Source organism: Janthinobacterium sp. DSP2-3-3, from assembly GCF_049897325.1.
Lineage (GTDB): Bacteria > Pseudomonadota > Gammaproteobacteria > Burkholderiales > Burkholderiaceae_D > Janthinobacterium.
Genome location: NZ_JAFCWA010000018.1, coordinates 1 through 55,965, shown reverse-complemented (window position 1 = coordinate 55,965; position 55,965 = coordinate 1). Strand labels below are relative to the sequence as shown.

Below are 55,965 nucleotides of genomic sequence, written 5' to 3'. Positions count from 1 at the left end.
GCCGAAAGCCGCGCGCTGGCCGAGGCGCGCGTGCGCTCGCTGGCCGAGGACCGCGCCGCCATCGACGCGGCCGCCGCTGCCGCCGCACAGCAGAATGCGCAGGCGGCTGAAGAAGCGATTGCCGCCAACCGCGAACGTCTCGATACCATGCGCGCCGCCGCGCAAGCCAGCGTGGCCCGGCTCGAAGCGGTCAAGCAGGAGACGGCCGAACTGCGTGCCCGCGTGGAGTCCGACAATGCCATCCGTCTGGCCGCCGAACAGCGTTCGCGCGCCGAACAGGAAAGCCGCTTGCGCGCCAGCGAGCAGGTGGCCGTGCAGTCGGAGCTGGCCGAGCAGGCCGCCCGCGCCGCCGAGGAATTGCAAGTGCAGACGGAGCAGGCGCGCCTGCAAGCCGTCGAGCGCGTCGCCGCCGTGCAGGCGGCCAAGGAAGAAATGGTGGGCATCGCCTCGGCCGACGCGCGCGTCGCCGTGCTGGCGCGTGAACGCGAGCGTCATGCGCACGGTGCGCGCCAGACGGCGCAGATGCTGGCCGAAGCGGAAAGCGAAGCGCTGGACTTGACGGTGCAGCGCGAGCGCGCCGACCAGATCGCGCTGGAATCGGCTTTCAACCGCGCCGCCGCCGAAGTGCGCGCGCTGGAAGAAGCGCGCGCGCTGGCGCACCTGGAACAGGAACGTGAAGCCATCGCGCTGGCGCAGGCGGAATCGGAGCGCCATGCCGCGCAATCCCTGCGTTTGCGCCTGCAAACGGAAAAGGAATTGCGCGACGCGGCCATTCACCGCGAGCGCCTGGAAATGGTCGCGGTCGCCAGCGCGCAGGCGCGCCGCGATGCCGACGTGCGCATCCTGGCCGCCACCGAGGCGCGCATCGAGGTGGACCGCCAGTTGCGTGCCGTGGCGCTGGCCCGCGTGGCCGCCGAACAGGATGCGGAAATCTCCGCTCACGCCAAGCTGGAGGCGGAAACGGCAGCCCTCGAAGAAACCAAGGCCCGCGAAGCGGCCGAGCAGGCCGCCGCCGTGGCAGCCGTCCGCGAACTGGAAGAGCAGCAGCGCGCCGCTAGCCTGGCGCACGAACGCGCCGATCTGGCGCGCCAGGCGTCGGAACTGGCCGCCAGCCAGAATGACGCCGAGCAGGCTGCGGTCGATGCCGGCAAGGCTACATTGGCTGTGCAAGAACAGGCATCGCAACTGGCACAGGAAAAAGCGCAGCAGGCGCAGCACCTGCTGCAAGCCGAGCAGGGGCGCATGGCCGCCGAACAAGCCGCCCTCGTCGCCTTGAAAGAGAAACTGAAAGCGGAAGCGCTGGCGTTCAACACGGCGCAGGAACGCATCGCCGCCGAAGGCGCGCAAGCCGAACTGCTGCGCCGCCAGCACGCCGCCGAACAGGCTTTGCGGGAAGCGGCGCAAAAAGAAGCGGACGCCATCCGTATCCTGATGGACCAGGCGCTGGTTGAAGGCGAGCAGAAAGCCGCTGCCGCGCAAGCCGTGCAGGCGCAGGCGCGCCTGGCCGTGGAACTAGGGCAAGTGCATAGCGAGCGCGCCCGCGTGGAAGAAGAAAAAGCCCTGGCAGCCGATGCGCTGCTGGCATCTGAGCGCGATTTTATCGCTGCCGAACGCGAGTCGCTGGCCTTGATCGCGCAAAAACTGGTGCAGCAGCGCCAGACCAGCGGTGCCGAAGAACGCGCCTCGCAAGCCATCGCCGGCCGCCTGGAAGCGGAAAAGCAGGCGACGGCAGCCGCTGAAACGCGCGCCACCCTGGAACAGCAAGCGCTCGACGCCATGCTCCAGCGCGAACAACTGGAACGGGCCGCGCAGCAGGCTGCCAGCGAGAAGCTCGCCGCGCAGCAAGCCTTGCTGGCCAGTGCCCAGGCCCACGCAGCCCTGCAGCGCAAGGCGGCTGAAACCACGCGCGCGATGGCGGTCGCCAAGCAGCAGTTGTTGGAACTGGACACGGCCCGCGCGCAGCAGCAAGAGCGCGAATTGGCGGCCCTGCGCGCCAGCCTGGAACAACCGCAAACCGTCTTTTCCAGCTCGCTGACCGCCGCCCGCGCGAAAGCCGAACAAGTCAGCTCGGCCAGCCTGACGCGCGAAGTGATCGAGCGCTTGACGCAGCCTAACGAGGCCGGCGCCGTCTGGCGTTCGCGCTAGGCAGGATACCGAACCAAACCTACTGCGCGGCGCACTTTGCGCCCGGCGATGCTCACCGTACTAGAGTACGGTTGCGCTTCTCGGCCACAAATCACTGCCGCTCGCTACGGTTTTGTTCGGTATCGTTACTTTAGTGGAAGAGCGAGATTTTTTACGTTTTTCCATCAGAACTTTCTCCCCACCCCCACCAAAATTACATCCGCATCGCGGTGGTAATCCGTCACGACGCGGTTCCACGCCACTTGCGCCACCCAGCGGCGGTCGACGTGGTAGCGGGCCGTGGCCGACAGCAAGCCTGTCAGGCGCGTGCTGTGGCCCTGGGTATCGCGCCCATCCCACGCCAGGTAGGGACCACCCCCCATGCCGAATTCCACCTTTTCATTCAGTGAGCGGATCAGCCACAACTGGGCGGCCGTGCCGCGCCGGTGCGCCAGCGCCGTGCTGCCTTCGTCGAGGGCGGTGACCGTCCAGTCCACGTATTTTCCCGCCGCGCGCCGGTATTCCAGGGTGAACGGGCGCGAGGACTCGGAGCGCAAGCTGTTGACGATGGTGTGGCCGGTCGATAGCGTCAATGTGTCGTCGTGCGCCCAGTTCTGCAAGTGCAGCTTGGCGCCCGGCACGCCGTCGTAGCGGTAGCCGGCGCCCACCAGCAGGTGCGTGGTGTTGTCCTTGCCGCTGGGGCGGATGCGGTTGATTTGCGCTTGCGCATACCAGCGGTTGTCGAATTGCCAGCGCGCCTGCAGGCTGACGATGGAACCCCAGCCGTGGTCATTGTCGAAATTGTGCGGCGCCTCGTCCGTCTTGGCTGTGTCGAAGAAAAAATAGCGGCCGATGCCCGCACCCAGCATCAGGCCCTGATCCACTTTTTTCGTGCGCAGCCAGAACTGGCCCGCCATGCCGTCGCGGTGATGGTCTTCCGGATGCCCCTCGTTGATATACGACAGGCTGACCGCGTTGTAATTGCCCACCGGCTGCGTGTAGCTGACGGCGGCGACAAAGGTGCGCTCATTGGTCGAGTTGACTCTCAGGGCGCCGGCCATGCCGGACAAGTCCTGTGCCTGGATGGACAGGGGAAGCGAGGCGGCCAACAAGGCTAGGAAAGAGTGGCGGATGCGCATGAAATTTCCGGTGATGATGCAGGCTGAAGGTCGGCTGGCTGGGTGTCATGCGATAGCGCAATAATCGCGCACATTTACTACATTGGTGAAATGTCTCAGTCAGAACTAATTGCTCTAGTGTATAAGAAAGTGAGAATGTGTGAGGTGCGCCATCCGCGCCATGCATTTCTTGCTGGCAGTGGATCGGTGGCTGGAGGGGAGGGGAAGCGCCGGCCTGGAAGGGCTGGCCGGCGCGGGACTGCTGGACTTGCGGTCTTATTACTGTCTTATTACTGGCTCAATACGACTTTATCGGCAAAATATTCCGTCTCGCCGAAGCATTGCGTCGGCACGCCCTTGTGCTGGCTGTAGGTGACAAGGATGCGTTTGCCGGCAGCGGCTGACAATTGCTTCGCCACCTCATCGTCGTGCACGCTGAACTGGAATTTTTCAGGGATGGTGCCCGGCAATGCCGTCAGCAGCAATTCGCCCTCCCATGTCTTGCAGATCCAGCCCCGTTTGGAGAACTTCTGCAGGTAGCCCGCCCGTTCGCCTTCCGAGTACGAGAAGCTGAGGGCCATCCAGGTGTAGGCGGCCAGCAGCAGGAAGCCGGCCACGAGGAAGATGACGAAGGCGAAGGTGACTTTTTTGGTCGTAGGGGTCATGGTTGGGTTGTCTAGGTAAAAGGATTAGTCCTTGCGGCCGGCTTTCCAGTTCAAGCCGAAATTGTAGCGCTCGTCCATGGCCTGGTGCGCCGTGATTTTACCTTGGCCGCCGAAGTATTCCACCAATTTTGTCACCTGCAGGTTGCCGCCGTGGTTTTCCAGCATGGCGATGGCGCACATGGCGTGCTGGCTGTCGCTGTCGAGGCGTACTTCCACGGTCGGCTGGCCGGGAATCTCGATCGTCACCATGCCATCCGTCGCGGCCCAGTTCGGCACGCCTTCGTAGATGAAAGCGTAGACGAGCACGCGCTTGATCTGGTCGAAATGGGTGCCGTTGATGAAGATGTTTTCGCCGCTGCTGATGCTGCCCGTGCGGTCGTCGCCTTCCAGATGGATGTAGGGTGGACGGTCGTACGCGCCCCAGCTGTTGCCCAGCGCCTGTACGGCGCTTTTGCTGCCATTGCTCATTTCAAACAGGCAGCCGATATCGAGGTCGATGCCGCCCGAACGTCCGGCCGGCTTGTTGAACAGCTTGCCGAGGAAACCCGTGTCCAGCTTCGAAGCGGGTGCCTGGCCTTGCGCCGCGTTCTGGTTCCAGTTCAGGTTGACACGGATGCGGCCATAGCCGCCGCTATCGCGCTTGTCGAGCGAAATCTTGTCGCCGCGCTTTTCCAGGCGGATCTTCGACAGCGAGATTTTATTCGCCGCTGGTGGTGGGGGCGCGGCTGGCGTGGACACGGGAGCAGGGGACGAAGAAGCCGCCTCGCTGCCGCCAAAGTGTTTCAGCAGCGCCGCCAGGCCGCCTGCAAAGCCCTGGCCCACGGCGCCGAAGCGCCAGCTGCCGTCGCGGCGATACAGTTCGCCGATGATGACGGCTTTCTCGTCCTGGAAGTCATTACCCGTGAAGGCAAACGTGGCCGCCTGGCCCAGCGCCATGCTGGAGTTGCCCAGCGCGCGCATGCTGCCCTGTTCCGTCGCTGCCGTAAACACCAGCTTGTCGATCGAGGCGGGCAGGCGGGAAAGGTCCAGCTGGAAAGTGGAGCGGGGGCCGTTCAAGTCCACCGTGATGGCGTTGTCCGGCGCGCTTTTCTGGTTGAAGAACACCATGTAGCGGTCGTCCGACAGCTTGCCTGCCGCATCGACGCCGAAGCAGCTGACGTCCACTTCCATCGAGCCGGAAGCGATATCGAGCGTGACTGCAAATGGGCCATTCAAGCCCAGGTCAGCCAGTTTACCTTTTTGTCCGCGTGTGAAATTGGTCATGGTCGTGCAGTCCCTTCGTCGCTGGAGAGTTGAGTATTCAAGGAGTGATGCAAATGGGGGGTGGGCGCCGCAGCGCCGTCGGCCGCATGGCGGATGCCGAACAGGCGCGCCTGTTCGATGATGCGCTGCGCCCAGCTTGAGTGGGTCGCCACTTCGCACATCGATTCCTGCATGCGAAACACGGCCGGGCTGTCCGGGTCGATGATGCGCAGCGCCAGTTCGATGTCCGACTGCGCCACTTGGTAGTGGCGCTCGATCTGCGGCACCTGGTCCGGGTGGATGGCCGTCTTGGCGATCATGCCGTGCGCCATGTCCTGCGCCACTTCGGCGTCCAGCCAGCTGCCCTGCGACAGGTGCTCGAAGACGGGTGCCGTCAGCTGGAAGCCGTGTGGTTTGAAGATGGTGACCAGGCGGCCGATGACCTGCCCCAGCGGCGTCTGGTAAATGGTGCCGCTGGTGGGACGGCGCAGGCCCAATAGGGCCAACAGATCGTTGCCGCCAATGCGCAGGGCCAGGATGCGGCGCCGCACTTCCGGCGCCGACAGCATGAGGCGGAACTGCTTCATTTCCTCGTCGTCGAACACTTCCGCCGTTTCCAGGGTTGGCATCAGCAAATGGTGCGTGTGGCGCACCAGCTCGAAATACGCGGCGAAGTTGTGGCGCGTGGACTTGGGCAGCACGAAGCCGCTCAATTTTTCGGCGCCGGGCATGGCCAGCACGCGCGCCAACACCTCGAGATTGCGCACGCGTACGAAGCGCAAGGTATCCGATTCGTCGCACATGTTTTGCAGCGCCAGCGACAGGTTGAACAACGCGTAGCTGAGATCTCGCTCGGCGATGGCGTCCTCGGTGCACAGGATCACCGAGCGTAAATGGCTGAATTTGTCGCCATTGGCGATCGCCAGCAAGTCCTTGTGCGTGGTCGGCACATACATGGAGGCGCCCAGCGCCGCCTTGTGTTCACTTTGTGGGTGTAGGGAGTTGTTATCCATCGACTGCGCTCCTGATAAGGGCGACCGCCTGGTAGGGCAGCGCCGGTTCTACGGTGACCGGTATGGCTTTTTCCTGTGCCAGAAGCAGCAAATGTGCCACGTCCGGCGCATTTGTGTCGCGCACGATCAGGCGCTCGGGCACGCGGCGCAGCAGTACGCGTGTCGCTTCGCCTATACCTGGCTTGATCAGATTGATGTCGCTGATGCCGTATTGCTGCTGCGCCTGGGCCATGTAGGCTTGCGAACGGGCCGCCATGGCTGGCGCATCGCTCGCTTCGGCCAGCGGGATGCCGCTGCTGGCGGAAATCGCCATGGCGTCGGCCACCAGGCCATCGGCGAAATCGCGCGACTGGTCGTGCTGCTCGAACTGCGCGTAGTACACGCAGCCATGGAAGTCGTCCGGGCCGATGCTGTCATTGAGCACGGAGCGGCTGACCAGGCCCGAGACGGTGGCATTCAAAATGCTCGACGGGATCAGGTAGTCGCCGGACGAGGCGGCGCAGGCGGCCGTGCCGGCCAGGTCGGACAGCACGAACAGGCCGCCGTCAATCGCCGTGCCCTGCGCCGCATTGAAATCATTGACGGTCTGGCGCAGTTCGCGCGAAATCACGCCCTTGCCCGTCCAGCCATCGATGAAGACGATGGAAGCGTCGCTGTGTCCCTGCGCCAGGATGTGCTTGAGGGCCTGCGCGTCGATGCCGCGGTCGCGGATGATGGAGACCGAATAATGGCAGCATGCGCGCTGGAAGACCTGGCGCAGCAAATGACCGAGGATGACGCCCACGGGCGTGCCCGCGCGCGCCAGCGAGACCAGTGTGATGGGGCCAGTGCGGCGTGCCGCGATCAGGGCCGCCAGGCGCAGGCAGTCGCGCGCCATCTGCAGGCGGTTGGCCGCAAACGCGCTCTGGAACAGGGCCAGGTAGGCGGGTGAGGGCAGGCATTCCGGCGACAGCATTTCGCTGTAGTGGCGCTGGCCCGACTGGATCAAGCGCTCTTTTTCGGTCAGGTCGAGGATGGGTTCGAGCATCATCGGCGTGAGCAGAAACTGCACGTCTTCCTGGCGGTAGCTGCCGCTGAAATGCTGCGTGCCTTCGGTCATAGCGCCGCCACCGTGAGTGCCGCCAGCTGGGTGCCGTTGGGAATGATGGCGTAGTCGCAGGCCGCCATGAAACGCGCGTCCGAACGGCTGTCTCCCATGCCGAAGCTGACGATGGGGCCATGTTCGGCTTCCAGCTCCGCGCGCAGGTAGGCCACGGCGCGCGCCTTGTTCAGGGTCTTCGGCAGCACGGCCAGGTTGTTGCCGTTGCGGTGGATGAAGTAGTCGGCCCCTTCGCTGGCGATCCACTGCTGCAGTACCTGTTCTTCGATGTCGGCCAGGCGTTCGCCGCGTGCTTCATGGTCCTTGACGACGATGTAGAACGGTGTGTTGTAGTCTTCGATCAGGCGCGCGCGCGAGGGCATGCCCGCCTTGATTTGAAAATCGTCGATGATGCGCATGGCGTCCTGCAGGCCGGGCAGCGCCGTCTGCATGTCGTTCTGCATCAGCGCCAGCCAGCCCGCGTCGAGCGCACCGCCCGGCTGCAGCACGATGCCGCCGTAATCGAGCACGCTGTAGCTGGTAAACGGCAGGTCGACGCGGCGGAAGGCGTCGCCATTTCTCGCCGTGGCGGGAATCAGGGTCATGCCGCTTTGCGCAAACTCAAAGAAGGCGCGCTGGCGCGCCGTCGTAAACGAGCAGGCGTCACCATTTTTCAGGTACGCGGCTGCTTGCAGGTCGGTCTCGCCCGGGCATTTTTTCGGGGTCTGGAACAGTGTGTCGTCCAGGTCAACAAACAGGAATTTCTTCAATTTTGGTCTCTGACTGAAAGTGGAACAGGCGGCCATTCAATTGGCCGGCGAGTTGCATGAGGGCCGGACTGGCCGGGGTTTCATGGCAGATGAAAACGTGCTGGTACTGGCCAGGTGCCACGTTGTACAGATAATTGGCGATGCCTTCGCCGTAATTGTCGTCGCAGCAGACGATGTGGCCGACGGAACCCCATGACAAGATGGGCGAGCGCGTGGTCGATTGCACCACCACGTTCTTGCCCAGCGCTTCGAGTTCGCGCGCGAGCAAGAACGAGGGGTGCATGAATTCGCCCGTGCCCAGTACCAGCACGGAGTCGCCGGTGCCGATTTCCTGCGCCAGTTGCACTGCCAGGCCTTGCGGCGGCGTGAGGGCGCGTCCCACGCCGATGCGCCCGAAGGCGGCGCTGGCACCCCGTTCTTCATTCGCCTCGAAGCGCTGCGCGCTGGCGGCCACGGGCGCCGGCGCATCGCCGGCCTGGAAGGCGTAGTGGCCGGAGAGCGCCGCGCCTATGCTGGTGGGTAGACCGAAACGCTGCGTGAGGCCCGCGTTGGCGGCCTGGCCCATGAAATTGGTGATCACGCCCAGGTGCAGTTTTTCCAGTTGCGGATAGCGCGCGCGGCACACTTGCACCAGGTTGGCGAAGGTGTTGCCGGTCGACGCTTCATCGTCGATCAGCACCAGGCTGCGGGCTGTGGAAAACAGGGCGCTGGCGGCGACGGACAAATGCAAAAACTGGCGCGGCGCGTGGCTGTGGGATTCCTCGAATTCGAAGAAGGGCACGCTGCCCACGCGGTAGCGCGAGCTGTGCAAAAACAGCGCCTTGCCATTCGGGTTGGCGCGCAGCCAGGCCTCGAACACGCCCTGGCCCAGGCCGACGGCCGTTTCCGCCATGGCGATGAAGACCACGGGGCCGGGCAGGCTGGGTGGAATCTGCGCCGCCAGATCGTCGTGGATGGCTTGCATGGCGCGCGGCGTGACGGGCCAGTGCTTGCCCAGCACCTTCGAGAGGAACAGGAAGCCGCGCTTGGCGTTGGCGCGCGCGGCAAAACCGATCAGCCAGTCGAGCGGAAAGCGCGCCTCGTCCACCTTCAAGGTCAGCTCGCCCGTGGGCATCTGTTTCTTGATGATGTTCATGGCAGCTCCACGGCGTAGGCGGCTTCGCCCACGCGCATGCCTGCACGGATGGTGGGCACGGTGAGTTTGTCGTAGCCCTGGTCGAAACCGGCCAGCGCCAGGTAGGGCAGGTTGGGACCGGCCGCGCATGCCATGCCGATGCCGCCCGACATGCGCGGGTTGATCTCCAGCAAGGCCAGGCCGTTGGCGCCCTCGCGGAACTGGATGTTGAACACGCCGTTCAGGCGGTAGTCGCGCGCCAGTTTTTCGCAGGCTGCCAGCAGGTCGGCGCGCAGTTCGATCAGCTGCCCGCTGCCGCCCACGTGCAGCTTCTTGCGCGGCACGGCGCAAATGAGCTTGCCCTGGTCGGCGACGCAGTCGGCGCTGTATTCGTGGCCATCGAGGTATTCCATCAGCAGCAGGGTCTTGAACGTTTCCATCTGCGCCAGGCCGCTGCGCAGTTCTTGCGCATTGATCTGGTAGGCGGCGCCGGCCAGCAGCAACTGGGCGCTGGTGCGCTCTTCATCGAGCACGGCAAAGCCCAGGCCATACACGGATTCGGCAGGCTTGATGCACAGTTTGCGATGCAGCGGGCGCAGCTCGGCGTAGGCGGCGTCGTATTCTTCGATGGTGGTGACGGCACGGTAGTTGGCCGGACGCGCCATGGGCAAATCGAGGCCGTCGCAGAAGCGCGCCTTGTCGTGCATCAAAGCCAGGGTGTCTTCACTGGCCACGCTCAGCACGCGCGTACCGAGGGCGGCGAAGCGCGCGCTGGCGCTGCCGATCAGGCCCGCTTCCTTGCCGGGCCAGAAAATCGTGATACCCCGGTCGCGGCAAAATTCCAGGCACCACTCGACGTAATTGAGGCCTGTCAGTCCCGACGGTTCGACCGCATATTCGTGGGCTGACAAAAAGGCCGCCGCATGCGCGTTCGTATTGCTGCACACGATGTGATAGCGGGGCGCACCGCTTGTCGCGGCCATATCGGCCTCGCGGATCAGGCGCATGGCCGTGCCGACCGAGGAAAATGTTTTGTTGAACCAGACTCTTTGCATGTACGGGGACCGGGTGGAAATAGGGGAAGCCGCGCGCAGGTGCGCGCGCGGGCAGTGTAGCCAGAAAAACTTAACCTGGCCTTAGAGAAAGGGGATCAGCCGGCCTTGCCGCTGGCCGTCCATTTCAAAAAGGCGTCGCGGTTGCGCGAGCAGATGAAGACCTTGCCCGAACCGGAAAAGCGCAGCACGATGCCTTCGCCGCTGGTCACGCTGTTGACGATATTGCCTAAGAAACCGCCGATGCCGCCGCCGCTGGCGCCGCCGCCCGTGGTGACGGAAATCTCGTATTTCAGGCTATTGTCCCAGCACACCACGTGGGAATTGTCGATAACGACATCTTTGCCCGGCTCGACGTCGAGCTGGAACATGGAGCCGAAGCCGGACACCACCACTTGTCCCGTGCCGGCCGTCTCCATGACGAAGAAGCCGCCCGACTGGGCGAACAGCGCGTTGCCGATGCTTTGTGTGCGCACTTTCATTTCCGTGCCCGCAGTGGCGGCGACAAAGGCGCCGTCGTTGAGCAGGTACTGGCGCGCGCCCACGTCGACCACTTCGATGGCGCCCGGCAGGGTAGGCGAGAGCAGGCAGTCGCCGTTGCCGCGCACCGCTTCAATATGCTGCTGGAAGAACGATTCGCCATTCGCGAAGCGGCGCATGATGGCGCTGCCCAAGCCGCCCGTCATCTTGCCTTTCAAGTCCAGCGCAGTTTCCATCATCACCATCGCATCGGATTCGCAATAGATGGTTTCGCCCTGCTTCATGCTGACGTGGAGGAATGGATCGACGTCGCCGGTGACACTAAATACTGGCATGATAAATCTCCAAAAAAAAGCCGCCTGGGTACGTCCAGGCGGCTGTGTTTAGCGCATGAAACGTTTAAGCATTGACACCGAAAGAACGGGCGAGGGGGCCGAGGCCGCCGTTGAAGCCCTGGCCGATCGCCTTGAACTTCCATTCGCCGTTGTAGCGGTAGATTTCGCCAAAGATCATCGCCGTTTCCGTCGAGCTGTCTTCGGACAGGTCGTAGCGGGCGATTTCTTTTTCGCCATCCGCGTTCAGGCAGCGGATGAAGGCTTTCGAGACCATGCCGAAGTTCTGGCGGCGCGCGTCGGCGTCGTGAATGGTGACGGTGACGCTGATGCGATCGATGTCGGCCGGCACGCGCGACAGGTCGATTTCGATGCGTTCATCGTCGCCGTCGCCTTCGCCCGTGGTGTTGTCGCCCGTGTGGACGACGGAACCGTCGGTCGATTTCAGGTTGTTGTAGAAGATAAAGTCAGAGTCGCCACGGACTTTGCCGTCGCTTTTCAGGAGGAAGGCGCTGCCGTCAAGGTCGAAGGTGGCGCCGTCCGTGGAACGAGGATCCCAGCCGAGGCCGACGATGATCTTCTTCAGGTTCGGTGCTTCCTTGCTCAGGTTGACGTTGCCGCCTTTTTGCAAACTGATTGCCATGTGGTGCTCCTTTTCATTAAATAACTCAAACATGCCTTCATGGGATGAGCGCAAGGCGCTCGTGCCATTACCCTCTTAATTGGGGGCGGAACCCCCGATTTCAAGCTTGTGCCGCGTGCCGTTTGCGATAACGCAGCGATGACCACAGCGAGACCAGGATGAAGGCCACACCCGACAGGCCTGTGAACCACTCCGGGATATGATACTTGACGGACGCCAGCATGATCAAGGCCAGGATGCCGATCGCATAATGGGCGCCATGCTCGAGGTAGACGAATTCGTCCAGGGTGCCCTTGTGCACCAGGAAGACCGTCATCGAGCGCACGAACATGGCGCCGATGGCCAGGCCCAGCATGATGATGACGACGTCATTGGTGATGGCAAAAGCGCCGATCACGCCGTCAAAGCTGAACGAGGCGTCCAGTACTTCCAGGTACAGGAAGCCGCCGATGCTGCCGCGCGCCACCGTTTTCACCAAGTCGCCATTGCCGTTCCTGGCTGGCGCGGCGCCTTCTTCTGCGTCATCCTGCAAATCCGGCTCGCCTTCTTCCAGCAAGCCGCTGATCCAGTTCACGCCGATGTAGACGGCGATGCCGACGACGCCCGAGGCCAGCACGCTGTATTTTTCATCCACTGGCCCCATGGCCACGCAGGCGGCGACGGCGCCCATGGTGATCAGCACGGCCAGGCTTTCGGTGCCCAGCGCGTTGACTTTTTCCTCTGCCCAACCTAACCAATGCAATTCCTTCTCATCGTCAAACAGGAAGTTCAGGAACACCAGCAGCAAAAAGGCGCCGCCGAAGGCCGCCACTTGTGCATGGTTGTCCGTCAGGTGCTTGGCATACACGTCCGGCGTGGTGGTGGCCATGGTCCATACATCGACCAGGCCCAGGCCCGTGGCGACGGAAACGATGACCAGCGGAAACAGTAGCCGCATGCCGAAGACGGCCACGAGGATGCCCACCGTCAAGAATAGTTTTTGCCAGAATTCATTCCAGTGACGCAAGACCGAGGCATTCACCACGGCATTGTCGAACGATAGCGACACTTCCATAATGCCCAGCACGCCTGTGATCCACAGCGCCTGGATCATGCCTGACATGCCGCCATGGCTGTAACCCCACCAGCCTGACACTGCCATCAGGATAAAAGTGACTAAAAAGGAAATTCTGAAATGCCGCATGAGGACCCCGTTGCAAGTGTGAGAGACGTTTGATTATCCGCGCCGCTGCGCGCGCCGCACTCAGTGTTGATATACGTCCATTGTTGTATATGCCATGATTTTATATTAGTTGCCGCCGGGGGCGGCGTTTTATAGGCTGACGACAGACAGTTCTGCTGGCGCGGATGATCTGCGATAATTGCGGCGCGCCCATCTGGCGGCCGCAGTTTCTCGCACACTTTACAGACATATAAGAAGGAATACTCCGTGGATATCGCTTACCTCGTCACGCCCCTGATCACCTGGATCCTGGTCGGACCGATCAAATTCCTGATCAACAGTGTCCGCACGCGGCAATGGGCATTTGGCCTGGTCGGCAATGGCGGCTTTCCCAGCAACCACAGCGCCGTCGTTTCCAGCATGGCAACCCTGATCGCCCTGCGCGAAGGCATCGGCCACCCGGCCTTCGGCGTGGCCGTCACTCTGGCGTTCATCGTCATCATCGACGCCAACAGCCTGCGCCAGCACGTGGGCAAGCAGGCGGCGGCCATCAACCGCCTGGCCGGGGAAGTGGCCAGCGCCGCGCACAAGACCTTGCGCGAGCGCATGGGCCATACCTTGGTGGAAATTGCTGGCGGCCTGTGCACGGGCGTGGCCATCGGTTTCCTGATCAACTACGTCTTTGCCCGCTAAGCGTCCTTTCCCCTGAAACGCAAAACCCCGCCCAAAGCGGGGTTTTGCGTTTCAGGGCGTAAAAACTACGTTTCATCCATTGATTAAAGCATTACAGGAAACCGTCGATTGACATGCCCGGACGCGCTCATGGATACTTTGGCGCTTGTGGTTTTAATAAAAATAAATGCCTGCCATCGCCTGCAGCCCTATCCGGGCCGCCGGGACGGTCGCGGCGCTATCTATCCGGAGAATTATCCATGTTGCGCAAAACCCTGTTTGTTCTGGCAATTGCTTCTGCCCTGGCCGCCTGCGGCAAAGAGTCCAAAGATCCTGGCAAAGGCGCTGGCAAGGGCGCCAAGGAACAGGCGGGCGCCGCCGTCAATTTGCTGGTCTCCCCGGAAGACCTGCTGACCATACAAAGCAATGCGCTGGCGTCGGGGCCCGTCATCACCGGTTCCGTGCAGCCCGAGCGCAACGCGGACTTGCGTGCCGAAGTGTCGGCCGTGGTGATCCAGGTCATGAAGGAAAACGGTGAAGTCGTCAAGCGGGGGGACGTGTTGGTGCGCCTGGATGAAACGTCCATCCGCGACAGCCTCAATTCGGCCGAGGAAGCCAGCCGTGCCGCCAGCCAGGTGCTGGAACAGTCCGAACGCATGTTCCAGCGCATGAAAACCTTGCGCGCCTCGGGCATGACCTCGACGCAGGCGCTGGAAGACGCGGAAATCCGTCGTAACAATGCGCAAAGCGATTTGTCCGCCGCGAAGAGCCGCGCCGCCCAGGCCCGTCAGCAGTTGCAGCGCACCCTCGTGCGTGCGCCGTTCGACGGCATCGTGAGCGAGCGCAAGGTATCGAATGGCGATACGGCGCAAATCGGCAAGGAATTGATCAAGGTCATCGATCCGACCAGCATGCGCCTCGAAGGCCTGGTGTCGGCCGACAAGATCGGCGTCGTCAAGGTGGGCCAGCCCGTGCTGTTCCGCATCAATGGTTATCCAGGCCAGGATTTCTCGGGCAAGGTGCGTCGCGTCGATCCGGCCGCCAACGCCGTCACGCGCCAGGTGGCCGTGCTGGTCGATTTCAATGACAAGGAACAACCGCGCGTGGCCGGCCTGTATGCGGAAGGGCGCATCGAGACGGACAGCATCAGCGCGCTGATGATACCCGACTCGGCCCTGGTGAAGGCGGGCGACGTCATGTACACGTGGAAAGTCAAGGACAAGGCCTTGCATAAAGTCACACTGCGCATCGGCGCGCGCGACGTGCGCACGGGCCAGTGGGAAGTGCAAAGCGGCCTGGCCAGCGGCGATACTGTGCTGCGCACGCCGGGCTCGACCTTCAAGGATGGGCAGAAAGTGGAATTGACGGCGGGCAAGGCCGTGCCAGCGGCCGCCGTGGCCAGCAGCAGCACCGCTGTTGCCGGTAAAGGAAACTAAGCCATGTTCCTTTCCGATTTCAGTATCAAGCGGCCCACCGCCACCATCGTCCTGATCCTGGCCATGATGTGCGTCGGTTTGCTGGCGCTCAAGAAACTGCGCGTCAACCAGAATCCCGACGTTGAAGTGCCCTTCATCGTGGTCAGCATCCCTTACCCTGGCGCATCGCCCGATACGGTCGAGCGCGAAGTAGTGAACCGCCTGGAAAAATCCTTGCAAAGCATTTCCGGCGTGACCGAGGTCAACAGCGACTCGAATGAAGGTTCGGCCAGCATTTTCCTGAAGTTTTCCTTCAATACCAACCTGATCGAGGCGTCCGACAATATCCGCAATGCGATTGCCGCCGTGCGCTACAAGTTGCCGACGGAAATGCGCGAGCCTATCCTGCAACGCATCGACCCGGCTGCCGAACCGATCATGCAACTGGCCCTGTCGTCGAATACGCAAAGCCACGCGGAAATTTCGCGCCTGGCCGAAGACGTGCTGTCGGACCGCTTTCGCACCGTCGATGGCGTGGCGCTGGTCAATGTGGGCGGTTCGCTGAAGCGCGAACTGTCCGTACTGCTGCGGGCGGAAAAATTGCGTGAATATAACGTTTCCGTCAGCGATGTCGTGACCGCCTTGCGCAACCAGAACACGAATGCGCCCGTGGGCAAGGTGCGCGGCATCCTGGACGAGAAAAGCATCCGCCTGGTGGGCCGCATCGAGTCGCCAAGCGACTTCGAGAAAGTGGTGATCAAGCGCCGCGGCGAGGAAATCGTGCGCCTGGCGCAAGTGGCCACCATCGAAGATGGCTTTGCCGAAGTCAACAGCCTGAGCATGCGCAGCGGCAAGCCCAACGTGGGTATTTCGATCACCCGCGTGCGCGACGCCTCCACCGTCAGCGTGGCCAACAAGATCCGCGACATGGTGGCGGAAATCAACAAGACTTTGCCGAAAGGCACGATCCTGCAAGTGACGCGCGACGGCGGCGAAAACGCCCAGCATAGCCTGAACAATGTGATCGAATCGCTGGTGCTGGGCGCCGTGCTGACGATTTTCGTCGTCTATGCCTTCCTGAACTCGTGGCGTTCGACCTTGATCACGGCGCTGAGCCTGCCCACGTCCGTGATTGCCGCCTTCATTGCCGTGTGGCTGTGCGGCTTTACCCTGAACTTCATGACACTGCTGGGCCTGTCGCTGGCCATCGGCGTGCTGATCGATGATGCCATCGTGGTGCGTGAAAACATCGTGCGCCACATGCAGATGGGCAAGGACCGCCGCACGGCCGCGCTGGAAGGCACGGCCGAGATCGGCATGGCCGTGGCCGCCACGACCTTCTCCATCATCGCCGTCTTCATTCCCGTGGCTTTCATGCCGGGTATTTCTGGCGAATGGTTCCGTCCGTTTGCCTTGACGGTGACGTGCTCGGTGCTGGTCAGCCTGGGCATCTCGTTTACGCTCGACCCTATGCTGTCGGCTTACTGGGGCGACCCGGTCGAGGAACACTCGGCGCCGAAAAAAGGCATTGGCCGCGTGCTGGAAAAATTCAACCACTGGTTTGACCATCAGGCCGACCGCTACAGCCGCGTGATCGCCTGGGCTCTGCATCACCGCCGCTGGATGGCTGTTATCGCCTTCGGCAGCCTGGTGGGCGCCATCGCCCTGCACGCTACGCATGGCGGCACGAGTTTCCTGCCGGCATCCGATTCGGGCAATCTGATGATCAATGTGCGCACGCCATCGTCGAGCAGCATCGAATATTCGCGTTTGAAACTGGAAGCGGCGGCCGTACTGGCGCGGTCCTTGCCTGAAACCAAGGATACCAACAGCTCCATCAATGCCGGTGGCGGGCGTGTGTATGTCGACATCGGCAAGCGCAACACCCGCAAGCGCTCGGCCAAGGAAATCGCCGTTGAACTGCGCGAGAAAATGTCGCGCCTGGTGGGTGCCGAATACGTGGTACAGGATGACTTGAGCAACGGTTCGCAAAAACCGATCCAGGTGGAATTCACGGGTCCGGATTCGCGTAAACTCATGGCCATCACGAATGCCTACATGGACAAGCTGCGCGCCATTCCCGGCGCCGTCGACGTGGGCCTGTCCGAGCAAGACCCGAAGAACGAGTTGCAGATCGAGCTCAACCGTGGCCTGGCCAATTCGATGGGCATTTCCGTCAATGATGCGGCGCAATCGTTGCGCGTGGCGTTCGCCGGCGTGGAAGTGGGCGACTGGGTGGATCCGACGGGCGAAACGCGCGACGTGGCCGTGCGCCTGCATCCCGATGACCGCGTGGCATCGGAAAACATCGAGCGCCTGCCGATCAGCGTGACGGGCACCTCGCAAATGGTACCGCTCGACCAGATCGCCACCATCACCATGGGCAAGGGACCGTCCGGCATCGAGCACAAGAATGGCAAGCGCACGATCACCGTGTCGGCCAATGCGCAGGGCCGCTCGAATGGCGAAGTGACGAGCGACGCCATGAAACTGGCCAACTCCATCGACTTCCCGCCCGGCTACGGCTTGGCGCTCGGTGGCGCGGGCCAGGATCAGCAAGAGCTGTTCACGGAAATGCTGATCGCACTGGTGATGGGCATCGGCCTGATGTATTTGATCCTGGTGATGCAGTTTGGTTCATTTACCGCGCCGGTGGCCGTGATGATGTCCTTGCCGCTGAGTCTGATCGGCGTGGTGGTGGCGCTGGTGATCACCAACAACACCCTCAACTTGATGAGCTTTATCGGCATCATTATGCTGATGGGCCTGGTCGCCAAGAACGCCATCTTGCTGCTGGACGCGGCGCGCAAGCGCGAGGAAGAGGGCCATGGCCGCGAAGATGCGCTGATGTATGCGGGCCGCATGCGGCTGCGTCCCATCCTGATGACGACGTTTGCGCTGATCGCCGGCATGTTCCCCGTGGCGCTGGGCTTGGGCGAGGGTGGCGAGTTCTATCGTCCATTGGCGATCGCCATCATCGGCGGCACCATCACCTCGACGATTCTGACCCTGCTGGTCGTGCCGACCTTCTATGACAGCATCGAAATCGCCCGCGACGGCGCCGTGGCCAAGTTCCACCGCCGCGCCGCGCGCATGCCCGTGGCCGTGGCCATGATATTGACCCTGCTTGAGTGCGTACTGACCCTGCTGTTGCTGCGCTTCGTCTACCGCATGTTGAAAAAGGCCGTGCTGTTCCTGATGGGACGCCGCACGCCGAAAGCGGCGTCGGTCAGCCTGCAAAAATAGTACCGGGCCAAGGTCAGCTTGCGCTGCGCCGAGGTAGTTCAAGAGCCTTCTGCGGAAGGCTCTTTTTTGCCTGGACTTAGCCGTACTTAGCTGCTGCGCGGCGGCGGGGGCGTTCCCGCACCAGTGCCCGTACCCGGCGTGGCAGGTGGCGAGGATATGGCCAGGTGGGCCAGGACAGGATGCCCTGGCCGCGTAAGGACAGCTTATTTGGCGGCAGGGACCTTGCTCACTTCCACTTCCCAATCCACGCCCGACTCGATGTGATGCTTAGCAGCAAAGTCACCCTGGCTGATGGCGATAGCCACGTCGAGCAGGCTGTTCAGGTAGACCAGGGGTTTGCCCTTGGCGACGCCGCCAAAGGTGTGCTCGAATGGCGCCGTGACCTTGGCCACTTGCTTGCCCTTGTGCAAAATGCGCACTTGCAACGGGTCGTGCAGTTTTACCTGCAATGCGTCGAGCAGGGATTTCGGGATATTCGTCCACACATTGCCATACTTGACGTCCAGCACGGGCACGATGCCGCGAATGGTATTGCCGTCGCGCACCGGTTGTTGATACGCAATCTTGATCACGGATTCGCTCGGCAATTGCGGGCCCACCTGTTCATAGCTGATGGCGCCCGAGGCCAGGCGCGCACCGACATACGCGTACACGTCGCGGCCATGGAAGGTGTACGACTCGGCGGAGCCAGCCAGGCGGTTGACCTTTTCATCGATTTCGCGCAGTTCGGCCACGCCATCGCGCTCGGCGATCAGGGTGAACAGGCCGTTGTCCGGCCCCACGAAGTAGCGTCCACCCTTGGTTTTCAGCACCACCGACTTGCGGTTGGTCCCCACGCCCGGATCGATGACGGAAACAAACACCGTGCCTTGCGGCCAGTAATTGGCCGTCTGGTACAGGCGGTAGGCGCCCAGCCAGATGTCGTAGTCGGGAATCTGGTGCGTCAGGTCCGAGATGGTGAGTGTGGGATCGACGCCATAGGCGACGCCATGCATGGCGGACACGGCGCCGTCGGCCGTGCCGAAGTCCGTCATCAGTACCAGCGGTGCGGCAGCCTGGGCGCTGGACAGCAGGAGAGCGCTCAGGCAGGCGCCGGCGACGAGGTGAGAGATGCGTTTGATGATCATATGCTCTTTCCGTGACGTTAAAACGTGTAGTTCAGCTTGGCGTAGAAATACGCGCCATTGACGCCGATGGGGTTGATGAAATTGTAGGGCAGGGCGCCGCCATACGTGGCGTTATTTGTCTGGCGTACGCGCTGCGGGTAACGGTCGAGGATATTGTTGCCACCCACGCTAACCGTCAGCTGCTTGCTCAGTTTTAATTGGCCTTCCAGGTCCAGCGACCAGACGGCGCCAAAGCGCTGCGCGGGAATGCCATCGATCAGCGGCGCATCGCTGTCATACGAAAAGTCTTTCAACTCGCCGAAGCGCGTGGCGCGCGCCTGCACGCCCCAGCCGGCCGCTTGCCAGTCGGCACCGAGGATCAATTTGCTGGTGGGTGATGCATGTTTGATGCGGAACAAACTCGTCTCCGTCAGCAAGGTCAGAATTGGATCGATATTGGTCAGCGCAGCGGAACTTTGGCGCACCTTGTCGAGACTGGTCTTGTTCAGGTTCAGTGCCGCGTTCAGGTTCAGCTTGCCTGACGTGAAGGCCAGGTCATGATTCAGTATCACGTCCAGGCCTTTTGTGCGCGTGTCGAGCAGGTTGGCCAGGTAGGCCACGGACTGGATATCGCTGCGGCCATTGGCGGCCAGGTAGGCGGTGACGGCGTCGCTTTGCAAGTCACTCGAGCGCGTGATGCGGTCGCGGATGCGGATCACGTAGGCGTCTACCGTCACGCTGGTGGCGGCGGCCGGTTTCCAGGCCAGGCCCAGCGATACGTTGGTCGACTTTTCCGGCTTCAGCTGTTGCGCGCCGAAGCTGCGCGCCAGCGGGTCGCTGGCCGGCAGCAGGGCCGCCGTTTGCAGGGCCGTGCCATCGGCGTTGAAGTTTAATGTGGCAAAGCGGAAACCCGTCTGCACGAGGGCCGGTGCGCGGAAGCTGTTCGACAGCGAGCCGCGCACGAGGAAATGCTCCGTCACTTTATAGCGCGTGGACAGCTTGCCCGTGCTGGCGCTGCCGAAGTCGCTGTAGTCGGAATAGCGGGCGGCGGCGCCCACCAGCAGGCGCGGCGTGAGGTCGCTTTCCACGTCCGCATACACGGAGCGGATCTGCCGGCTGCCGTCATAGGCGTCCGATGGCCGCAAGCCCGGCCCCGCTTGCGCGCCCGGTGGCGCATCGGTGAAACTGCCGGCCGCATACGAGGCGGCGTCGCCGGCCGAGCTAGTGTAGGTTTCGCGCATCCATTCGGCGCCCACCGCCAGGCTCAAAGGCGCGGGCAAGCCGATGTCGATGCTGCGCGTGGCATCGACGTTCAAGGCGTTCTGGCGGAAGTCGAAGCCGGCCAGCTTGAAGCGCGTGGGGCTGGCCGCGCCCAGCGAGGCGTTGACGGAGTGGCTCACGCCGTAGTCAAAGCGGTCGCTGCCGTGGCGCGCGCTGGCGTCCCATTTCCACTCGCCCAAGCTGCCGCGCACACCGGCCACGATGCTGAGGTCGCGCTTGTCGCCGTTGGTGACGGGGCGGTAGCCGTTCGGATACAGGGCCAGTACGTTCGACGGGTCGCCCGGATAGCGGAAGTAGGCACTGCCGTCCGATGTGCGCTCGTTGAGGGTGGCAAACGAATACAGGTCCAGGCCGTTGGCCAGGGTGAGCTGGGTGTTGTAGAACAGGTAGTGGTTGCGCTGGCGCGAGTCACCCGACTTGAATACAACCTTGCCGTCTAGCGCCTGGTCGGCTGGCGTGAAGTTGTAGGAAGTCCAGCCAGCGTCGCTGGGGCCGGCCCGTTCCGTGGGTGAGCGGCGCCGCGTTTCCGCGCCGAAGCGGAAGTAGCCGGCCTCGCCCAGCGGCACGCCATAGTCGGCGTTGACGATGACGGTCTGGCCATCCGTCAGGGTTTGATCTGTCGGGTCGAAATGCGTGTGGTTGGCGCCATAGCTGACGGAAGCGGCGCCGCCCGTGCGGGCTTTTTTCAGCACGATGTTGATGACGCCCGCCACGGCGTCGCTGCCGTATTGAGCGCCCGCGCCGTCGCGCAGGATTTCGATGTGGTCGATGGCGTTGGGTGGAATGGCATTGATGTCGACCGGCACGGTGCCGGCAAAGCTGCTTTCCGTGTCGAGCACGGCGCTCGTGTGGCGGCGCTTGCCGTTGATCAGCACCAGCACCTGGTCGGGCGCCAGTCCCCGCAACTGGATGCCGCGCACGGAGTCCGACGCGCCGCTCGATTCGATGCGGGGGAAGTTGATCGAGGGCGACAGGTTTTGCAGGGCAGCGCCCACGTCGCCCGTCGACAGCGCATTGCTCACTTCGCGCGTGCCGAAGCGGTCGATGGGCACGCTGCTGTCGAAGACGGTGCGGTTGCGCGCGCGCGAACCGACGATGGTGACCTGGTCGATGCTGGCGGTGGCCGTTTCAGCGCTGGTGCCCGTGTCTGTGCTGGTAGTGGCTTGCACATCTTGTGCCCAGGCGGACGGTGCGCCCAGCATGGCGCAGGCCAGCACGATGGCGCGCAGCGGCGTGGCGGGAGTGGCAGATACAGGATAGAAGTGGCGTGGATGCACGGCGTGGTCCTTTGGGCTCGATTAGTGTTAGTGCGGAAACAGTTGTCATGAGCTTAAGGGAGGCGGTGGTGCGCGCTAACGATTCTTTCTGGATATGCTAATGCTGTTGTTTTTATGCCGCCAGGAGCGCCGCAGGGGAGGCATGATATAGGGAATGTGTGATGTCGATAGCGTCCATGCATGCCCCCGTAGCATCAGGATTTCGGCGCGGCCGGCATATCGGGCTGGGCCGTGACGGGGGGCGGCTGCTTCCAGCGGGGCGACGAAGTTGCACAGGTCCAGCTGCAGCTTGCCGTGCCTGCCCAGGACGTGATTGAAAGCGTACGGGGTGACGCCGCAGTTGGGCACGTCGGCCGCCTTGTCGATGGACAGGATGGCCTGCTCGTCGCAGCGTTCCAACAGGTAGCGCAGCAATTGACGATGACCTGGTGGCCGACGATCAGCCCGGTATTCGCGGGTGATAGTGTCGAGCACGCTGCGCAGGCGCAGGATGACGTCGCACCAGCTTTCGCCACCCGGTGGGCGGAAGTAAAATTTACCTACGTGCTGGCGCTGCTCGTGTAATTCCGGGTATTTGCTGGCGATGCCGTGCGCGGTCAGGCGGTCGAAGATGCCGAACTCCTTTTCACGCAAGCGCTCGTCGGCCACCACGGAGGCCAGGCTGCCCGCATCAATGCGTTCCAGCATGGCTTGCGCCGTCTGCTGCGCCCGCACGTAGGGAGAGTACAGCACGAAGGTCGGTTGTTGTTCAAGGGGAAGGGTGGCGAACCAGTCGCCCAGGGCTTGCGCCTGGCGCGCGCCCAGGCCGGAGAGGGGGACGTCGACATCGCGCTCGGCGATGGCGATCAATGACTGCTTTTCCGCTTCGGCGGCATCGCGCGCCACGTTACCGGTACTTTGGCCGTGACGCACGATCCAGATTTGTTGCGGACCTTTCTGTTCCATCGGCGCGCCGCTCGATGGTTTCTTAGGCGGCGTGTTCCGCTTCGTCCAGGTCGGGCGCGTCGTCGCTGTTGTAGACGGCCAGGTCGGTTTGCCCCATGACACGGCTGGTGACGGTGCCGGCCGTGATCGAGCCGCTCACGTTCAGGGCCGTGCGGCCCATGTCGATCAGTGGTTCGACCGAGATCAGCAAGCCGGCCAGGGCGACGGGCAAGTCCATGGCCGACAGCACGATCAGGGCGGCAAACGTGGCGCCGCCGCCCACGCCGGCCACGCCGACGGAACCGATGGTGATGATGGCGAGCAAGGGCAGCAGGAAGCTGACGGTGAACGGGTCGACGCCGACGGTGGGGGCGATCATCACGGCCAGCATGGCCGGATAGATGCCGGCGCAGCCGTTCTGGCCGATCGTCGAACCGAACGAGGCGGCGAAGTTGGCGATGCCTTCCGGCGTGCCCAGGCGTTGGGTTTGCGTCTGCACGCTCATCGGGATCGAACCGGCGCTGGTGCGCGAGGTGAAGGCGAAAGCCAGCACGGGGAAGACTTTTTTCACGAAGCGCAACGGATTCAGGCCGACGCCGGCGATGATGGCCAGGTGCACCAGAAACATCAGTATCAGCGCGCTGTACGAGGCGACGACGAAGTTAATCAATTTCAAGATGTCCGCGTAGCTCGATGAGGCCACCACTGCAAACATCAACGCGAACACGCCGTACGGCGTCAGGCGCAGCACCAGGGTGACCATGCGCATGACGATGGCGTGCGCCACTTTCATGAAGCTTTCGAAGGACGCGAAGATTTCCGGCTTTTTCGCGGCGATGCCCGTGGCCGAGATGCCGATGAAGATGGAGAACACCACCACGGCGATGGTCGAGGTCTTGCGCGCGCCCGTCATGTCGAGGAAGGGGTTGGTCGGCACGAAGCTGACCAGCAGTTTCGGCAAGGACAGGGCCTTCGCCGTTTCCAATGAACCTTGCAACTGCACGCCGCGCGCCACTTCGGCGGCGCTCGACGTCAGGCCCACGGCCGTCAGGCCGAACAGCTTGGCCATCAAAATGCCCAGCGCGGCGGCAATCATGGTGGTGATGAGCAGGGTGCCGATGGTCAGCGCGCTGATCTTGCCCAGGGAACTTGCATCCTTGAGTTTCAGGATGGCGGAAATGATGGAGACCATGATCAGCGGCATGATGATCATTTGCAGCAGCTTCACATAGCCGCTGCCGACGATGTCGATGTATTCATTGGTGCCCGCGATGATGGGCGAGCCGGCGCCATACAACGCTTGCGCCGCCGCACCCAGCAGCACGCCCAGGCCCAGGCCCGTGAAGACGCGTACGGTAAACGTCGCGTGTTTGCGTTGCTGGTGGAACATGTAGGCGAAGACGAGCAACGCCACGAGCAGGTTCAGAATGATGTTAATTGCCATGAAGGGGCCTTATCTTGGGTTTATTCGAGACTGCACGCAGCACATAAAACTGTACTACAACTGACAGCTGCCCCAGCCCGGGGCGAAAGGGCAAGTACTGTACAGTACTATGGGGGCGTTTTGCGCAATACCGCTGCGAATATTACGCTATATAAATATGCTTCACAGGCATAAGCGCAGGTATAGGTCTGCCGGATGATTGTGAAAAAGAAAATTTCATGCCAGCATTGCACGTTTGTTCGTTTGCTAATCTGGTGCACTATTTTTTAAGGAAAAAGATGAATGCTTTAACGGAAGCTCAAGTACTCGATGCGGAAGAGCGCTTGCGCCTGGCCATGATGGCCTCCGATGTGGCCGCGCTGAATGCCTTGCTGGCCGATGATTTGCTGTTTACCAATCACCTGGGGCACTTGCTGAGCAAGCATGCGGATCTGGCAGCGCACGAGCAGCGCTTGCTGACCATCACCGATCTGCGCGCGTCCGAGCGCCATGTGCGCATCAACGGCAACGTGGCCGTGGTCTCCGTGCGCATGCAACTGACGGGCAGTTATCACGACGTGGAAACGCATGGCGACTTCCGTTTTACGCGCGTCTGGGCGCACAATGCGGCCGGCGCGCTGCAAGTGATCGCCGCCCATTCCGGCGTCGTGGCATAGGGGTGAGGTAGTGGATCATCGTTCCAAAGGGCAGCTGTTTGAAGCTGTCATCGCCGCCGGCCCGGCCACCCTGGCCATTATGGCCGGCTATCCCGTGCTGTTGTATAACCTGGTGCGCACCTGGGCCGATGCCCCCGGCGCCAATGCCTTGGCGACCTTGCTGCTGACGGGCGGCCTGTGGGCCTTGCTGGAATTCTGGCGCATCGCCCTGGCGACGGTGGCGCGCAAGGCGTATGCCTTCAACTGGCGCTTCTGGCTGGCCATCGCCGGTTTTCTCGCCTGCTTCGTGCGCTTCGTGCCGGACATGCCGGCCGGACTGATGCTGGTATTGATGGTGCTGCCTGCGCTGGCGTGGATACATTTCATCTTGCTGCAGATCAAGCGCCCGCGCGGCGCCTGAGTTTCGCACAAGCATTGCAAGCCGTGGCAAGATCGTCATGCCACGGCCCCTGGACATCGATATAATCATTCCCGCATGCATGGCAAACGGCATGCCTGGCGTAACTTCTCTTATTTTGAAAGAATTTCGATGAAAGCTCTCTTTTTGCTCCTGTTCATATCGGGCGCGGCCCTGGCCGATGATGCTGCCATGTTGCAATGCCGTTCGCTGGCCGATATCGCCAGCCGCGTGAAATGCTATGACGCCATCCCATTGGGCGCCGCCGCGCCCGTCGCCCCCGTTACTGCGGTGCCGACCGCGCAGCAGCGCGAGCAAAGCTTTGGCATGGAAACGGTCAAGGCGCCCAAGGCAGCCGAGCCGGAAGAAAACAAGTCGATCAGCAGCAGCATCGCCGGCAAGTTCGATGGCTGGAGCGGCAACGAACTGATCAAATTGAGCAATGGCCAGGTCTGGCGCATCGTCGATGGCAGCTCCGCCGTGCTGGCGCCGCAGAACGATCCCAAGGTAACGGTCGAACGCAATTTCATCGGCACCTTCTTCCTGAAGATCGAAGGCACGAACAACTCGCCCAAGGTGCGCCGCGTGCAATAAGCTGCGCCAGTCCCAGTCCCAGTCTCAGTCCTCGGCGTCAAGCCAGACGATGCGGCCATTTCCCGCCTCATGCAGATGCGCCAGCAGGGCGGTGGCCGCCGTTTCAGGCAGGCTGAAGTTGAACAGCACGTCGTCGCCATGCGCCACGTTCAGCAAGGTGGCGCCGGCGCCATCGAGTTCGCGGCGCAGCATGCCTTCCATCGCATACGGCACCGTGCAGTGCAGGGTTCGCTGGCGCACGATGGCCGTCTTTTCCGCTTGCAGCAGCGCTTGCGCCACGCTGTCCGTGTAGGCGCGCACCAGGCCGCCCGCGCCCAGCTTGATCCCGCCAAAGTAACGCACGACAGTCGCCAGCACGCCTTCCAGGTCCTGGTGGCGCAGCACGTCAAGCATGGGCCGCCCGGCCGTGCCGCTCGGTTCGCCATCATCGACGGCCGCCGACTGCCCGCCCGCCAGCAGCGCCCAGCACACATGGCAGGCGCCCGGATGCTGCGCCTTCAAGTCATTGACCACCTGCTGCGCGCTGGCGCGGTCCGTCATCGGCTGCACGCAACCGATGAAACGGCTTTTTTTGATGATCAGTTCGCTGTGGACGGGGGTGGCAATGGTAAACGGCATGGCGGGTGCGAAGGCGGGCAAAGCAGCATGATAGAGGAAATGCGCGCTGGGCACGAGCCGGTGCCGCCTAGGCTCCCGATGGCGATACCAGTTCGCGCAGCGCCGCGTCGCGCACCTGCAGGATGTCGAACAGTCCCAGCGCGTGCAGGGCGGGCAAGGCGTCGAGGATGTCGCGCTCGGCGATGGCCTTTTCGGCGATGCTGCCCGTATCGTCCAGCCATAGCCTGGCATTGGCGAGGAAGGCCCCCACCGTGCCCTTGCGTACGGTGACGCCATTGAACTGGCCCTGGTTTTGTTGATCTGGTAATACGTCTTCTGCGCGCATGGTGGAGTCCTGAACGATGGAAAGACTCCACTGTATGATGGTAGGATTGTCTTGCCTGCGTTGTTTATGTCATTCGATACGTTAAATCCGCCAATCTTGCCATCGTCGCCGTCTCCGCTGCGCGCCATGCATATTTCCCAGCCGCAGGAACGTGTGACGGCGGCGCACAGCCATGCCAGCGGCCAGCTTTTCGGTGCCATGCGGGGCTTGCTCTCTGTTGCCGCCGACAGCGGGCAGTGGGTGGTGCCGGCCAGCCATTGCGTGTGGATGCCGCCCCATCACGTCCATGCGCTGCGTTCGCATGGTCCGTTTGCGGGCTGGACGTGTATGTGGACGAGGCCAGTTGCGGCAGCTTGCCCGCCGCGCCTTGCGTCATGCGCGTCTCGGGCTTGCTGCGCGAGGCGGTGCGCCGCGCCAGCACCTGGGACGATGGCGCGCTCGATGCGCTAGACGTGCGGCAGGCCCGGGTGGCAGGCGTGATCCTCGACGAGATCGCCGCCGCGCCGCACGAGGCCTTCGGCCTGCCCTTGCCGACGGACCCGCGCCTGCTGCGCGTGGCGCGCGCTGTGCTCGATGACCTGGCCGACGAGCGCGGCGTGGAAGCGCTGGCCGCCTGGGCCGGTGTGTCGCCGCGCACCCTGGCGCGCCGTTTCACGAGCGAGACCGGCTTTACGCCCTCGGCCTGGCGCCAGCGCGCGCGCATCTTGCGCGCCCTGGAATTGCTGGCCACCGGCCAGCCCGTCACGACTATTGCCTTGGACCTGGGCTACGACAACGTCAGCGCCTTCATCGCCATGTTCAAGCGCGTGATGGGTGTGACGCCGGGCAGGTATGGCGAGGGGCTGGAATAGCTGGCGCGCAAAACAAAAAAGCCAACCGCGAACGGTTGGCTTCTCTGACGTATTTGGTAGGCCGTGCGGGATTCGAACCTGCGACCAACGGATTAAAAGTCCGCTGCTCTACCAGCTGAGCTAACGACCCAAAAACTTTGACTACTTGCTGCGGGAACGCTGTGCGGTGCGTGCTTGTCATGACGGCATGCAAACGTACTGCAAATTCTTGGTAGGCCGTGCGGGATTCGAACCTGCGACCAACGGATTAAAAGTCCGCTGCTCTACCAGCTGAGCTAACGACCCAAGGGCGGCTATTATGACGGCCAACGGCGGTTTTGGGAAGGGCCGGGGTGGAAAAATCCTTGCATGGGTGTCATGCGCGATCCAGCATGGATAGGTGAACTTCCATTTATATCTGCAGGCCCAATACCGAAGACTTTCCCATCCCCAAGCGCGCGCTGGCGCTGTCCGATGACTTGCGCATCGTGTTCAAGCGCCCGCTGCGCTCCATGCAGCGTATCGGTGATGCACACACCATGCTGCCGGCCCTGATCCACGAGCAGCCCGGCATCTGCGTGGCCGCGTTGGCGCGGCTGCAAAACGTGCACGTGCGCGGGCCTGCGCCTGTCCGCGCAAGGCATGGCCATTTTTGCAACCCTGCGCGCGCCGCCGCGATGCGCTGGCCTCCGCCATGCAGCCGCTGCCCGAGATGGGCCAGGCATGAGCTGCCACGATCACGCCACTGCCGCAGAAAAGACGCGGTCAAGCCCGCTACCGAGCGCGAAGCGCGCGCCATCTATCTGGGCGGCATGGCGCATCTGTCGTGTCTGGCGCCGGCACCGTGCTGCTGGTGTCGGGACTGGTCTTCCTGCTATTCCTGCCGGAATTGCCCCTGGAGGGGCATCCGGCGATGGTCAAGGACGATCAATAGCGTTCCAGCCAGTGCGCGTACGGCGCCGGCAGGGTCCACGAGGCGCGTTCCACGCCGAGTTCCTTGGCGGCAAAATATGCCCAGTGCGGATTGGCCAGGTGCGCCTTGCCGACCATCACCACGTCCAGCTGTTCTTCCTTGACGACGCGCTCGGCGATGGCCGGCGTGCCGAAGCCCCAGGCGGACGAGACGGGCACGCCCGCTTCGCGGCGCACTCTTTCGGCAATCGGGCCCATGAAGGCCGGGCCCCATGGGATAGCCACGTCGGGAATCGTGAAGCCCATGCTGACGCTGAGCATATCCATGCCGGCATCCTTGAACTGGCGCACCAGGCCGATCGATTCGAGCAGGGTTTGCTCGTCGCGGCCGTCGAATTCCAGCACGCCAAAGCGGATCGTCAGCGGCAAGTGTTCGGGCCATACTGCACGCACGGCTTTCAAGGTTTCCAGCAGGAAGCGGCTGCGGTTTTCCAGGCTACCGCCATAAATGTCGGCGCGCTGGTTCGAATGGGCGGAAAAGAAGCTTTGCGCCAGGTAGCCGTGGGCAAAGTGCAGTTCCAGCCATTCGAAGCCGACTTCGCGGGCGCGCACGGCCGCATCGACGAAGTTCTGTTGCACGCGGGCTATATCGTCGAGGTCCATGGCGCGCGGTACTTTCGGCAGGCCGCCGCCAAAGGCGATGGCGGACGGGGCGATGGTTTGCCAGCCGCGCGCGTCGCCTTCAGCGATATGGTCGTCGCCTTCCCATGGGCGGTTGGCGCTGGCCTTGCGGCCTGCGTGGGCGATCTGGATGCCGGGCACGGAGCCGGCTGCCTTGATGGCTTTTACCACCGGCACGAAGGCTTGCGCCAGATCATCATTCCAGATGCCCGTGCAGCCGGGCGTGATGCGGCCTTCGGGCGACACGGCTGTCGCTTCGACGATCACTAGCCCCGCGCCGCCACGGGCCATGCCCGCGTAATGCGACAGGTGCCAGTCGTTGGCCTTGCCATCGACGGCCATGTACTGGCACATCGGTGGCACGGCGATGCGGTTGCGCAGAGTGATGTCTTTAAGATTGAATGGTTGGAAGAGGGCGGACATGGTGGCCTTTGTGTTTGTTGGTGGACAGGTAGGGAAATATTGGTTCGGTAGTTCGTAAATATTCGAATAATGAAATTAGTATAGCGCATGCTGTATGATTCTGCTCATGCGTCCACACAAACACCCCTCCGCCAGCGAATTCGTCCTCGAACGCCTGCTCTACGCCTTGAGCGACACTATCCGCCTCGACATCGTGCGCCACCTGGCCAGAGTTGACGCGGCCGCCTGCGGCGACCTGGACGGCGGGCGGCCAAAGTCGACGGTCTCCCACCATTTCAAGGTCTTGCGCGAAGCGGGGCTGGTGTGGACGGAAAACACGGGCACCACGCACATGAACCGCTTGCGCCGCGCCGACATCGACAGCCGCTTTCCAGGCTTGCTGGCAGCCATCTTGCAGCAGCCGCAAGCGGATCAGCCCTGAATCTGCCGTAGACTACCTGCAAGATTGCCGAATTTACAGCGCGCCTGTGCAGTCCTAAGCTGAAGGGTTGATGACGCATGAAAATTCTTGCACGGTATCGCTGGTGGTGCGCCGCCTCTTTCTTTCTTTCTCGCTGCTGGCCGGCTGCTGGCCTTACACGGAGCCGGCCAAGGTCGAATACGCCGCTGTGCTGCGGCGTGGCGAAAAGGTGACCAAGGCCGACACATACGGCAGGTTTGCCGCCTTGTCGGTGGAGTACCGCCAGGGCGGCGGTTCCTTGATGTCCGGCGAGAACCACTACATGCGGCTGATACATAAGGACAAAATCGTCGTCAATGCCACCGATGGCATTGAACGCTGGAGCGAATTCGCCCAGCCCGTATATTTTGTCAGATTGTCTGACGATAACAGCGTGCTGGCATGTCACAAAAACGGTGCGCGCAGTTGGGAGGTGCGCCCGGAGGGTATCGCGCCTGGAGCCGCCCGTGCGCGCAATGCGGTCGAACAATTGTTTATCAGCGATCAAACCGGCTACCGGACCTGTTTTGCCGCCACCAATGCCGCCTGCCAGTCCGGTTGGCGCACCGCGAACGCCGCTGAGCTGCGCAAGACGTTTTCAAAGCATGGCGATGCGCCGCCGTTTGCCTATGTGCCGTCAGCCCCCGCGACCGCTTTCGGCGCCAGGGTCGACTTGCTGTTGTTGTCCGGGAGCTGCTGCCGCGTGCCGTCTTACCTCCTTTATCTCGATGGTGCGCCGGCAGCGGTGGCCGCGCAATTGTCCGCGCGCTTGCGCGAGAGCAAGACGCCGTTCGTGCGTATCGATGAGTGTCCGCACCGCGTCGGCTATGACGGCAAGTGCACGGCGCAACTGGCACAGCAGATCAAGCGGCCGGAATCGCAGGGACGCGAGTTGGAACAGTTGCTCGATACCTGGGGCGAGCAGGATGGCGTGCTGTTCGTCATGCCGTCCATGGCGGTCGCGGTGCGCGCGAACGAGCGGGGCGGCAGCGTGATCCAGACGATGTTGCGTGCCGATTTGTCGCGCGTCACCAAAGTGCCAGGCTCGGCTATGATGTCGGCCTTTCGGTAAATCCTCAGCCGCGCGCCTGTTGCGCGATGGGCTGGCGACACTACCTGGCACGGCAAGGATTGGGAATGACGGCAGCAGCGGTGGTATCACAGGCGGACCTGGAAAATCGTCCGCAGTTTGGCTGGATCAATGTGTTAAAGGCAGGCGCGGCGCAGTTGATCGTGTTGCACCACCTGGCGTTTTACGGACCCATGTCCGACTATGTGCAGCCCCTGTGGCCCGAGTCGATGGACTGGCTGGGCGGCAGCGCGCGCATCGCCGTGCAAGTGTTCCTCGTCATTGGCGGCTTTCTGGTCGCCAAATCCCTTTCTCCGGCCGGCTGCCCCGGCATCGCCACCCCGCTGCAAGCCGTCTGGCGCCGCTATGTCAAGCTGGCGCCGCCCTTTCTGGCCGCCACCTTGCTCGCCGCAGTGATTACTCCCGTGGCTGGCATCTGGATGCTGCACGATTCCATGTCGGCCGCCGTCACCCTGGGCCAGCTGAGCGCCCACGCCTTGCTGCTGCACGGCGTGCTGGGCTATGAGTCGCTGTCGGCCGGCGCCTGGTACGTGGCCATCGATTTCCAGTTGTATCTGCTGACGGTATCAATGCTGTGGCTGGGCGGTCGCCTGGCGGGCCAGCGGCGCATGGGCTGGCTGATGCCGCTGGCCGTCACCGTGGGCATCACCTTTTCCCTGCTGTATTGCAACCTCGACGCGGGCTGGGACAATTGGGCGCCGTATTTCTTTGGCAGCTATGGCCTGGGACTCATGGCCTGGTGGGCCAGCGACCCCAGGCGCAAGCCCGGTGCCATGACCGTGCTCATGGCCATGGCCGCCGTGCCCGTCCTGCTGGCCCTGGCCATCGACTACCGCAGCCGCATCGCGCTGGCCCTGATCGTCGCCTGCGCGCTATTCCTGTTCGGCCGCGCTCGCACGCCTGCCCAGGGGCGGGCCTGGAACGTCATCAACGCCCTGGGGCGCATCTCGTATGCCGTTTTCCTCGTCCACTTTCCCGTCAGCCTGCTGGTGAATGCATTATTTATCACGTATGTTCCGCTGGAGCCGGCGTGGCAGGCGCTGGGCATGCTGACCGCCTGGGGTGCCAGCCTGGTGGCCGGAGCGGCGTTTCACCGCTGGGTGGAGGTGCCGCTGGGGCGGGTGGTGCAATCGCTGGTGGGGAAGGCTGGCATGCGAACGGTAACGGCGTAGGCGGGAATGGCGCCGGCGCTAATTGGACATGCCGGCAAATGGCCTGCTGTCGAGCGGCACGTCGATCGTGAATGTCGTGCCGGTTTCCGGCGCGCTGTCGACGACGACGCTGCCGCCATGGCTATGCGCGACACTGCGCACGAAGGGCAGGCCGATGCCCCAGCCGCTGGCCTTGTCGCTGTCCTCGCGTCGCAGATACTCGAAAATGCGCTCGCGGTTAGCCGAAGCTATCGGCGCCCCTGAATTATGCACTGACAGCATGATCCGCTCGTGGGCCTGCACCAGGTGGATGCGTATCGGTCCACCGTCGCCATACTTGATCGCATTGCCTGTCAGATTTTCTATGGCGCGTCGCATGGAATTGGGGCACCAGTAGCCCACCACGCTTTCCCCCGTCAGTTCGCATATGGCAGCGCCGCTGTCGTTGATTTCGCGGCACACGGCCTTGGAGATCGCAGTCAGATCGGTCCGTTCTATTGCCAGCGGCAAGTCCTGCTGCTGGTCGATGCTGAGTGCTTCGAGCAATTCTTCGACCATGTCATTCAGGCGCTTGCCATTTTCCAGGATACGGGCTGTCGTCAGGCGGCTCTGTTCGCTTGTATCTGCGCGCAGGCTTAACACGCTGGCGCCGTTCATGATTACCGACAGCGGCCCGCGCATGTCGTGTGACAGGGCGGCGGCGATCCGGTGGCGCAGCGACTGGTGCACTTCCGTGAAATTCTTGACCGCCTCGCGCACGGCGCGGTCGATGGAAGTTTGAAACACGCTCCACTGCGCAGCGTCCAGTTCGATGCCCTTTTCAGTCATCACATGAATGAAGGCGTCGCGAAACAACTGGTATTCGTGGATGACCTGCTCTGGCCCGTAGCTTGTCATGCGGGCACGCTCGTCGCCATGCACGCCCGCAATATTGGCGTGGCTATCAGCCATCGCGCGGGGATAGTCGGGCGTCATGGCCTGGGCCAGGTTGTCGTAAAAGATGGGCAGGGTATTGATTAGTATGGGGTAGGGCAGGCGCCGCGCCAAGTCCACATTGGCCCGCGTTTGCTGGCTCCAGCGTGCAATGACGTCGTCGCGCAGCGCAATGAGCCGGCGCGACATTGATGACAAGCCCCTGCCGTCGGAGTTCTGATCGGTCGCTAGTGTCATTGCTGCTGTTTCCGTAGAATGGCGCGCGGCATGGCGCTGCCTTGTTGTCGTCGTTTCATGATGTTACCAGAAGGCGCAGCCCGGCAAAAATTAACTTTCGCAGGCTGATGGGGGGGGGCGCTGAAAAGGGCAGCGATTTTGTTTTACACTGAAAACAAAAAAGCCAACCGCGAACGGTTGGCTTCTTCATAGTATTTGGTAGGCCGTGCGGGATTCGAACCTGCGACCAACGGATTAAAAGTCCGCTGCTCTACCAGCTGAGCTAACGACCCAAAAACTTATACAACAACTTCGGTAACACTGTGCCGTAAAAAAATGCTTGCTAGAACAACTCGCAAGCAGATCAGTACTGCGTATTCGTGGTAGGCCGTGCGGGATTCGAACCTGCGACCAACGGATTAAAAGTCCGCTGCTCTACCAGCTGAGCTAACGACCCGAAGAAGGAAGATTATAGGGGGTGCCCGGGATTCTGTCAAACCTAACGGGCAACTTTCTCCCCGCTTTTACTTTTTGCCGCCTCGTTCCTTGGCGGCCTGGGCCGCGCTGGAGTCCGGGTAGCGCGAGATCAGCGCGTTCAGGGTCTTGGTAGCGTTCGGCTTGTCTTTCAGCTCCGTGTAGCAGCTGGCGATGTTGAGCATGGCGTCGGGCGCCTTCGGGCTGTCCGGATAGTGTTTCAGCACTGCCTGCTGGGCCGTGATGGCGCTCTTGCAGTCGCGCTGGGCATAATAGGCATTGCCCAGCCAGTATTGCGCGTTGGCCGCGTAGGCCGATTCCGGATAGCGTTTCACGAAAGCCTCCAGGGCAGTGACGGCGCCCTTGTAGTCGCCCGACTTGAACAGGCCGAATGCAGACTCGTACGAGCTTTGCTCGGACACGCCCACGGCCGCTTCCTGGCCGTCGATGGTGACCTGGCGCGGTTCGAGCTTGCGCAGGCGCGCGTCGATATCGGTGTAGAAATCCTTTTGGCGCTTTTGCGTATTCGCCAAGTCGTTGCCCAGTACTTCGATCTGGCCGCGCAGGCGGGCGATCTCTTGCATGGTCTGGTCATGCTGGTTGATCAGGCTCAAGGTGCTGGTCTTGTCCGCCTTGGCATCGATGCGGCTGTTCAGGTCGCGCGCCATGGCGTCGACCTTGGCGCGCAGCTCCAGGATGGCTTTGCGTGCTTCATCGTCGTCGAACAGGGCGGCGTTGGCGTGCAGGGGCAGGTAGGCAAACGCGGCCATCAAGGCGGCGGCGACGCCGGCTTTCGAGAATGTCATCATGGGTCGGGCTTTCAAAGGTTACGCAAAACATGCAAACGGGGCGCCGGGCGGTGAATCACCGCGCTGCGCCCCATTATTATGCCTATGACTGGCCAGTTAGGTAAGCGTCAATGCTGCTGCGCTCACCCGTCAACATCAATAAACGATGTCAGCGCGGCGGTTTTCAGCCCATGCTGCTTCGTTGCTGCCTTGTGCTTTAGGCTTTTCTTTGCCCAGTGACACGGCTTCCATTTGGCCTTCTGGCACGCCCAGGGCGGCCATCGACTTGCGCACGGCTTCAGCACGTTTCTGGCCCAGGGCCAGATTGTACTCAGCGCCACCGCGTTCATCGGTGTTACCTTGGATCAGGATCTTGCGGCTAGGCGTTTTCACCAGGTAGCCAGCGTGGTTTTGCACGACTGGGGTGTCCGCTTCGCGCACGACGTATTTGTCGAAGTCGAAGTAGATGCTGCGGTTAGCCAGCACGCCTTTTGGATCGTCCAGTGGATCGACCGATGCGGTCGTCACTGGCTGAACTTGACGGGTGTCAACTGGTGCAACGACTTTTTCAGGAGCGCGCTCAACCACTGGGGTTTCTGCTACTTTGACTGGGGTGCTGCAGGCGGACAGCAGGGCTGCGGTAGCGGCGATGAAAGCCAAGCTTTTAAAATTACTCATTTTTATTCTCCGGGTCATGGTTAAAGGTGAAACTGTACAGCATTTACTTCATAAAAGGACCCCAGGTGGGCTCCTTGATATTGCCAGCTTGCGTAGTCAAACGCTGTTTGACGCGGCCATCCACCGATACCACTGCCAGCGACTTGCGTCGTCCGGATTCGGTCGCGTACATGATATATTTCCCGTTGGGCGAAAAGCTCGGTGATTCGTCGTTGGCGGTGTCCGACAGGCGCAGTTCCTGGCCACTAGCCAGGTCGAGCGCGTAGAGCTGGAAATTGCCGTCGCGACGGGAAATATAAGCGAGAGTCTTCCCGTCGGAGGAAATCCGCGGGCTGATGTTGTAGGAGCCGCCAAACGTCACGCGCTTGGCTTCGCCACCACTGGTCGACATGCGGTAGATTTGTGGTCCGCCGCTGCGATCGCTGGTGAAGTAAATGCTGAGTCCATCGGCCGAGAATTGGGGTTCCGTATCGATGCCGCTGCTGTTGCTGACGCGGCGCAAGCCGCTGCCGTCGGCATTGACGGTGTAGACCTGGGTATGGCCATCGCGCGACAGGGCCACGGCCAGGCGCGAGCCGTCTGGGCTCCAGCTCGGTGCCGAATTGCTGCCTTTTTCATTCGATACGATGGTGCGCTGGCGCGTCACCAGGTTTTGCACGTAGACGATGGGCTTTTTCTTTTCAAACGAGACATACGCTACCTTGGTGCCGTCCGGCGACCAGGCAGGTGAAATGATCGGCTCGTTCGAGCGCAGGGCGACCTGGATGCCTTCGCCATCGGCGTCGGCCACTTCCAGGCGGTATTCGCGGCCCGATTGCGTGACGTAGGCGATGCGCGTGGCGAAGGCACCCTTGACGCCCGTCAGCTTTTCATAAATGTCATCGGCAATTTTATGCGCCAACAAGCGGTTGAACTGCGGCGCGGCCGCATTGTTCATGCTGGAAATTTGCGCGCCCTTGATGGTGTCGAACAGCTTGTAGCGCACGTCCAGGCGGCCATCGGCCATGCTTTGCACGCTGCCGGCAGCCAGCGCGTCGGCGCCGCGCGACTTCCATTGCTCGTAGCTGACGGGCGCCGTTTCCGATACGGGCGCATCGGCGTCGATCAGCTTGAACACGCCGCTGCGCGCCAGGTCGGCCTTGATGATGCCAGATAACGATTGCGGCGCTGCCGATTCATTGACAAAGCTGGCGACAGCCACCGGGATCTGGTTGCTGCCGATCCCTGTAATCTCCACGCGCAGCTGCGCCTGGGCGCTTGACGCTCCCAGCATCAGGCTGGCACAGAGCACGACATAGCTCATTTTTTTCATGGTCATCATTTAGGCAAATCCTTCATCTCGAATATGAGTTCAATCTCGCGTTCCACGGTGCCGTCTTTTTTCTTCGGCAGTGGCGACGATTTGTTAATGGCGTTTTCCACCGAGCTGTCATACGCCGGCAGGCCGCTACTTTTAATCTTTCGGACCGAAATAATTTCCCCAGTTGGCAGTTGCTCGATCTTGAACACGGCGCGCGGGTTGCCCGGCACGTCCGTGCTACCGCTGTACGCGATATTGCTCTTGATCTTGCTCGTCAGGGCAGCGACATAGCCGCTGTCCTTGCGTGGCGCGGTCGCTTTCGCGGCCGTGCCCGTTGTGCCGGCGCCCGCCGCACCCGTGATGCGGCTCATTTCCTCAGCGCGCGCCTTGTCGGCGGTTTTTTTCTCTTCCGCCGCTTTTTTTGCCTTGGCAGCTTTTTCCGCCGCCGCTTTTTTATCGGACAGTTCTTTTTCGGCTTTTTCTTCCGCCGCTTTCTCTTTGGCTTCCTTAGCTTTTTCCAGCTTGTCGGCCTTTTCTGCCTTTTCTTTCTCCAGCTTGTCAGCCTTGTCTTTTTCTTTCTGCTTCTGTTTTTCCAGTTCGCGCTTTTCTTCCTCGCGTTCCTTCTGTTCCTGCTTGCGGCGCTCTTCGACTGCCGCTTTTTCCTTCTCTTCCTTCAGCTTGGCCTTCTTGCGTTCCAGGGCGATCTCCGCCTCGCGCAAGTCGACCTTCGGCTCGGGCGCGGCCACCGGCGGCGGTGGCGGCGGGGCCGGCTGTTCCACTTGTGGTTTCGGCGCTGGCGCCGGTGTCGGCTCCGGTTCCGTCGCCACGTCGGGCGGTGGCGCGGCCGTCTGCACTTTCAGGTCCCATACTTCCGCTTCGACGGCGACAGGTTCCGTATTTTGCCAGTGTACGCCCACCCACAGGAAAAACAGCAGGCCAAGGTGCATCGCCAACGCCAGGCCCAGCGAGGGCCAGCGGCTGCGTTCGCGCGGCACGCTGTAGGGCTTGCCGAGTACATGGTCGATTTGTTTGGTCTGCAAAGTCTAGTCTATCTAAAAACGGTCAAGTCTGGAAACAGGGTGCTGCGCTTACTTGGTGGCCAGGCCGACGCGGGTAATGCCCATCTTTTTCGCTTCCGAAATGAGCTGGATCACATCGTCGTACTTGCTTTCCTTGTCGCCCGCAATCATCACGGGATAGTCGGGATTGCTCTCGTGCAAGCCGCGCAGCTTGCGCAGCAGCGCGTCGCGGTTCGGTTCCGTTTCCGGCGACAGCTGTTCCTTGCCGATCACGCCGATCGACAGCGAACCATTCGGTTTCAGCACGATCTGAATATAGTCATCGGGCGGTTTGGCCGATCTTTCCGCGTTGGGCAAGTTCACCACGCTGGGATTGTTCGACGATGGCATCACCATGAAAATGATCAGCAGCACCAGCATCACGTCGATATACGGCACGACGTTGATCTCGGATTTGAACTTGCGGCCACGGCCGCCGCGCATGCCGCCGCTATTGAATGAGGAACCCATGGACGCTGCTCCCTCTTAGCGCGACTGGCGCTGCAAGATGTTGGAGAATTCCTCGACGAAGCTCTCGAAGCGGATCGCCAGGCGGTCAATGTCATGCGAAAAACGGTTGTAGGCGACGACGGCGGGTATCGCCGCGAACAGGCCGATGGCGGTGGCGATCAGCGCTTCGGCAATGCCTGGCGCGACGGCGGCCAGGGTAGCTTGTTGCACGTTGGCCAGGCCGCGGAAGGCGTTCATGATGCCCCAGACGGTACCGAGCAGGCCGATGTACGGCGAGACGGAACCGACGGAAGCGAGGAAGGCCAGGTGCGATTCGAGCACGTCCATTTCACGCTGGAAAGCGGCGCGCATGGCGCGGCGGGCACCGTCGAGCACGGCGCCGACGTCCAGCGCTTCGCGCGAACCGTAGGAAGCCTTGCCCTTGATGAATTCGCCCATGCCGGCGTCAAAAATACGCGCCAGCGCGCCGCTCTGGTCGCGGTTGCCGTTGGCACTTTGATGCAGCGCATGCAGGTTGCCGCCGGCCCAGAAGCTGCGTTCGAATTCGATGGTTTGCTTGCGCGCCTGGCGTACGGCAAACATCTTGCGAAAAATGTAAGTCCAGCTGGTCAGGGAAATCAGCAGCAGCAGGGCCATGATCAGTTGCACGATCAAATGGGCATTGGAGATGAGCGCGAGGAAAGAAAGATCTTGTGTAACGTTCATTGGCTGGCAGTCTGTTGGGTGAATTGTCCGGGGGTGGCGGGTAGGGCTCAGGCGGCGCGCATGCGGGCCGCCACTGCATCAGGCACGGCGCACGGGCGCAATGCCGAGTCGACGCAGCCGATTTTGACGCGGGCCGTGTTCAGCAGGCGCTCGCCGCACCAGGCTTGTTGCAGGAAAACAATGGAGGCGCGCCCCATTTTTTCTATGCTTAATGTTAATCTTACCGTGTCATCGAGCCTGGCTGGCGCATGATAGTCGGCGTTGACGCTTTTGACAACGAACATCGCGTCGTGCTGTTCCAGCAATGCCTGCTGGCCCACGTCGATGGCGCGCAGCCATTCGGTCCGCGCGCGTTCGAAGAATTTCAGGTAATTTGCGTAATAGACGATGCCGCCGGCGTCGGTGTCTTCATAGTAGACACGGACGTTCCAGGTAAAGACTGAAGGCATGTTTATTGCGCCAGTAGTGGGATTGAGCAACATTTTACGCGATTTTTCTTCTTGTGACTGTGGGCGCTTGCTGGATAGCCATGCAAAAGCTGCATATAAAATGCACCGCAGTATAGTAAATCCAGGGTACACAATGGCAAGCTTCGTAACATACGCTTACATGCCGTGGCCAGGTTTAAGTTCAGCTTAAGAGCCGCAGTCTTGCCCCGGGGCGGCTTGTGGCCGTGCCTGGGCTGCTTTGGCGCGCGGCGATTATAGCCGTACGCTTGCATTCCTTGCTCAATTTGGGCACTTAACTTACAATTTGCATTCCATTACGTCTCACGTAACTGGCGAAAAGTCGGAGCGATCCCCACATTGTGGCGGTCGGCAGACCGGCGAAAGGTGGGCACCCACCGGGAAACGTGAGATTTTTCATCAGCCGTTCGCCTGGGTAGCCACTATGGAAAAGCACGAAGAGGCTGCCTATCCAATGTTGTTATTCACTTAACGTCGGCTCCCCTCATTCGATCCAACCTGCCAGTACAAGCACCCTCATACTTGGAGTTTTTACATGTTTGCAAAAGATCACACCCTCGCCAACGTCGATCCTGAATTGTTCGCCGTCATTCAAAAAGAGAACACGCGCCAGCACGACCACATCGAACTGATCGCGTCGGAGAATTACACCTCGCCGGCCGTCATGGAAGCGCAAGGTTCGCAGCTGACCAACAAGTATGCCGAAGGCTATCCAGGCAAGCGCTACTACGGTGGCTGCGAATTCGTCGACATCGCCGAGCAACTGGCCATCGACCGCGTGAAAAAACTGTTCGGCGCCGAATGCGCGAATGTGCAGCCAAACTCCGGCTCGCAGGCAAACCAGGGCGTGTTCTTTGCCATGCTGAAACCAGGCGACCTGATCATGGGTATGTCGCTGGCCGAAGGCGGCCACCTGACCCACGGCATGCCGCTGAACATGTCCGGCAAGTGGTTCGACGTGGTGTCGTATGGCTTGACGGCGGAAGAAGACATCGACTACGAGGCGATGGAACGCCTGGCCCGCGAACGCAAGCCGAAACTGATCATCGCCGGCGCGTCGGCATTTTCGAAAAAGATCGACTTCGAGCGCTTCGGCAAGATCGCCAAGGAAGTGGGCGCCTACTTCATGGTCGACATGGCCCACTACGCGGGCCTGATCGCCGCCGGCCTGTACCCGAACCCGGTGCCGTTCGCCGACTTCGTCACCTCGACCACACATAAATCGTTGCGCGGCCCGCGCGGCGGCATCATCCTGATGAAGGCTGAACACGAAAAAGCCATCAATTCGGCCATCTTCCCTGGCATCCAGGGCGGCCCGCTGATGCACGTGATTGCCGGCAAGGCTGTCGCCTTCAAGGAAGCGCTGAGCCCTGAATTCGTCGAATACCAGAAGCAAGTGATCAAGAACGCTGACGTGCTGGCGAAAACCCTGATCAAGCGTGGCCTGCGCATCGTGTCCGGCGGCACTGAATCGCACGTCATGCTGGTCGACTTGCGCGCCAAGAACCTGACGGGCAAGGAAGCCGAAGCCATCCTTGGTTCCGCGCACATCACCTGCAACAAGAACGGCATCCCGAACGACCCGCAAAAACCCTTCGTCACCTCGGGCATCCGCCTGGGCAGCCCGGCGATGACGACGCGCGGTTTCAAGGAAGCGCAAGCGGAAGAAGTGGGCAACCTGATCGCCGACGTGCTGGACAATCCGCATGACGCCGCCACCATCGAACGCGTGAAAGCGGCGGTGAAAGTGCTGGCTGACGCGCACCCGGTGTACGCATAATTATTTGTCCAGAATGTGTCATACAGAGTAAGATTCTGTCTGACACATTCCAGTCGTGCCCAAGGGCGCCCGGAGTGATTCGGGCGCCCTTTGTACAAGGGCGGCGATTTCCCTCATTATTACTATAAAGTTGTAGCCAGCTCATGAAATGTCCATTTTGCCAGCACGGCGATACCCAGGTTCTCGATACGCGCGTATCGGAGGACGGGGATGCCATTCGGCGCCGCCGCCGCTGCGGCAAATGCGACAAGCGTTTTACCACCTACGAACGCATTGAACTTATCATGCCAGCCGTCGTCAAAAAGAATGGCAGCCGGACGGAGTTCGCTGCGGATAAGTTGCGCGGCAGTTTGATGCTGGCCTTGCGCAAGCGTCCCGTCGCGGCCGCCTCCGTGGATACGGCCATCGCATCCATCCAGGAAAAATTGCTGACCAGCGGCTTGCGCGAAGTCGATTCCGGCTATATCGGCGAACTCGTCATGCAGGAACTCAAGCGTCTGGACAAGATCGCCTACATCCGCTTCGCCTCCGTCTACAAGAATTTCGAAGACCTGGCCGAGTTCCAGGATGCGATTGCCGAAGTGGGGCAGGCGCGCAGCAAACCCTGACGCTCACCTGACGTTCACTTTGTCGAAGATGGGGCCGGTTGTGCGCCCCGTTTTCACCACGCCAGCGCTCGGCTGGCAAGCCGCCTGATCAATCCAGGCGTTTTTTTCTCCTTCACTTTCTCCCTCTCTTCCTTCTTTTCTCGGCGACGTTTGCGCTGCCTCATGCCTGCGTTTCTGCGCGCGCCTATCGTGTAGCTGGGCCGGGCGTCCGCGCGGCTCCAGTCCGGTTTTCATTCTCTCAGCAGGAGAAGCTCATGCATAGCGGCGCGCGTGGTCCCATGGATGGCAGCAGCCTTGTCGAGGTGCTGGTGTCGCTGCTGCTGTTGGCGCTGGGTCTGCTGGGTGCCAGTATCCTGCAACTGAGCGCCCTGCGCGCGCGCCATGAATCGGCGCTGCTGTCGGCGGGCGTGCAACTGGCCGCCGGCATGGCCGAACGCATACGCGCGAACAGCGTGCTCATGCATGGTCCCGATGTAGGCAATTCCTACCTGAACGTGGCCTACGCGGCGGCGGACGGCGCCGACGCTGGCGGCGGCGCTCCCGACTGTTTCGGCGCTGCCGCCTGCAGCGCGGCCGAGCTGGCGCAATTCGATATCGCCGAATGGAAACAGCAACTGCAATCGGTCTTGCCTGGCGCGCGCCTGCGTATCTGCCGCGACGCGCCTGCCTGGGATGCCGCCGCCCAGGGCTTGCCTTGGGCGTGTAGCGGTGGCAAAGGTGCGCCCATCGTCATCAAGCTGGGCTGGCGCGCCCGCTTGCCCGATGGCTCGCCCGACGTGAATGCGGCAGGCGAGTCGCTGCCCAGGCTGGCATTCCAGCTGGGCGGAGGCGGCGCATGAATGGCATGCCTAACGCATGGCGCCGGTATCGGGGCATGAGCCTGATCGAGTTGCTGGTGGCCCTGACGCTGGGCGCGCTGCTGATGCTGGCGGCCAGTACCATGCTGCTGGCGGCCAGCGGCAGTTATGGCGACCAGTCCGCCAGTGCGCGCCTGGACGACAACGGCCGCTATGCGCTCGACAGCATCGCCCGCGCCGTGCGCCAGACGGCGTATGTGAATTGGGACAGCAGCGCCGCGCCCGTCGCCCATGCCGCGTACGACAGTGCCAATATCGCCGGACTCGACGCGCACAGCCTTGGCAAGAACAGTGAGGGCATCAGCGGCGCGCTGCCCGACGCCTTGCATGGCAGCGACGTGCTGGCCCTGCGCTATTACGGCGCCGGCAAGGAGGCGGGCGGCGACGGTTCCGTGCTCAATTGCGCCGGCTTTGGCGTGGGCGCCGCGCAAACGGAGGCGCAGCGGGGCTGGAGCATTTTCTATGTGGCGCAGGGCGCCGATGGCGAGGGCGAGTTGCGCTGCAAATACCGTGGCGCAAACGGCTGGGGCGCGGACGCCGTCATCCGTGGCGTCGACGGCTTTCAGGTGCTGTATGGGCTCGACACGGATACGCTGCACGATGGCGTGGCGAACCAGTATGTCAATGCCAGCGCGCTCGACGCCTACGATGCGGCGCTGGTGCTGGCGGGTGCGGATGCGGCAGCGCGCCAGCGCGATTTTCACCGGCGCACGCACTGGAAGCGCGTGGTCAGCGTGCGCGTGGCGCTGCTGTTGCATGGCGAGGCGGGCCAGCTGGACAAGATGGCGGAACTGGGGCCGGCGCAATTCGACCTGTTCGGCAAGGCGTATGCCGAGGCGCACGGCGCTGGCGACACGGGCGTACGCGTCGCGCGCGCGTCCTTGCCCGCGGCAACGCGCGCCAGGCTGCGGCAACTGGTGCAGGCGAGCATCATGCTGCGCAACGGGCCGGCCTAGGCGGGCGCCACGATGGCTGGCACGGGCGTCCGCTGTCGCGTAGTTCGTGTACGCCACGGTGGCGCCACCCTCGTGTATGTGCTGTGCTTGCTAGTGATCATCCTGCTGCTGGGTATATCGGCGGCGCAGATGGCCTTGCAGGGCGAAAAGGCGGCACGCGGCGAGCGCGACCGGCAAATCGCGTTTCAGGCGGCGGAGGAGGCATTGGTGGATGCGCAGAACGATATCGAAGGCTTGCCCGGCGTGCCGGGACGCAGCAGCCTTTTCGCATCAGGCAGTGCGGCAGGGTTCGCGGACGATTGCGGCGAGGCAGGCGCACTGGGCTTGTGCCTGCCCGCAGCCCCGGATGCGCCGGCGCTCTGGTTGAGCATGGACCTGGATGGCGCCGAAGGGAGTAGCCGCGCGGTTCCATACGGCCAGTTTACGGGCGCCGCCATGCAGACGGGGCAGGGTTTCCTGCCGTCGCGCCGGCCCCGCTACCTCATCGAATTGCTGCCGTTTCATCCGCCGGGCGCGCAGGCGGCGGTAGTGGCCGGCGGTCTGGCCACGGAAAGCTATGTATACCGCATCACGGCCATCGGTTTTGGTGCGCAGGAAAGCACGCAAGTCGTGCTGCAAAGCTACTACCGCAAGCAGGCGGCTGGAGCGGGGCCATGAGGGCGTTGTCATCCGCTTTGCCGTCCGCGCTGCCGTCCGCGTGGCTGCGCGCAGGCCGCGTCTGGCGGCTGTTGGTTGGCCTGACTTGCGGTGGCGTCCTGGCGGCCGGCGTCCCTGCGGACGCCGCCTCCACGGTGGCGCTGGCGCGGGCCGACGCGGGCTTGCACGGTGCGCGCGTGCCGCCGAACCTGCTGCTCAACCTGTCCCTTACACATGCGGCCGCCGCCGCCGCACATGGCGGCGACTATGCGCCGCAGCGCGAGTACGCCGGTTACTTTCATACGCGCATGTGCTACAGCTATCCGTATCGCAGCAAGGATGGCGCCATGCTGCCAGACTTGCGCGTAGCGACCGCTTACTTCTCCGTGTTAAAGCCGGCCGATGCGCTGCACGGCTGCGGCGGCGACAGTTTCAGCGGCAACTTTCTCAACTGGGCCAGCGCCAGCATGCTCGACATTGTGCGCTCTGCCTTGACGGGCGGCGACCGCGTCATCGACGAAGTGCGCAAGACGGTGCTGCAGCGCGCCTATCTGCCCGACGCCGACGGCCCCATCGATTTCTTTGCCCATCCCACCTTTTTCCCGCGCAAGGTCCTGCATGCCGACGTGGCGGCGGCGACACCGTTTGCGCTGGCACAACTGGCCATCGTTTCCTGCCGCAACCGCCTGCTGTTCGGTGATGCCAGCCTCAGCCAGTCTGCGGGCGGCAGTTGCGACGCGCCAGGCTTTGCTGCCACGCACGGCGTATTCCTTGCGCGCGTACGCGTGTGTGACGCCGATGAAGGGCCGCTGCGCGACGACTTGTGCCGGGCGTATGGCAAGAACTACAAGCCGGTGGGCGCCGTGCAGCGCCATGGCGGCAGGGTGCGCGTGGGCGTGTTTGGCCACTTGAATGGCATGCCCGCCAGCGCCGCCCCCGTGTATGGCGGCGTGCTGCGCGCGCCGCTGGCCCACGTAGGCAGGCAGCGCTGGAGCGCGCCCGATTTTTTGCCGCAAGACAATGCTGACGCCGAGTGGAATCCCGCCACTGGCGTGTATGTAGTCCAAACTGTGGCCCAAACTGCGGGCCCTGGCGGCGCGGTGACCGCTTACATCAATGGCCTGGGCCGCAGCAATGCGGGGCATCCCGGTGCCTACGCCAGGGCGGCGCCGCTGGCCGAACTGTTGTACGAATCGCTGCGCTATCTGCAGGGACGGCAAGCGAGCGCCGTGGTGCTTCCCGCCACGGCCCCGCCTGCCATCGACGACGGCTTGCCGGTCGTGACGCAATGGAGTGACCCGCAGACGGCCAGTTGCCAACGCCACATCGTCGTCAGCCTCGGCGATGCGGGCATGGCGGGCGACCGTTACGTGCCCGGCAATGTCCCGGCGACGCCCGCATCAAACGGCGACCGTGCTCGCGCCGCCGATGGTTTCGTGTCGCCGCCGTTCGATGCGATGGCTTGGACGCATGCGGTGGGCAGTCTGGAAAGCGCCGGCGCACAGGGCAATCCCGCGCCACGTCCCGAACTGGCCGCACTGGAACTGCTGGCCGACGCAATGGGCGGCGCCAGCTACCATGCGGCGGGCCTGGCCTACTGGTCGCATGTGCAGGCGCTGCGTCCTGGCGCCAAGAACGACGGCGTTGCAAAGGTCGAGCACTATGCGGGCGACTTGCGCCAGGGCGACCCGGCCAGCGTGCCCGCCGCCACCCCTTTATTGTTGGGGGCCAAATATGGCGGCTTTCTCGATACAAACGGCGATGCCAACCCCTACAAGAGCGCGGCGGGCAGTGCGGTAGACGAGTGGAGCCTCGATGGGCGCTGGCCTAGCCATTACCTGCCCGGCAGCGATCCGGCCGCCCTGATCGCGGGATTGCGCGCAGCTTTCGTGGCCGCCGACAAGGGCAGCTTGCCGGTGACGCTGGCGGGGCCGGCGCTGATGGCGCTGGCCAGCGGCGCGGAAGAGGCATACTGGTTTCAGACGCAGATGCGCCTGGCCGATGGCAGCATGACCTTGTCGCGCACCGCGTTTGCCGTGGGCGCCGATGGGACACTACTTCCCGGCAAGCCATGGTGGCGCGCCGGCGGCCGTGATAAACCCGTGCCGGATGGCACGCCCGCGTCCTTGCGTCCCGTCTATACGCTCGACGCCCAGGGCAGCCTGATGCCGCTGGCCTGGAACCGCCTCGACGCGGCGCAGCGGGGCGCATTCGACGGCGGCGATGGCCGGGGCGAGGCGCGCCTGGCGTATCTGCTGGGCAAGCGCACGCACGAGGCGGGCCAGCCAGGCGGCTTCCTGCGGCGCCGCGCGGGCAGCCTGGGAGCGGCGCCGCATGGCAATTTGCTTTACGTGGGCGCGCCGGGGCTGGGCATGCCGGGCGCCGACCATGGCTTGCACCGCAAGGTGTTGCTGCAACGGCGCAGAATGCTGTACCTGGGCGCCAACGACGGCTTGCTGCATGCGTTCGATGCGCGCACGGGCAGCGAATTGTTTGCCTATCTGCCGCAAGCGTTGCTGCACGCCGCGGCAGCCACTGCGAGCACTCACTACAGCCCCGGCCCGCTGCTCGACGGCGCGGCGGCCACGGCAGAAGTGCTGACGCTGGGGCGCTGGAAGACGGTGCTGGTGTCGGCCATGGGTGGTGGGGCGCAAGGCGTGTTTGCGCTTGACATCACCGACCCGGCCCGCTTCGCGCAAAACGGGGCGTTGTGGGAATTTACGGATCGTGACGATAAGCTCATGGGCAATGTGCGTGCGCCACCCGCTTTTGCCCGCATCAATATGGGCGGCAAGGAAGGCGCTGTGGCCTACCGCGATTTCGCCATCGTCGCCAGCGGCTACAACAACCATGTTGACGATGGCAAGGACACGATGGCGCCCGCATCGGCGGCCGCCATCTTCTTGCTGGCGCTGGACAAGGCGCCCGGTACACCCTGGTTGTTAGGGAGTAATTATTTCCGCCTCAAGGTGCCCGTGGTCAGCGGTGGCGATGGCGGCCATGGCGCTGATGCGGGTGGCGATGCGGACGCCATACACCACGCGCTGGGCCCGCCCGCCGTGGTGCCGGGCGGCGACGGTGCGCTGGCGTATATGTATGCGGGCGATTTGCAGGGCAATATCTGGCGTCTTGACATGGTTGGCGGACCGCCGTGGAAAGAGGGCCAGGGGCGCAAGCTTGTCTTTGTTGCGCGCGATGCGCTGGGCAGGCGCCAGCCCGTGACGCAGCAACTGACAGTGGCTTACGCGCCCGGCGGCGGCTATGTGCTGCTGTTCGGCACGGGCAAACTGCTCGAAGCGGCCGATACCTGGCCCGCCGCCTTTCTGTCGCAGTCGTTTTATGCCGTGCACGACGATTTGCGCGATGCGTCCCCTACGCGCAGCCGGGCCGGCCTGGAGCGGCGCAGCCTGGGCGAGGCGGTGGGTGGCGTGCGCGTCGATGGTGCCGAACTGCGCTATACGGGCAGCGACGCCAGGCACGGCTGGTACCTCGATTTTCTCAATCCCGCGCAGACGGGCGAACGCAGTGTCAGCAGTCCCGTACTGGCCGCCGGCAAGGTGCTGTTCAACACTGTCCTGCCGGGGCGCGATCCTTGTGCCAAGCCCGCCACGCGCCTGTACGTGCTCGATGTGCTGAGCGGCTTCGCCGCTGATGGTAGTGGTGTCGTGCAGGCGGGCGAGCAGACGGGGCGCTTGTTCGATGGCCTGACGCGGGCACCGCCGCTGGCGCTGGAACTGAACAGCACGGTGGGCGCCGTCACGGCCGCAGGGCGTGCCGAGGGGCGCAAGGAACTGGCCGTGCTGCAACCGGGCTTGCCCGGTGCGGCCAGCGGGGCGGGACTCAAGGTCGTCAGCGCACCGCTGCCAGCGCGGCGCCTCAGTTGGCGCGAAGTGGCGAACTGGCGCGAATTGCACGAGGCGGCCAAGAAGAAATAGGCGCCGGCATGGTTGGCATGTCGACAGTGAATGACGCACGGGCCGGCGCATCGCATCGGCTGGCGCTTTTTGGAGAAGGGGGCGTCGCATGGGTGCGCTGGCGAGGCGGAACTGGTCCGCTGCAAACGGTGGCGGCCTCCGCGGCTTCAGCCTGATCGAACTGTTGGCTGCGCTGGCGATCATGAGCCTGCTGCTGGCGCTGGCCGTGCCTGCATATCACGGTCATGTCGTACGCGCCAAGCGCGTGCAGGGGCAGGCGGCCCTGCTGCGGCTGATGCAGCAGCAGGAGCGCTATTATTCGCAAAACAATCACTATCTCGCATTTTCCTCGGCCTCGCCGGCGCCGCCATTTCCGTGGTGGTCCGGCGACGGGCCGGCTGCCAGCGCGGCCGGCAGCGCGTATGAAATCGAGGCGCTGGCCTGTCCCGGCATGCTGATCGGGCAATGCGTGTTGTTGCGGGCCATGCCGGGCACGTCCAAGGTCGATACACAGTTCCAGGATGCCGATTGCGGCGTCCTCTCCTTGAGCAGCATGGGCCAGCGCGGCAGCAGCGGCCCCGCCAGCCATTGCTGGCCCTAGGCCATGGCGACGCACAAGCATCTACCTCGGGCGGGGCATACCCTGCTCGAATTGCTGGCAGTGCTGACGATGGCCGCGCTGTTGGCCGCCGCCGCCATGCCCGGCTTGCAGCAGGTGCTGGCGCGCCAGCAGGTGCGCGCGGCGGCCACGGACTTGTTTTCGGCCATCGAATTGACGCGGGCGCAGGCGATGGCGCGCGGACAGCGCGTGCTGCTGATGCCGGCCGGGCCCGGCGGCACGGACTGGGGCACGGGCTGGTTGGTCTTTATCGACCGCAATGCCAACCTGGCGTTCGACGACGGCGACGAATTGTTGTTCCGTCAGGGGCCGCTGCCGGCGGGCGTCACGGCCCAGTTCGCGTTTTCATCGGCCACGGCGCCGTTTTATATCGCCTACAATGGCGCAGGACGCAGTTGCAGCGCGAGCAATAGCTTGGCGGCGCGCTGGGGTACCTTGTCCCTGACTTTGGGAAAGCAGGTGCGCCATATTAAAATCAATATGCTGGGCAGGGTGCGCGTGTGCGACCCACAGCAGCAAGCGAGCAATTGCAGCGGCGTGGCCGACAGTTCCTAAGCCGACTCATTATCATTCACTATCATTCATTATCAAAGAAGCCCGTGGAAATACTCAACGATATCGATGGCATGCGCCTGGCGCTGGAATGGGCGGCGCGCGGTTTGTACACGACCTCGCCCAATCCCCGCATCGGCTGCGTGATCGTCAAGGATGGTCAGGTGATCGGCGCCGGCGTGACGCAGGCGGCCGGGCAGGATCATGCAGAGGTGCAAGCGCTGGCGAATGCGGCGGCGCGCGGCAACGACGTGCGCGGCGCCACGGCTTACGTCACCCTGGAACCGTGCAACCACCATGGCCGCACGCCACCCTGTTCCGATGCGCTCGTGCGCGCGGGGCTGGGACGCGTCGTGGCCGCCATGACGGACCCGAATCCGCTGGTGGCGGGGCAGGGGCTGGCCAAGCTGCAAGCGGCCGGCATCGCCGTCACCACCGGCGTGCTGGCGGACGAAGCGCATGAAATGAATATCGGCTTCTTTTCGCGCATGCAGCGCGGCAAGCCATGGGTGCGCCTGAAAACGGCGGCCAGCCTGGACGGCATGACGGCCTTGCACAATGGACAAAGCCAGTGGATCACGGGGCCGCAAGCGCGTGCCGACGGCCATGCTTGGCGCGCGCGCGCCTGTGCCATCCTGACAGGCATCGGCACGGTCAAGGCCGACGACCCGCAATTGAACGTGCGCGCCGTCGAGACGCCGCGTCAGCCGCGCCGCATCGTCATCGACAGCCGGCTCGACATCAGCCTCGATGCACGCATCTTGCAGGGCGGTGGCACGTGGATCGTGGCGGCCGTTGCCAACCCGGAAAAGGAAGCGCAGCTGCGCGCCCTGGGTGCGGAAGTCATCTTGCTGCCGAACGCGGCCGGCAAGGTCGACCTGGCCGCGCTGATGCTCGAACTGGGGCGTCGGCAATGCAATGAAGTCCACGTCGAGGCCGGCTCCAAGCTGAACGGCTCGCTGATCCGCGAAGGCTGCGTCGACGAGCTGCTGATCTACCTGGCACCCACCTTGCTGGGCGATGCGCAAGGCATGTTTGCCTTGCCCGCATTGACGGATCTCAAACAGCAGCGCACTTTGCAATTTCACCAGGTTCAGCAAGTGGGCGAAGATCTGCGTATCCTTGCAAGATTCGCCCAGCGCAATTAATACTTTCACACTTTTAACTATAGGGTTAGCTCCATGTTTACAGGAATTGTTGCCGCCATCGGCAAGATTGAAACCGTGCAAGCACTCGACGGCGGCCTCGATGCCGGCGTGCGCCTGAACATCCACGCGGGCGGCTTGCCACTGGCCGACGTGGCCCTGGGTGATTCGATTGCCATCAATGGCGCCTGCATGACGGTGGTGGAAAAGTCGGACACGGGCTTTGCCGTCGATGTCTCGCGCGAAAGCCTCAATTGCACCGTGGGCCTCGATACCACCACGGAAGTGAACCTGGAAAAAGCGCTGACCCTGGCCGAGCGCCTGGGTGGCCACCTGGTGTCCGGCCATGTCGACGGCCTGGGCATCGTGCGCAAGTTTGAAGCCGTCGGCGAATCGTGGGAACTGGTCATCGAAGCGCCGCACGAACTGGCGAAATACCTGGCCTTCAAGGGTTCCGTCGTCGTCAACGGCGTGTCGCTGACCGTCAACAGCGTGGAAGACCTGGGCGCGGGCGCCGTCAACGGCTGCCGTTTCTCGATCAACCTGATTCCGCACACCATCGCCATGACGACTCTGAAACACTTGACGGTCGGTGGCAAGGTGAACCTGGAGATCGACCTGATCGCCCGCTATGTCGAACGCATGCTGTCGCTGGACAAGGTTGCTGCTTGATATAAGAACACAGCACTAAACGCAGCACTAAACGCAGCACTACAGCCTCCGCCTCGCCAAGCGTGTGTTGCTTTTCTATCAGACGCGCATACTATGAAGCTTTCCGCAGTGGAGGCTAGCCATGGACCCGATTTCGCGCGCTACCGTGCCCAACACCATCCCGGTCACGTCCCGCGTGGGCGCAACGGCACCTCTAGCACCGCTGGCGCCGGCGTTGCCCGTGCCGTCGTCCAGCGCAGCGGCGGCCCTGGCCATGCTGTCCTCGACCCAGGTCGATATCTCTCCGCTGGGGCAGTTCCTGTCCGGCGTGGCCTTGTCGCGCCGGCAACTTCTAGCCTTGCAGGGTGCCACGGACGAAGCCAGGGCGGCGAATACCCCCGTGAATGTCAATGACGACTTGCTGGCGCTGGCGCGACAGCTGACGGAATCGTTCGCCCAGCTGCAAACGAGCGGCATCGATGCCAGTCAGCTGGCGGCGGCTGGCGACACGCCGGGCAGTCTGGCGCAGCGCTACGATTTGCTGTCGGGCGACGGCACCACGGATGCGGCGGCCGCGCTGGCGCAAGACGGCAGCTTGCTCACGCAGGCACAGCTGGCCCGCATCGGCATCGATTTGCGCAATGAAGATGTTAATGCCACAACTTTGCAGGCCGCGTATGCGGCCGACAGCCATGCCACCCTGGATGCCTTGCAACAAGGAACGAATGTGCTGGCGCAGGTGGGCGCCGTGCTGGTCCAGCGGCAGGGCGCGCCGCTGGCCGCCGTTGTGGTAGCGGATTTGACGGGTGAAGCACTGCCGGCCAGCGCTGCGCAGGCCTCGCAGCCGCAAGCTGTCGACCTGGCGCCACCGCAGACGGACGCCATTGCGCAGCGGCAGCGGGAACTGCAACAGCAACTGGAAGCGGAAGAGCTGAACCTGGACTTGCAGGAGTTGCGGCAGCCGTCGCCGGCAGCCGTCACCATCGATGAGCAAGACTTGCTGCAGGCGCAGCGGGTAGACAACCAGCGCGTGGATGCCCAGCGCATCGACAGCGAACGCATGAATACCGATCAGCAGGCGCAGCAGGAGGAGGCCGCGCGGGCGGCCCGGGCGGCTTCCGCTCGGACGCAGTCATTGGCGCAAGCGGACGCCGGCCTGGCGACGGCGCAAGCCCAGCTGGCCCAGAAAAATGCGCAGGCGCAAGAGCTGGCTGCGCAAAACGCGGGCCAGGCCGTGCCGCCGCCTTCATCGCAAGACCCGTCCGTGGCGGCGGCCATCGCCGCGTATAACCTGAACAATGCAGCCCTGAATCCCGGCTTGATGAACCGGCCAATGCCTGCCAGCGATTCGCGCCTGCCGCTGGTGGCGCCCGTCGCTGCCGTGGAACCCGTCAAGCCCGTGACGAAAATCTAGGGCAGCAGGGTAGCGTCCAGGGTAATGTTGGCTTTTAGCAGCTTCGATACGGGGCAGCCGGCCTTGGCCTTGCCCGTCAATGCCTCGAATGTTGCCTGGTCGGCGCCCGGTATCTTTGCTTTCAGGATCAGGTGAACGGCCGTGATGGCAAAGCCGTCGTCCACCTTGTCGAGGGTCACTTCGGCCGTCGTTTCCATCTTTTCCGCCGTCAGGCCCGCTTCGCCGAGGATCAGCGACAGGGCCATGGTGAAGCAGCCCGCGTGGGCGGCGCCGATCAGTTCCTCGGGATTGGTGCCGGGCTTGCCTTCGAAGCGGCTGGCAAAGCCGTAGGGATATTCCTGCAAGGCACCGCTGCGCGTGCTGATGGCGCCCTTGCCGTCCTTGATGCCGCCTGACCAGATGGCCGATCCGTTGGTTTTCATATTGCCGCTCCTGTGTGGGGTGTCGCTGCGAGTGGGGCGTCAGCGCCGTGGCGGTGACTGGCTGATCTTATGCTCTTTGCAAGGCTGGCGGCGCGCGTTTTGCCGCCGCCGTTTGCGCTGGATCGAGAAATCGGCGCTTTGTGGGGCAGGCAGGACGGGGAGCGCGCCACATCGGTGTTGCTGGGCCGTCTTATTTCAGGTCTGCAAACGCTAAATCCTTTAAAATAGCAGGTTATAAGAAAATTCCCGGAAATTCGTGGAATATTCGCGCTCGATGTTTCAGTTTTTAGTTTCATTAACATAACAACGCCTGACAAAACCGTCGCGAGCGGAAGGCAGAGGTGGTTGAGAAGCGCAACCGTACGAAGGTACGGTGAGCATCGCAAGCCGCCTATACCGACGCGCAGCAGGTTTTGCCAGGCGTCATACGAGGATGAATAATGTCTATATCCAGCACCGAAGAGATCGTCGCTGAATTGCGCGCCGGCCGCATGGTGATACTGGTCGATGAAGAAGACCGGGAAAATGAAGGCGATCTGGTGCTTGCCGCCGATTTCGTGACGCCTGAAGCCATCAATTTCATGATCACCCACGCGCGTGGCCTTGTTTGCCTGACCCTGACGGAAGAGCGTTGCGACGAGCTGAACCTGTCGATGATGACGTCGCGCAACGGCACCGCCTACGGCACCAACTTTACCGTCTCGATCGAAGCGGCCGAAGGCGTGACCACGGGCATTTCCGCCGCCGACCGCGCCAAGACCATTCAGGTGGCCGTGGCCAAGGGCACGCAGCCCAGCGATATCGTCCAGCCTGGCCATATCTTCCCGCTGAAAGCACAAAAGGGCGGCGTGCTGATGCGCGCAGGCCATACGGAAGCCGGTTGCGACTTGACGGCCATGGCCGGCTTGACGCCCGCTTCCGTGATTTGCGAAATCATGAAGGACGACGGCACCATGGCGCGCCTGCCGGACTTGCTGGTGTTTGCCGAGCAACATGGCCTGAAAATCGGCACGATTGCCGACCTGATCCATTACCGCAGCCAGACGGAGTCTCTGGTCGAGCGCGTTGCCGAGCGTACCCTGCACACGGCGCATGGCCCATTTCGCTTGATCGCCTTCCGCGACAAGCCCAGCTCCTCGGCCCACCTAGCCTTGGTGCATGGCGACCTGGCCCCCGGCCTGGAAGCCCTGGTGCGCGTGCACCAGCCCGTTTCCCTGCTGGACGTGCTGGAAAGCGAAGCGACGACCCACTCATGGACGGTGGCGGCCTCGATGGCGGCCATCAAGCAGTCCGAGCGTGGCGTGATGGTCTTGCTGAACTGCGGCGAGACGTCGGGCGAGCTGTTTGCCCAGTTCGCGGCACTCGATACGCCGCAAGCCAAGCCGAAAGGCCGCGCCGCCAGCATGGACTTGCGCAGCTACGGTATCGGCGCGCAAATCCTGCGCGACCTGGGCGTGAGCAAGATGCAATTGCTGGCCAGCCCCCGCAAGATGCCGTCGATGGCCGGTTTCGACTTGGAAGTCACAGGTTTTCAGTGCCATCCAGGCCAGGACGCCTAACTAAATCTACTGCGCGTCGCGATTTGCGGCCTGCGATGCTCACTGTACTATTTGTACAGTTGCGCTTCTCGGCCACAACTCGCTGCCGCTCGCTACGATTTTGTCAGGCGTCGATGTGAGAGTAAACGATGGCGGCATGTGCGTGTCGCCCTGAACCACCAGATTAAAGAGGCATATGATGAGCGTAGGAACATACGAAACCAATTTTGCCGGCGAAGGTTTGCGCGTCGGTATCGTCCAGGCACGATTCAATGAAATCGTCGGTGGTGGCTTGCTGTCGGCATGCCTGGAAGAGTTGAGCAAGCTGGGCGTGGCCGATGAAGATATCCTGCACGTGACCGTGCCGGGCGCCCTGGAAATCCCACTGATTCTGCAAAAAATGGCAGAAACCGAGCAATTCGACGCCCTGATCGCACTGGGCGCCGTGATTCGCGGTGAAACCTACCACTTCGAGCTGGTATCGAACGAATCGGGCGCGGGCATCACGCGCATCGGTCTCGATTACGGCATCCCCATCGCCAACGCAGTGTTGACGACCGAAAACGATGAGCAGGCGGAAGTGCGCATGCTGGTCAAGGGAGCCGAAGCGGCACGCGTGGCAGTGGAAATGGCTAATCTGGCGCAAGCGCTGGAAGAGTTGCAAGAATCCGAGGAGGACTAGCCGTGTAGTGAACGTCCGATAAAACGCCCATAGCTGCGTTGCAAGCCCTCGCCGTACATTCGTACTGTCTTCGGGCTCGCGCCTTGCTCTGAGCATTTTCTCGAACGTTCTGACACGCGGTTGGCTGCGGCGCGTTGAAAAGCGCGCCGTGCTGTCTCGCCGGAATTTGTAGTGAACACGTACTTAAGAACAGGTAACAATCATGACTGAGAAAAATTTGCTCGCCAATCCCAGCAAAAATCGTACGCCGCGTCACCGCGCGCGCGAGTTTGCGCTGCAGGGCTTGTACCAGTGGCTGCTGAACAATGAGGACGCGACCACCGTCGTGAACAATATTCGCGCCGCGCATGGCTTCGACAAGGCCGATGGCGATCATTTCACGGTGCTGCTGTATGGCACCATCAAGGATTCGCTGGCGCTGCGCGACAGCATGGCACCCTTGATCGACCGCAACATCGCGGAACTGTCGCCCATTGAACATGGCATCCTGCTGATCGGCGCATTCGAACTGAAGAACAACATGGAAATCCCGTACCGCGTCGTCATCAACGAAGCGGTCGAGCTGGCCAAGTCGTTTGGCGGCATCGATGGCCACAAGTATGTGAACGGCGTGCTGGACAAGCTGGCAGTGAAATTCCGCGAGGAAGAAGTCAACGCCAACAAGCGCAAGTAATATGCAGAGCAGTTCCTGCGGCTAGCGCCGCAGGGCAATAAAAAAGGTTCTTCGCGTTTGGTGGGGGAAGATGGACTTGACGTTTTTGCTGGAAGGGGGTGGCAGCGAGGGTTTTGAATTGGTAAATTGATGTCGCCAAACAAAACAATTACCT

The 55,965-nt window shown here is 62.6% G+C and carries 51 protein-coding genes, 4 tRNA genes, 1 pseudogene and 1 riboswitch (1 of these 57 only partly in view); of the genes and pseudogenes, 25 read left to right on the top strand and 31 right to left on the bottom strand.

Annotation, left to right across the window (positions count from 1 at the left end; translation table 11 throughout):
* Positions 1-2,145 carry the 3' portion of a hypothetical protein gene (locus tag ACP7DE_RS26075; RefSeq protein WP_426074815.1) on the top strand. Its footprint begins 324 nt before the window's first position, so only the last 2,145 of its 2,469 coding nucleotides appear in the window; its start codon lies beyond the left edge, outside the window; the stop codon is at positions 2,143-2,145.
* Positions 2,146-2,309: 164 nt separating this feature from the next.
* Here ACP7DE_RS26075 and ACP7DE_RS26070 read toward each other — a convergent pair whose 3' ends face one another.
* The 11 genes from ACP7DE_RS26070 to ACP7DE_RS26020 all read right to left on the bottom strand — a co-directional run bounded on the left by ACP7DE_RS26070 (position 2,310) and on the right by ACP7DE_RS26020 (position 12,814).
* A complete protein-coding gene (locus ACP7DE_RS26070) occupies positions 2,310-3,263 on the bottom strand; it encodes a hypothetical protein (protein ID WP_426074814.1) in 954 nt (317 codons plus the stop codon).
* Between the two features lie 269 nt (positions 3,264-3,532).
* Positions 3,533-3,907 carry a hypothetical protein gene (locus ACP7DE_RS26065; protein WP_426074813.1) on the bottom strand — a complete coding sequence of 125 codons (375 nt, stop codon included), beginning with the start codon at positions 3,905-3,907 and terminating at the stop codon, positions 3,533-3,535.
* 24 nt (positions 3,908-3,931) lie between these two features.
* On the bottom strand, positions 3,932-5,170 hold the full coding sequence (locus ACP7DE_RS26060) for a TerD family protein (RefSeq protein WP_426074812.1): 1,239 nt from the start codon (positions 5,168-5,170) through the stop codon (positions 3,932-3,934).
* The gene (locus ACP7DE_RS26055) at positions 5,167-6,162 is read right to left on the bottom strand and encodes an HpcH/HpaI aldolase/citrate lyase family protein (protein ID WP_426074811.1); all 996 of its coding nucleotides are present in this window, start codon (positions 6,160-6,162) and stop codon (positions 5,167-5,169) included. The genes ACP7DE_RS26060 and ACP7DE_RS26055 overlap by 4 nt, the downstream gene beginning before the upstream one ends.
* Positions 6,155-7,261: a cysteine protease StiP family protein gene (locus tag ACP7DE_RS26050; protein ID WP_426074810.1), complete on the bottom strand. Its 1,107-nt coding sequence runs from the start codon at positions 7,259-7,261 to the stop codon at positions 6,155-6,157. Before ACP7DE_RS26050 ends, ACP7DE_RS26055 begins: the two co-directional genes overlap by 8 nt.
* Positions 7,258-8,010 carry an HAD family hydrolase gene (locus ACP7DE_RS26045; protein WP_426074809.1) on the bottom strand — a complete coding sequence of 251 codons (753 nt, stop codon included), beginning with the start codon at positions 8,008-8,010 and terminating at the stop codon, positions 7,258-7,260. Before ACP7DE_RS26045 ends, ACP7DE_RS26050 begins: the two co-directional genes overlap by 4 nt.
* A complete protein-coding gene (locus tag ACP7DE_RS26040; protein ID WP_426074808.1) occupies positions 7,988-9,145 on the bottom strand; it encodes a phosphoribosyltransferase domain-containing protein in 1,158 nt (385 codons plus the stop codon). Before ACP7DE_RS26040 ends, ACP7DE_RS26045 begins: the two co-directional genes overlap by 23 nt.
* Positions 9,142-10,179 carry an ATP-grasp domain-containing protein gene (locus ACP7DE_RS26035; RefSeq protein ID WP_426074807.1) on the bottom strand — a complete coding sequence of 346 codons (1,038 nt, stop codon included), beginning with the start codon at positions 10,177-10,179 and terminating at the stop codon, positions 9,142-9,144. Before ACP7DE_RS26035 ends, ACP7DE_RS26040 begins: the two co-directional genes overlap by 4 nt.
* A gap of 95 nt (positions 10,180-10,274) precedes the next feature.
* A complete protein-coding gene (locus tag ACP7DE_RS26030) occupies positions 10,275-10,991 on the bottom strand; it encodes a TIGR00266 family protein (protein WP_426074806.1) in 717 nt (238 codons plus the stop codon).
* 64 nt (positions 10,992-11,055) lie between these two features.
* Positions 11,056-11,631 (bottom strand): TerD family protein, encoded by a 576-nt coding sequence (locus ACP7DE_RS26025; protein WP_426074805.1) that lies wholly within the window; start codon positions 11,629-11,631, stop codon positions 11,056-11,058.
* A gap of 100 nt (positions 11,632-11,731) precedes the next feature.
* On the bottom strand, positions 11,732-12,814 hold the full coding sequence (locus ACP7DE_RS26020; RefSeq protein ID WP_426074804.1) for a DUF475 domain-containing protein: 1,083 nt from the start codon (positions 12,812-12,814) through the stop codon (positions 11,732-11,734).
* Positions 12,815-13,060: 246 nt separating this feature from the next.
* Here ACP7DE_RS26020 and ACP7DE_RS26015 point away from each other — a divergent pair, with 246 nt between their 5' ends.
* The 3 genes from ACP7DE_RS26015 to ACP7DE_RS26005 all read left to right on the top strand — a co-directional run bounded on the left by ACP7DE_RS26015 (position 13,061) and on the right by ACP7DE_RS26005 (position 18,126).
* Positions 13,061-13,486 carry a divergent PAP2 family protein gene (locus ACP7DE_RS26015; protein ID WP_426074803.1) on the top strand — a complete coding sequence of 142 codons (426 nt, stop codon included), beginning with the start codon at positions 13,061-13,063 and terminating at the stop codon, positions 13,484-13,486.
* A 239-nt stretch (positions 13,487-13,725) separates the two neighbouring features.
* Positions 13,726-14,901 (top strand): efflux RND transporter periplasmic adaptor subunit, encoded by a 1,176-nt coding sequence (locus tag ACP7DE_RS26010; protein ID WP_426074802.1) that lies wholly within the window; start codon positions 13,726-13,728, stop codon positions 14,899-14,901.
* Positions 14,902-14,904: 3 nt separating this feature from the next.
* Complete coding sequence (locus ACP7DE_RS26005) at positions 14,905-18,126, top strand: efflux RND transporter permease subunit (protein WP_426074801.1); 3,222 nt, start codon at positions 14,905-14,907, stop codon at positions 18,124-18,126.
* 203 nt (positions 18,127-18,329) lie between these two features.
* Here ACP7DE_RS26005 and ACP7DE_RS26000 read toward each other — a convergent pair whose 3' ends face one another.
* The 4 genes from ACP7DE_RS26000 to ACP7DE_RS25985 all read right to left on the bottom strand — a co-directional run bounded on the left by ACP7DE_RS26000 (position 18,330) and on the right by ACP7DE_RS25985 (position 24,158).
* On the bottom strand, positions 18,330-19,253 hold the full coding sequence (locus tag ACP7DE_RS26000) for an SAM hydrolase/SAM-dependent halogenase family protein (protein ID WP_426074800.1): 924 nt from the start codon (positions 19,251-19,253) through the stop codon (positions 18,330-18,332).
* Between the two features lie 17 nt (positions 19,254-19,270).
* Positions 19,271-21,790: a TonB-dependent receptor plug domain-containing protein gene (locus tag ACP7DE_RS25995; RefSeq protein WP_426074799.1), complete on the bottom strand. Its 2,520-nt coding sequence runs from the start codon at positions 21,788-21,790 to the stop codon at positions 19,271-19,273.
* A gap of 75 nt (positions 21,791-21,865) precedes the next feature.
* The gene (locus tag ACP7DE_RS25990) at positions 21,866-22,735 is read right to left on the bottom strand and encodes a histidine phosphatase family protein (protein WP_426074798.1); all 870 of its coding nucleotides are present in this window, start codon (positions 22,733-22,735) and stop codon (positions 21,866-21,868) included.
* A 22-nt stretch (positions 22,736-22,757) separates the two neighbouring features.
* Positions 22,758-24,158, bottom strand: a complete 1,401-nt coding sequence (locus ACP7DE_RS25985; RefSeq protein WP_426074797.1) for an L-cystine transporter — start codon at positions 24,156-24,158, stop codon at positions 22,758-22,760.
* A gap of 278 nt (positions 24,159-24,436) precedes the next feature.
* Here ACP7DE_RS25985 and ACP7DE_RS25980 point away from each other — a divergent pair, with 278 nt between their 5' ends.
* The 3 genes from ACP7DE_RS25980 to ACP7DE_RS25970 all read left to right on the top strand — a co-directional run bounded on the left by ACP7DE_RS25980 (position 24,437) and on the right by ACP7DE_RS25970 (position 25,805).
* Complete coding sequence (locus ACP7DE_RS25980; RefSeq protein ID WP_426074796.1) at positions 24,437-24,814, top strand: nuclear transport factor 2 family protein; 378 nt, start codon at positions 24,437-24,439, stop codon at positions 24,812-24,814.
* Between the two features lie 10 nt (positions 24,815-24,824).
* Positions 24,825-25,214, top strand: coding sequence for a hypothetical protein (locus ACP7DE_RS25975; RefSeq protein ID WP_426074795.1), 390 nt, complete (start codon positions 24,825-24,827; stop codon positions 25,212-25,214).
* A gap of 129 nt (positions 25,215-25,343) precedes the next feature.
* Entirely contained in the window at positions 25,344-25,805 is a 462-nt protein-coding gene (locus ACP7DE_RS25970) for a hypothetical protein (protein ID WP_426074794.1), read from the top strand.
* A 24-nt stretch (positions 25,806-25,829) separates the two neighbouring features.
* Here the strand turns inward: ACP7DE_RS25970 and ACP7DE_RS25965 are convergent, their stop codons facing one another.
* Complete coding sequence (locus ACP7DE_RS25965) at positions 25,830-26,423, bottom strand: IMPACT family protein (RefSeq protein ID WP_426074793.1); 594 nt, start codon at positions 26,421-26,423, stop codon at positions 25,830-25,832.
* A 67-nt stretch (positions 26,424-26,490) separates the two neighbouring features.
* On the bottom strand, positions 26,491-26,748 hold the full coding sequence (locus ACP7DE_RS25960; protein WP_426074792.1) for a hypothetical protein: 258 nt from the start codon (positions 26,746-26,748) through the stop codon (positions 26,491-26,493).
* Positions 26,749-26,814: 66 nt separating this feature from the next.
* Here ACP7DE_RS25960 and ACP7DE_RS25955 point away from each other — a divergent pair.
* Positions 26,815-27,599 (top strand): annotated as a pseudogene (locus ACP7DE_RS25955) (helix-turn-helix domain-containing protein).
* A 54-nt stretch (positions 27,600-27,653) separates the two neighbouring features.
* Here the strand turns inward: ACP7DE_RS25955 and ACP7DE_RS25950 are convergent.
* The 3 genes from ACP7DE_RS25950 to ACP7DE_RS25940 form a co-directional block, all read right to left on the bottom strand.
* Positions 27,654-27,729 (bottom strand) — tRNA-Lys (locus ACP7DE_RS25950).
* A 79-nt stretch (positions 27,730-27,808) separates the two neighbouring features.
* Positions 27,809-27,884, bottom strand: a tRNA-Lys gene (locus ACP7DE_RS25945).
* Positions 27,885-28,505: 621 nt separating this feature from the next.
* On the bottom strand, positions 28,506-29,594 hold the full coding sequence (locus ACP7DE_RS25940) for an NADH:flavin oxidoreductase/NADH oxidase (protein WP_426074791.1): 1,089 nt from the start codon (positions 29,592-29,594) through the stop codon (positions 28,506-28,508).
* 106 nt (positions 29,595-29,700) lie between these two features.
* On the opposite strand from ACP7DE_RS25940, the gene ACP7DE_RS25935 reads away from it, so the two are divergent.
* From ACP7DE_RS25935 to ACP7DE_RS25925, 3 genes are all read left to right on the top strand, one after another.
* Positions 29,701-30,015, top strand: coding sequence for an ArsR/SmtB family transcription factor (locus ACP7DE_RS25935; protein ID WP_426074790.1), 315 nt, complete (start codon positions 29,701-29,703; stop codon positions 30,013-30,015).
* 70 nt (positions 30,016-30,085) lie between these two features.
* The gene (locus ACP7DE_RS25930) at positions 30,086-31,105 is read left to right on the top strand and encodes a hypothetical protein (protein ID WP_426074789.1); all 1,020 of its coding nucleotides are present in this window, start codon (positions 30,086-30,088) and stop codon (positions 31,103-31,105) included.
* A 65-nt stretch (positions 31,106-31,170) separates the two neighbouring features.
* The gene (locus ACP7DE_RS25925) at positions 31,171-32,295 is read left to right on the top strand and encodes an acyltransferase family protein (protein ID WP_426074788.1); all 1,125 of its coding nucleotides are present in this window, start codon (positions 31,171-31,173) and stop codon (positions 32,293-32,295) included.
* An 18-nt stretch (positions 32,296-32,313) separates the two neighbouring features.
* Here ACP7DE_RS25925 and ACP7DE_RS25920 read toward each other — a convergent pair whose 3' ends face one another.
* The 10 genes from ACP7DE_RS25920 to ybgC all read right to left on the bottom strand — a co-directional run bounded on the left by ACP7DE_RS25920 (position 32,314) and on the right by ybgC (position 39,346).
* Positions 32,314-33,444 (bottom strand): sensor histidine kinase, encoded by a 1,131-nt coding sequence (locus ACP7DE_RS25920; protein ID WP_426074786.1) that lies wholly within the window; start codon positions 33,442-33,444, stop codon positions 32,314-32,316.
* 196 nt (positions 33,445-33,640) lie between these two features.
* Positions 33,641-33,716 (bottom strand) — tRNA-Lys (locus ACP7DE_RS25915).
* An 88-nt stretch (positions 33,717-33,804) separates the two neighbouring features.
* A tRNA-Lys gene (locus ACP7DE_RS25910) sits at positions 33,805-33,880 on the bottom strand.
* A gap of 67 nt (positions 33,881-33,947) precedes the next feature.
* Positions 33,948-34,706 (bottom strand): tol-pal system protein YbgF, encoded by a 759-nt coding sequence (gene ybgF / locus ACP7DE_RS25905; protein WP_426074785.1) that lies wholly within the window; start codon positions 34,704-34,706, stop codon positions 33,948-33,950.
* A gap of 135 nt (positions 34,707-34,841) precedes the next feature.
* The gene (gene pal, locus ACP7DE_RS25900) at positions 34,842-35,363 is read right to left on the bottom strand and encodes a peptidoglycan-associated lipoprotein Pal (RefSeq protein ID WP_034786578.1); all 522 of its coding nucleotides are present in this window, start codon (positions 35,361-35,363) and stop codon (positions 34,842-34,844) included.
* A gap of 43 nt (positions 35,364-35,406) precedes the next feature.
* The gene (gene tolB, locus ACP7DE_RS25895; protein WP_426074849.1) at positions 35,407-36,681 is read right to left on the bottom strand and encodes a Tol-Pal system beta propeller repeat protein TolB; all 1,275 of its coding nucleotides are present in this window, start codon (positions 36,679-36,681) and stop codon (positions 35,407-35,409) included.
* On the bottom strand, positions 36,681-37,703 hold the full coding sequence (gene tolA, locus ACP7DE_RS25890) for a cell envelope integrity protein TolA (protein WP_426074784.1): 1,023 nt from the start codon (positions 37,701-37,703) through the stop codon (positions 36,681-36,683). The genes tolB and tolA overlap by 1 nt, the downstream gene beginning before the upstream one ends.
* Before the next feature lie 48 nt (positions 37,704-37,751).
* A complete protein-coding gene (locus ACP7DE_RS25885; RefSeq protein WP_242428498.1) occupies positions 37,752-38,192 on the bottom strand; it encodes an ExbD/TolR family protein in 441 nt (146 codons plus the stop codon).
* Positions 38,193-38,207: 15 nt separating this feature from the next.
* Positions 38,208-38,897, bottom strand: a complete 690-nt coding sequence (gene tolQ, locus ACP7DE_RS25880) for a protein TolQ (protein ID WP_071324706.1) — start codon at positions 38,895-38,897, stop codon at positions 38,208-38,210.
* Between the two features lie 47 nt (positions 38,898-38,944).
* A complete protein-coding gene (gene ybgC / locus ACP7DE_RS25875) occupies positions 38,945-39,346 on the bottom strand; it encodes a tol-pal system-associated acyl-CoA thioesterase (protein ID WP_426074783.1) in 402 nt (133 codons plus the stop codon).
* 315 nt (positions 39,347-39,661) lie between these two features.
* A riboswitch (ZMP/ZTP riboswitch) is annotated at positions 39,662-39,788 on the top strand.
* 111 nt (positions 39,789-39,899) lie between these two features.
* On the opposite strand from ybgC, the gene glyA reads away from it, so the two are divergent.
* From glyA to ACP7DE_RS25820, 11 genes are all read left to right on the top strand, one after another.
* A complete protein-coding gene (glyA, locus tag ACP7DE_RS25870) occupies positions 39,900-41,144 on the top strand; it encodes a serine hydroxymethyltransferase (protein ID WP_426074782.1) in 1,245 nt (414 codons plus the stop codon).
* A gap of 143 nt (positions 41,145-41,287) precedes the next feature.
* Positions 41,288-41,752, top strand: a complete 465-nt coding sequence (nrdR, locus tag ACP7DE_RS25865; RefSeq protein WP_102122546.1) for a transcriptional regulator NrdR — start codon at positions 41,288-41,290, stop codon at positions 41,750-41,752.
* A 254-nt stretch (positions 41,753-42,006) separates the two neighbouring features.
* Positions 42,007-42,591 (top strand): type IV pilus modification protein PilV, encoded by a 585-nt coding sequence (gene pilV, locus ACP7DE_RS25860; protein ID WP_426074781.1) that lies wholly within the window; start codon positions 42,007-42,009, stop codon positions 42,589-42,591.
* Between the two features lie 5 nt (positions 42,592-42,596).
* A complete protein-coding gene (locus tag ACP7DE_RS25855; protein ID WP_426074780.1) occupies positions 42,597-43,565 on the top strand; it encodes a PilW family protein in 969 nt (322 codons plus the stop codon).
* 12 nt (positions 43,566-43,577) lie between these two features.
* Positions 43,578-44,222 carry a pilus assembly PilX family protein gene (locus ACP7DE_RS25850; protein ID WP_426074779.1) on the top strand — a complete coding sequence of 215 codons (645 nt, stop codon included), beginning with the start codon at positions 43,578-43,580 and terminating at the stop codon, positions 44,220-44,222.
* The gene (locus tag ACP7DE_RS25845) at positions 44,219-48,136 is read left to right on the top strand and encodes a pilus assembly protein (RefSeq protein ID WP_426074778.1); all 3,918 of its coding nucleotides are present in this window, start codon (positions 44,219-44,221) and stop codon (positions 48,134-48,136) included. Before ACP7DE_RS25850 ends, ACP7DE_RS25845 begins: the two co-directional genes overlap by 4 nt.
* A gap of 88 nt (positions 48,137-48,224) precedes the next feature.
* Complete coding sequence (locus ACP7DE_RS25840; protein ID WP_426074777.1) at positions 48,225-48,716, top strand: type IV pilin protein; 492 nt, start codon at positions 48,225-48,227, stop codon at positions 48,714-48,716.
* A 3-nt stretch (positions 48,717-48,719) separates the two neighbouring features.
* Positions 48,720-49,289 (top strand): GspH/FimT family pseudopilin, encoded by a 570-nt coding sequence (locus ACP7DE_RS25835; RefSeq protein ID WP_426074776.1) that lies wholly within the window; start codon positions 48,720-48,722, stop codon positions 49,287-49,289.
* 71 nt (positions 49,290-49,360) lie between these two features.
* The gene (gene ribD / locus ACP7DE_RS25830; protein WP_426074848.1) at positions 49,361-50,434 is read left to right on the top strand and encodes a bifunctional diaminohydroxyphosphoribosylaminopyrimidine deaminase/5-amino-6-(5-phosphoribosylamino)uracil reductase RibD; all 1,074 of its coding nucleotides are present in this window, start codon (positions 49,361-49,363) and stop codon (positions 50,432-50,434) included.
* A 33-nt stretch (positions 50,435-50,467) separates the two neighbouring features.
* Positions 50,468-51,103, top strand: a complete 636-nt coding sequence (locus ACP7DE_RS25825) for a riboflavin synthase (protein ID WP_426074775.1) — start codon at positions 50,468-50,470, stop codon at positions 51,101-51,103.
* A gap of 121 nt (positions 51,104-51,224) precedes the next feature.
* Entirely contained in the window at positions 51,225-52,496 is a 1,272-nt protein-coding gene (locus ACP7DE_RS25820; protein ID WP_426074774.1) for a hypothetical protein, read from the top strand.
* Here the strand turns inward: ACP7DE_RS25820 and ACP7DE_RS25815 are convergent.
* Entirely contained in the window at positions 52,493-52,918 is a 426-nt protein-coding gene (locus ACP7DE_RS25815) for an OsmC family protein (protein WP_282408699.1), read from the bottom strand. The two genes, ACP7DE_RS25820 and ACP7DE_RS25815, sit on opposite strands and share 4 nt — an antisense overlap.
* Before the next feature lie 440 nt (positions 52,919-53,358).
* Here ACP7DE_RS25815 and ribBA point away from each other — a divergent pair, with 440 nt between their 5' ends.
* The 3 genes from ribBA (at position 53,359) to nusB (ending at position 55,811) form a co-directional block, all read left to right on the top strand.
* Positions 53,359-54,477 (top strand): bifunctional 3,4-dihydroxy-2-butanone-4-phosphate synthase/GTP cyclohydrolase II, encoded by a 1,119-nt coding sequence (ribBA, locus tag ACP7DE_RS25810; protein ID WP_426074773.1) that lies wholly within the window; start codon positions 53,359-53,361, stop codon positions 54,475-54,477.
* Positions 54,478-54,655: 178 nt separating this feature from the next.
* Positions 54,656-55,138, top strand: coding sequence for a 6,7-dimethyl-8-ribityllumazine synthase (gene ribH, locus ACP7DE_RS25805; RefSeq protein WP_099760114.1), 483 nt, complete (start codon positions 54,656-54,658; stop codon positions 55,136-55,138).
* A gap of 202 nt (positions 55,139-55,340) precedes the next feature.
* Positions 55,341-55,811 (top strand): transcription antitermination factor NusB, encoded by a 471-nt coding sequence (gene nusB / locus ACP7DE_RS25800; protein ID WP_071324693.1) that lies wholly within the window; start codon positions 55,341-55,343, stop codon positions 55,809-55,811.
* The last annotated feature ends 154 nt before the right edge of the window (positions 55,812-55,965 follow it).

Excerpts from the sequence above, each read along its gene's own strand:
- ACP7DE_RS26070 (WP_426074814.1), bottom strand. The coding sequence starts at position 3,263 with ATGCGCATCCGCCACTCTTTCCTAGCCTTGTTGGCCGCCTCGCTTCCC.
- ACP7DE_RS26065 (WP_426074813.1), bottom strand. The coding sequence starts at position 3,907 with ATGACCCCTACGACCAAAAAAGTCACCTTCGCCTTCGTCATCTTCCTC.
- ACP7DE_RS26060 (WP_426074812.1), bottom strand. The coding sequence starts at position 5,170 with ATGACCAATTTCACACGCGGACAAAAAGGTAAACTGGCTGACCTGGGC.
- ACP7DE_RS26055 (WP_426074811.1), bottom strand. The coding sequence starts at position 6,162 with ATGGATAACAACTCCCTACACCCACAAAGTGAACACAAGGCGGCGCTG.
- ACP7DE_RS26050 (WP_426074810.1), bottom strand. The coding sequence starts at position 7,261 with ATGACCGAAGGCACGCAGCATTTCAGCGGCAGCTACCGCCAGGAAGAC.
- ACP7DE_RS26040 (WP_426074808.1), bottom strand. The coding sequence starts at position 9,145 with ATGAACATCATCAAGAAACAGATGCCCACGGGCGAGCTGACCTTGAAG.
- ACP7DE_RS26035 (WP_426074807.1), bottom strand. The coding sequence starts at position 10,179 with ATGCAAAGAGTCTGGTTCAACAAAACATTTTCCTCGGTCGGCACGGCC.
- ACP7DE_RS26030 (WP_426074806.1), bottom strand. The coding sequence starts at position 10,991 with ATGCCAGTATTTAGTGTCACCGGCGACGTCGATCCATTCCTCCACGTC.
- ACP7DE_RS26025 (WP_426074805.1), bottom strand. The coding sequence starts at position 11,631 with ATGGCAATCAGTTTGCAAAAAGGCGGCAACGTCAACCTGAGCAAGGAA.
- ACP7DE_RS26020 (WP_426074804.1), bottom strand. The coding sequence starts at position 12,814 with ATGCGGCATTTCAGAATTTCCTTTTTAGTCACTTTTATCCTGATGGCA.
- ACP7DE_RS26010 (WP_426074802.1), top strand. The coding sequence starts at position 13,726 with ATGTTGCGCAAAACCCTGTTTGTTCTGGCAATTGCTTCTGCCCTGGCC.
- ACP7DE_RS26005 (WP_426074801.1), top strand. The coding sequence starts at position 14,905 with ATGTTCCTTTCCGATTTCAGTATCAAGCGGCCCACCGCCACCATCGTC.
- ACP7DE_RS26000 (WP_426074800.1), bottom strand. The coding sequence starts at position 19,253 with ATGATCATCAAACGCATCTCTCACCTCGTCGCCGGCGCCTGCCTGAGC.
- ACP7DE_RS25990 (WP_426074798.1), bottom strand. The coding sequence starts at position 22,735 with ATGGAACAGAAAGGTCCGCAACAAATCTGGATCGTGCGTCACGGCCAA.
- ACP7DE_RS25985 (WP_426074797.1), bottom strand. The coding sequence starts at position 24,158 with ATGGCAATTAACATCATTCTGAACCTGCTCGTGGCGTTGCTCGTCTTC.
- ACP7DE_RS25980 (WP_426074796.1), top strand. The coding sequence starts at position 24,437 with ATGAATGCTTTAACGGAAGCTCAAGTACTCGATGCGGAAGAGCGCTTG.
- ACP7DE_RS25970 (WP_426074794.1), top strand. The coding sequence starts at position 25,344 with ATGAAAGCTCTCTTTTTGCTCCTGTTCATATCGGGCGCGGCCCTGGCC.
- ACP7DE_RS25965 (WP_426074793.1), bottom strand. The coding sequence starts at position 26,423 with ATGCCGTTTACCATTGCCACCCCCGTCCACAGCGAACTGATCATCAAA.
- ACP7DE_RS25960 (WP_426074792.1), bottom strand. The coding sequence starts at position 26,748 with ATGCGCGCAGAAGACGTATTACCAGATCAACAAAACCAGGGCCAGTTC.
- ACP7DE_RS25940 (WP_426074791.1), bottom strand. The coding sequence starts at position 29,594 with ATGTCCGCCCTCTTCCAACCATTCAATCTTAAAGACATCACTCTGCGC.
- ACP7DE_RS25935 (WP_426074790.1), top strand. The coding sequence starts at position 29,701 with ATGCGTCCACACAAACACCCCTCCGCCAGCGAATTCGTCCTCGAACGC.
- ACP7DE_RS25930 (WP_426074789.1), top strand. The coding sequence starts at position 30,086 with ATGACGCATGAAAATTCTTGCACGGTATCGCTGGTGGTGCGCCGCCTC.
- ACP7DE_RS25925 (WP_426074788.1), top strand. The coding sequence starts at position 31,171 with ATGACGGCAGCAGCGGTGGTATCACAGGCGGACCTGGAAAATCGTCCG.
- ACP7DE_RS25920 (WP_426074786.1), bottom strand. The coding sequence starts at position 33,444 with ATGACACTAGCGACCGATCAGAACTCCGACGGCAGGGGCTTGTCATCA.
- ybgF (WP_426074785.1), bottom strand. The coding sequence starts at position 34,706 with ATGATGACATTCTCGAAAGCCGGCGTCGCCGCCGCCTTGATGGCCGCG.
- pal (WP_034786578.1), bottom strand. The coding sequence starts at position 35,363 with ATGAGTAATTTTAAAAGCTTGGCTTTCATCGCCGCTACCGCAGCCCTG.
- tolB (WP_426074849.1), bottom strand. The coding sequence starts at position 36,681 with ATGACCATGAAAAAAATGAGCTATGTCGTGCTCTGTGCCAGCCTGATG.
- ACP7DE_RS25885 (WP_242428498.1), bottom strand. The coding sequence starts at position 38,192 with ATGGGTTCCTCATTCAATAGCGGCGGCATGCGCGGCGGCCGTGGCCGC.
- tolQ (WP_071324706.1), bottom strand. The coding sequence starts at position 38,897 with ATGAACGTTACACAAGATCTTTCTTTCCTCGCGCTCATCTCCAATGCC.
- ybgC (WP_426074783.1), bottom strand. The coding sequence starts at position 39,346 with ATGCCTTCAGTCTTTACCTGGAACGTCCGTGTCTACTATGAAGACACC.
- glyA (WP_426074782.1), top strand. The coding sequence starts at position 39,900 with ATGTTTGCAAAAGATCACACCCTCGCCAACGTCGATCCTGAATTGTTC.
- nrdR (WP_102122546.1), top strand. The coding sequence starts at position 41,288 with ATGAAATGTCCATTTTGCCAGCACGGCGATACCCAGGTTCTCGATACG.
- pilV (WP_426074781.1), top strand. The coding sequence starts at position 42,007 with ATGCATAGCGGCGCGCGTGGTCCCATGGATGGCAGCAGCCTTGTCGAG.
- ACP7DE_RS25855 (WP_426074780.1), top strand. The coding sequence starts at position 42,597 with ATGCCTAACGCATGGCGCCGGTATCGGGGCATGAGCCTGATCGAGTTG.
- ACP7DE_RS25850 (WP_426074779.1), top strand. The coding sequence starts at position 43,578 with ATGGCTGGCACGGGCGTCCGCTGTCGCGTAGTTCGTGTACGCCACGGT.
- ACP7DE_RS25845 (WP_426074778.1), top strand. The coding sequence starts at position 44,219 with ATGAGGGCGTTGTCATCCGCTTTGCCGTCCGCGCTGCCGTCCGCGTGG.
- ACP7DE_RS25840 (WP_426074777.1), top strand. The coding sequence starts at position 48,225 with ATGGGTGCGCTGGCGAGGCGGAACTGGTCCGCTGCAAACGGTGGCGGC.
- ACP7DE_RS25835 (WP_426074776.1), top strand. The coding sequence starts at position 48,720 with ATGGCGACGCACAAGCATCTACCTCGGGCGGGGCATACCCTGCTCGAA.
- ribD (WP_426074848.1), top strand. The coding sequence starts at position 49,361 with ATGCGCCTGGCGCTGGAATGGGCGGCGCGCGGTTTGTACACGACCTCG.
- ACP7DE_RS25825 (WP_426074775.1), top strand. The coding sequence starts at position 50,468 with ATGTTTACAGGAATTGTTGCCGCCATCGGCAAGATTGAAACCGTGCAA.
- ACP7DE_RS25820 (WP_426074774.1), top strand. The coding sequence starts at position 51,225 with ATGGACCCGATTTCGCGCGCTACCGTGCCCAACACCATCCCGGTCACG.
- ACP7DE_RS25815 (WP_282408699.1), bottom strand. The coding sequence starts at position 52,918 with ATGAAAACCAACGGATCGGCCATCTGGTCAGGCGGCATCAAGGACGGC.
- ribBA (WP_426074773.1), top strand. The coding sequence starts at position 53,359 with ATGTCTATATCCAGCACCGAAGAGATCGTCGCTGAATTGCGCGCCGGC.
- ribH (WP_099760114.1), top strand. The coding sequence starts at position 54,656 with ATGAGCGTAGGAACATACGAAACCAATTTTGCCGGCGAAGGTTTGCGC.
- nusB (WP_071324693.1), top strand. The coding sequence starts at position 55,341 with ATGACTGAGAAAAATTTGCTCGCCAATCCCAGCAAAAATCGTACGCCG.